This is a genomic window from Pannus brasiliensis CCIBt3594 (assembly GCF_036688125.1).
Taxonomy (GTDB): Bacteria; Cyanobacteriota; Cyanobacteriia; order Cyanobacteriales; family Microcystaceae; genus Pannus; species Pannus brasiliensis.
Map to the genome: position 1 here is coordinate 1 of NZ_JBAFSM010000038.1, position 50,312 is coordinate 50,312.

Below are 50,312 nucleotides of genomic sequence, written 5' to 3' on the forward strand. Positions count from 1 at the left end.
CTCCTGACTCCTGACTCCTGACTCCTGACTCCTGCCTCCTGACTCCTGCCTCCTGCCTCCCGCCTTCTAAATTCCTTTTTGTAAGGAGAATTGGACTTGCTTAAATTCTTGTAGTAAGCGATTTTTGAGCTTTTCGGGGACGGGACGGGAACCGTAGGCGGTGTAGTAGCCCGCGAGGGAGTTTAGGGCTGTTTGCATGGTGGTGAAGGATCGGAGACCGCCGGAGCTTTTATCCTTGCGATAACGGGCGATATAGTCGTTAATCTGGGATTTCGCTAAAGATTGCACCTCGGTTTTGTCCGGGGCATCTTTGGGGAGATCGAGAGCTTTGGTGAGGGTTTCGATCACCTGTAGGGTATCCTGGCCGTAGTTGCCGGAGAGACCGGAGGTGCTAGAACAGCCCATCAAGCCGATCGAGACCGCAAGAACCAGAGCCAACAGGCGGGAAATGTATTTTTTTAGAAACATAATTGCAATACGATAGTTGAGCGCGAGTTTCCCTATCGTATCAAGAAACCGTGACCGATTGAACGCGAGAGATCGGCTCTCACGGCTCGAATAGCTACCGTAGAAGGGCTTTTATTAACGTATCGCGCGCGAGAAGCCACGCTATCCAGAACGCGAGGTGGAGTCCGACAATCGCCCAAAATATTATCTGATAGGACGTTTTAATGCTTTTGTGATGCAACTTTCGCTGGGCGATAAATCCTCCCGGCCAACCACCGAATAGTTCACACAGATGCAAGGTTTTTTCCGGCGTTCTTCGATCGCCCCGTCTCGCGCGCGATTTATCATCCGCGTATAGATTAAAAGTAACTACGCTCATCAAGGGATAGAGAAAAAGCGGGATCGGGTTCCCCATTGTCAAAAAAAACTGAATCGAGCCGATTATCGGCAAAATTGATAATAAAGATAATCCTAGGAACGGGAAGGGATAATTCGGGAGGGAATCGGAGAGGGTTTTTCGCTTATCGGGTGGGGTCGATGGGTTCGATCGACGGTTCGCCCCCAAAATAAAGGCATTCGTGGCACGACTCTTGCCGTTGTTATCCGAAGAGGGAGTGTAATAAATCGTGTCGCCCACTCGCGGACGACGGGTAGCATCTTTGATATCGGAGATATGTAAAAAAATTTCCCTGCCGCCATCCACGGGGCGAATAAAACCGAACCCCCGATCATCCTTCCATGTGGTTAATTGCCCCTTGCTTAGACCTCGTTCCATCTCTATCTATAAACCGTGAATTTGATGCTGTCCACTATCGTAACGCGAGATCTCGCTACAGGAACTGGAAGATCGACAATATTAGTATCCTCAATCTTTTTTTGTCAATCTCTTGAAAACAAAAGACCGAAAGTAAACATTTTTTTTACTAATGATTATTTGAAAATTATATTCGATCGGGGAATGTCGATCGAGCGATTTTCCTCAAGAAATATAACCCCGCGATCGGGTTGCCGCGATCGTCGAGAGGGGGGCTATAACAGGCGATCGATCCCTCGTTCTCGATCGCCGATAACACTACCCCGCTAACCCCCGATTTTGTCGGGAAACCCACGGATTTCGAGAACTCGATCGAGTCCTCGTACAGTCCGCAGGTCGCCATAATTTCTAACACGATCGAGCGGATCGGATCGGGAGAATTCAGGAGGACGATTCCCAGTTTCGATAAATCGCCCACCGTCCCCGAAAGACAACAGATATAGTTATAGGTTTCTAAGGCTAATCCGGAGTTTTTCACATAGCCTCTCGCCTCCAATTCCTCGACTAAAGACCGATTGCGAGGGTTGGGCAGGGAAAAAACCGATTCGGCGATCGGCTCATCGAGGAATAACTGACAATTGCCGCTGGTATTGAGCCAGCGTTGCAAAATCTCACAACGTTCGCGGGCGGTTTCTCCGGGCAATAAATCGGCGAGGGCGATCGCCCCGCTATTGAGCATGGGATTTCGAGGGAAACCGTTATCCTTTCGTAATTGTTCTAGGGAATAAAAGGGATAATTCGAGGGAAATTTACCGACTCGCTCGAATACCGTTTTCCTACCTTTATGAATTAACAAATACAGCAGGAGAAACGGTTTAATAACACTCATTAACGGGAAAATCAAGCGCTCGTTCCCTACAGAAATCACCCGCCCGTCTAGACTTCTAATCTGTACGGCCAGCGCCTCCGGATTCGCTTGGTTCAACCAGGGGATATAATTAGGAAGCCGCCCCCCGATCGCCTTTTCCCGCGCCTCGATCGCCCAAGCCTGTAAATCCTCTACCCTTACCCCGGACAACCGATCCATCGTACCCCCATGCACTCGGTCAAAGAAGCGGAAACTATCATTCTAGATCGGATTCAACCGGTCGCCGAAAGGGAAACCGTACCGCGCGATCGCTCCCCCGGACGGATTTTAGCCGAACCGATCCGTGGCGAGTTCGATTTTCCCTACGAGGATAATTCGGCGATGGATGGCTACGCGGTTCGTTACGGGGATGTAGAAAGCGCGAGTACCGATAATCCCGTTAGTTTAACGATTATAGAGGAAATTCCCGCGGGAAAAGCCCCGTCGAAGTCAATTCATCCTGGAGAAACGGCGCGAATTTTTACCGGGGCGATCGTTCCCGATGGCGCGGACACGATCGTGATGCAGGAGAATACGAGGAGAGAAGGCGATCGAGTCCTGATTTTTTCCCCTCCCGATCGCGCGGGCACTTTCGTGCGGAAACGGGGCGCTTTCTATCGATCGGGCGATTTGTTATTATCCGCCAACACGCCGATAAACGCCCCGGAAATGGCGGTTTTAGCCACCGCGGGCTGTATCGAAGTCCCGGTGTTCCGTCGTCCGCGAGTGGCGATTTTTTCCACCGGAGACGAGTTAGTGAATCCCGGCGAACCCTTGCAAACGGGGCGGATCGTCGATTCCAACCGCCACGCGTTAACGGCTTTCGTCACGAGTATCGGCGCGATCCCGATTCCATTGGGGATCGTTCGAGATAATCCCGACGATCTACGGGAAACCATGCAAAAAGCGATCGATTCCGCCGATATCGTTCTTTCTACCGGCGGCGTTTCCGTGGGAGATTACGATTATATCGAGAAATTATTAGAGGAATTAGGCGGCGAAATTCACATCCGTAGCGTGGCGATTCAACCGGGAAAACCGTTAACCGTGGCTACTTTTCCGAATAATTGTCTGTATTTCGGAATCCCCGGAAATCCCGTTTCCGCGTTGGTGACTTGTTGGCGTTTCGTCCGGGGGGCGATCGGGAAATTATCCGGGCGATCGGATTATCAAATTCAATTTCGATCGGCGATCGCCCGCGACCCGTTGAAATCGAAAGGAGAACGCGAGGTTTATTTCTGGGGACGGGTAGAAATTGTCAACGGGATGTATGAATTCCATCTCGCGCCGGGACAATATAATTCCGCGAATTTAATCAATCTCGCGGGAACGAACGCCCTCGCGGTACTTCCCAAAGGGAGATCGATCGCCAAAGAGGGAGAAACGGTAGAAATTTTGTTGGTTTAATTCGCGGTGAGACGCGATAAGGGCGCGAGGCTCGCGCCCCTACAGAAAATCGATTATTTCACGTAATAAAACGCGATCTCTTTGTCCTTGAGAGGGGCGAAACCCGCATCGGTTAGCATTTGATTTAACTCATCTTGCGGGATGTGTTTCGCGCCGATCCGGACGATCCGCGAGCGCATGGTGTTAGAAACGCCACTGCGTTGACGGCCGGCCTCTAAACCCATAACTTTGTGATAGAGTTCTAATTTTTCGGGAGGGATGGGAGTCCCGTCGAAATCGATCCCACTCTCGATCGCCACGTCGATCGCGTCCGCACCCTTAGTCGATTGTGTTTCCGTAGACATAAAGAAATCCTAAAAGAATTTCCGTCATTGTATCAGTCGATCGATCTCCCCCGCTATGATTGTAAGAGTAATCTTCCAGCGCGGTTTCCTATGCCTCGATTGCCGACCTATCAACCGAAACAGCTATCCCTAGGCCCCCTAGAAGCGGAAATTCTCGAAATTATCTGGGAATTGGGAACGGTAAGCGTCAAGGATGTCCATGATCGCATTCTCGCCGATCCCGATCGGGAACTCGCTTACACCTCGGTGACAACGGTACTACGCCGCCTCACCAATAAAGGATGGTTGACCTGTTACAAGGAAGGTCGTGTATTCTATTGGAAACCGCTGGTTTCTCGCGAACAGGCCCACGCCATCCACGCTTACGATCGCTTACATCGTTTCCTGGCGATCGGTAATCCCGATGTGGTCGCTTCCTTCGCGGATAGTCTCGATACCGCCAGTGTCGAGCAAATTGAAGCTATCGCCCAGCGTCTAGCAAAACTTCGGGAAAAACGGGGTAAAAATGGCAATTCATAGCCTAATGTTGCTCTTGGCTCTGGCGATCGCCCTCGGATTGCGCTCCTTTTTGCCCACCTATCAACGCCGTTGGCAGATCTCGCTATTTTTCTTTCTCTTTCCGCCGTTACTGTTGGTAATGACGGCGATCGCGGTGATTTGCATGGGCTACGGCGGCCAGATGTTCGGCTACCACGAGAATCGCCTTAGTTATGTCCTAGCGCTCGCCTGGATAAGTTTCGCGCTGTTTTCCCTGATCCAACGCTACTATCAAGCGGATCGCGCCCGAAAATACCTCGAAAACTATCCCCGCGCGATCGTCGAGGGACAACCCGCGAGAATTATCGATCTGGACTTCCCCTACAGCGCGCGGGTGGGTCTGTGGGACTCGGAATTAGTGATCACGAGAGGATTGTTAGAACTGCTCGACGAAGAGCATTTAAGCTCCGTTTTAGCCCACGAGAGCGCGCATTCGGACTATCGCGATACCTTCTGGTTTTTCTGGTTGGGATGGGCCCGATCGTTTTCCGCGTGGCTTCCCAATACCGAGGAATTATGGTCGGAATTGGTCTTTTTACGCGAGTTACGCGCCGATAACCACGCCGCGCGTTCCGTCGATCCCCTACTGCTCGCGGAATCTTTACTACAAGTCGCGCGAAAAGTCAATCAGGTTTCGGCGATCGAATTTCCCGCGGAATGTTGCGCGACCCTGGCCGATGAATCTTTAAATAACCGTTTGTTAGAAAGAATCGATGCCCTAGTGGAAGAAGAAACCGAATCTCCCCGATTTTGTTGGCAAGTATGGGTTTTACTCTCTTTTTCCCTCGCTCCCTTTCTACTACTCCCCTGGCATTCCTAAGAAAGCGGGAGGTAGGAGGTCGAGAAAATCGGTTTATTATGGTTGATTTTGCCCGAGAATAAAAAATTTATCCCGCGTATTTCGTTATGAGTCAGAAGTTAGAAATCGGTCAGAAAGCGCCGTCTTTCTCGATTAACAATCAAGACGGAAAACTCACTAGCCTACAGGATTTCGCCGGAAAATGGCTGGTTCTGTACTTTTATCCCAAGGATAATACTCCGGGATGTACGGTAGAGGCGACGGATTTCAGCAAATTCTCGCCCGATTTCGCGGGATTGGGGGCGGTCGTCGTCGGGGTTAGCCCGGATTCGGAGAAGTCCCACTGTCGCTTTATCGAGAAACAATCGCTCTCGATCGAACTCCTCAGCGATCCCGACCATCAGGTGGCGGAAGCTTACGGCGCGTGGGGTTTAAAGAAATTCATGGGTAAGGAATATATGGGGATTTTGCGATCGACTTTCTCGATCGATCCGTCCGGAAATATCGCGTACATCTGGCCGAACGTGAAAACCAAGGGTCACGCGGAAGCCGTTTTACAGAAAATTCGGGAGTTACAGCGCTAAGCCGTCAGCTTTCCAATCGGGATTTTTAAAGAATACCTTTTCCTCCTGCCCCCTGCCTCCTGCCTCCTCCCGCCTCCTACAAAAACTATCGCCCGCGCTCGATCGACCGAAACCGGTAATCACGAACGCGGGCGATAGAAGCTCGATCGATCTAGTAATTTAGAACAGACCGAGGGTGAGAGATTTGTCGATGGGGAAGGTCGCGCCAGCGCCTAACCAGATCGTCACGATCGTACCGAAGAGGAAAATCGCGGTAGCGACAGGACGACGGAAGGGATTCTGGAACTTGTTGACGCTCTCGATGAAAGGAATGAGCATCAGTCCGAGGGGAACACCCGCCATGCCAGCGATCCCTAACAGTTTGTTAGGAAGGATGCGGAGGATTTGGAAAACCGGGTAAAGATACCACTCGGGGAGGATTTCAAGCGGGGTCGCGAAGGGATCGGCGGGTTCCCCGATCATCGTGGGATCGAGAATCGCCAGACCCGTGCAGAGTCCGATCGTTCCCAGGATCACCACGGGGAACACGTAGAGAAGGTCGTTAGGCCAGGCGGGTTCACCGTAGTAGTTGTGACCCATACCTTTAGCCAGTTTGGCACGAAGCGCGGGATCGGCGAGATCCGGCTTTTTCAAGGTGGACATGGATGCTCTCCTTAACTGATTCGGATCGACAGATGGACGTTAACTGAATTATAAAGGCCGGAAATTATAACGGCCCGGAAATGCCCTGCTTACGGATCATCAAGAAGTGCATTAACATGAAGACCGCGATCGACCAGGGAAGGACGAAAGTGTGCAGGCTATAGAAACGGGTTAAGGTGGCTTGACCGACGCTCTCGCTACCGCGCATCAGGGTAACGAGTTGATCGCCGACGACGGGAATCGCGGCGGGAACCCCGGACACGATTTTAACCGCCCAATAACCGACCTGATCCCAAGGTAAGGAATAGCCCGTTACCCCGAAGCTGACGGTGATGACGGCGAGAACGACACCCGTAACCCAGGTGAGTTCGCGGGGTTTTTTGAAACCACCGGTCAGGTACACGCGGAAGACGTGGAGGATCATCATCAACACCATCATGCTGGCGGACCAGCGGTGGATGGAGCGGATTAACCAACCGAAGTTGACCTCGTTCATGATGTATTGAACGGAAGAGAGGGCTTCGGCGACAGTGGGTTTGTAGTAAAAGGTCATCGCGAATCCAGTGGCGAACTGGATCAGGAAGCAGACGAGGGTAATACCGCCCAGACAGTAGAAAATATTGACGTGGGGGGGAACGTATTTGGTGCTGACATCATCGGCGATCGCCTGGATCTCTAACCGTTCCTGAAACCACTGATATGCTTTAGAATCCGTTACTTGTTTGGTAAACATGAAGCCAAGATCTAGAAAAGATGAAAGATTGTAGGTTTCTCCATTAAAAAATGTAACACGATTTCCGCCCGAATTCTCGCTCTCGCAAGGTTTCCGCCGGCCTGTCATCCCTCGATCGAGCGGGTTGATCCGATTCGATCGAGAATTTTGTCAGGAAATTATGATAAAAGGTGAGCGCGAGGTTGATTCTCCAGGACGAGATGGGTATATTGAAGGTGAGGCCGCTTTTTAACCGATGTCCGTTCAAATCCCCTAACCTTAGTTCAGTATTCTCTTACGAGTTGTATTGCTATTGCCCGCGGCAAAGCGATCGATATACAGTATTGTCGAGATTGTTTCCTGGTCCGTCTTTGTTCAAGTTATTGTGTTTTTCCCGTAAACACGGCGCGTAAAAAATAAAAATTTAAGTACGAGAAGGAAAGAAAATCATGAAATCATCGTTATCAATGATCGAACGTTATACTTTTGGCAACGCGGGCGTATATTACGGTAACGCGACCGGCGGAACCGACTCGGAGCGGTTAAAAAACGAGTTGCTTCAAGAATCCCCCGAACGTCAACGAGCGTTGATTACCTTAGCGACAAAGCAAATAGAAACGCAAGAAAGAGCGGCTCGATCGATCGTGGCGAGTAATATCGCCGGATCTAAAATGATCTCGGCACAGATCGGGCAACAGACGCTACAAATGCAAAGTACGGTAAGAGAAGTTGGAACGAGGATTTCCAACAATATTACCGAGATGGGAGCGACTATTTCGAGCAATATTAATTCTGCCGCCGATCGAATGTCTAGTTCCATCGATTCGCTAGGTCAAAAACTCTCTATTGAGTTAGGCGAAATCCGATGGCAGTTAATCCAACAAAATCAGACACTGGATAAAATTCTAGCGATCTTACAGGAGAGCCGGAACAACGAGGCTCGTCAATTAGTATTTCAAGGAGTGAGACTGTATGTAAATGGACAATACCAGCAGGCGGAAGAACGATTCCTGCGCGCTCTCGATTATGACAGGATCGATTATCAAGTATTAATGAATCTTGGATATATAGAATTACACAAAAACAATTCACAGCAGGCTCTCCAGTATTTTCAAGAAGCCCTTTCTTTACCCGCAAATTTAGATAACCTTTCAAAAGCTAGAACTTTATGGGTTATCGCTCGTACTCATTACGCCCGACAAGATTATCAAAATGCTTTAACTTGTGCGGAAAGATCTCTGGCATTTGATTCTCAATCTCCTAAACATCTCTTTACCGTAGGTGTTTATGCGTCTCTATCCAATCAACTAAATAAAGCGTTAAACACTATCAAGCGGTCTATTGAAATGGATGACTCTCTATTCACACTTGCCGCTATCGAACCCGACCTCGAACCCGTCCGGCAACCTGTTTTAAAATTATTGGGAGATATGTCGATAGAAATTCATCGTCAAGTCGAAGGATCGATTAAGGATATTCAAGATTTATTCGCTCAAATCGAGTCCTACAAGAGTATTAAAGAGTGTCCTGATTTTATGATAGAATTGCGACAGTTATTCGACGAAGTTCAAAAAAAATTTCAAAACCCTTCTTATTCTGACTGTGTTTACAGTAGTAAAATACTCAAGTTTTTAAAGCGGGCGTGCGAGTCGGCAAATACAAAAATGCCATTAATGGACGAATCTTTAACAGAATTAGAAAAATTAAATCAAGAAAAATTGATGATAGAGCAAAAATTAACCGTTCAAGAATTACAGGTTCAACGAACAGAGAATAAAAAAAGCGGGAATAATAATGATAATAACTTTGAGAGTGTAGAATCAATTTTTTCACTCATGGTAGCAGTAATAATAGGCTTGTTGAGTGCCATAGTATATCTTTACCTTATTCAGAATTGGTTTTTGGCTATAATACTAAGCTTTGGTTTCGTATGTTGTTTCTGTTTTGTGGTGTATTTAATAGTTTCAAGTATCGAGAATCGAATCCAAAAACAACGCGAGCAAGAAATTAATAGAAAAAATGTTTTAATAGAAGCGTTGAAAGAAATAAATAAAGAAATCGATCTTAGACAATCTTTTCTAGAGGATTCGTATGATTTCTTAAACGCTTTATTGGAGTCTAAAGATTACAAAAATTTATTGAAAATAAAGTATCGTGATTTCGTATAGTCGCTCGAAAGGGGAAAGTACACATAGATTCTTATTACTAAGTGACTACATCCCCATGAACGTACCTGAAGTTACCGAAAAACGCTATATCCAGTTTCTAGCTAAATTTGAGAATTCGAGTATATCGACTTCTCGTTCAACAATTCATCACGGGGAAACTTCTCGATCGCTCATCAATTATCGGTTCCATAACGAGGTTTCCATTAACTTACGGAACTCAATTTTCCTAATTCAACGCTCACCGTGTCGAAGCGATCGACTCCCACGGTAGGAGAGAATTTCCAAGCCGATCGGCTCCCCGGTGATCGAATCCTTAATCAGAATAATCCCGTCTCCTAACTCGGTGCCCACCTGTTCTTTTCTAGGCGCTTGCCAGAATACCGTGAGTAATTCTGTCTCCGGTTCGTAGAAAACTTTTACTTGAGCCATAGCGTTTCTCGAAATCTACCATTGATTTTCTCGATCGAACTCGTTTTCTAGACCTAACCAATCCTTCAAATCCGGTTCGAGAGGTTCATAATCTCCCGATCGATAATCGGACTCGGAAGCGGCAATACTCTCCCGTTCTTCTTCGGTAACTTCTTCCTCGCCGTATCGTTCCTTGAGAAAAATCGCGTAATCGAGTATTCGCGAGAGGAGAGAATCGGGTATCTGTTCTATTTCTCGAATAAGCCGATCTTTAAGGGTCATAATTTTGCTGTTATCGTTCATAGACCGGTTCATCGCGTTTCCCCTTTTCACGCCACCTCAAGTTCGTAATGCAAGACCAGAAATTCATCGGCCGACAGAACAGCCATCGCGTACTCCCGACCTTGACTATCCGAGAACTCGACTAAATATTGATGGCGGGAGTCTTTTTCGTACACCTCGACCACCGTTCCCACCTGTCCGCTAGGTAGACTCGAAACCATGTCGTAATCCGGCTCGACTAAAGTTAATCGCTTCCGAGGAACCGAGTGGATGAGCGCTACCGTATCGAAGAGTTTGATTTCTCTCATATTCCCTCACTTGATAAAGACAGAAATTAGGCGGGGATTAGGATTCGTCAAACCGATCTCCCAAATAGTCCGCAGTTGTATTCCTTCCCGATCGGGTATCGTCCAGTCTACTTTAAACTGTCGGCCGAATTCTGTAACGACTTGTTGGACAACTTCCCCCTCAAGGGCGGCCTGTTGGATAAGATCTCGTAATTCCTCGGCATTCTCGGCGGTGATTCCCAAACGAGCGCGAAAAACTCTGGCTTTATTGTTTCCTCTGGAATGTTCCGGATTCAAACGATAGCCGATTAGTTTTTCCATCGAGATCTCCGCCAGTTCGCCGTTGGGTAACTTCATCTCGGTTCACGCGACCTCTCTCGCTTTCCGCGTACCCCCAAAATTATTGTAGCCACGGAGAGCGACCTACCCCGATCGGCTCGATCGACCGGGAATTCCGAACCCCGGCGGGTCGATCGATAACTTATCCCTATCGGAAAACTTCCCCTAGGGCTTGACATTGGCGCGAATCTCCCGACAATGTTAAGTTAAATTAACCGTTAATCGGAAACCCTATAAGGAAAACGTCACATGGTAGCAACTCCCATCCAGCAGAAATACGAGATTAAAGATATTGGCCTAGCCCCGATCGGTAAACAGCGCATCGAGTGGGCGGGTCGCGAGATGCCCGTTTTGCGCCAGATCAAAGAACGCTACTCGATCGAGAAACCCTTCGCCGGCATCCGGATTTCCGCGTGCTGTCACGTCACCACCGAAACCGCCAACCTAGCGATCGCCCTCAAAGCGGGCGGAGCCGACGCGGTACTGATCGCCAGTAACCCCCTCTCCACCCAAGACGACGTGGCCGCCTGTCTCGTCGCCGATTACGGTATCCCCGTCTACGCTATCAAAGGCGAAGACAACGAAACCTATCACCGTCACGTTCAGATCGCTCTCGACCACAAACCCAACATCATCATCGATGACGGTTGCGACGTGGTGGCGACCCTCGTGAAAGAAAGACAGTACCAATTAAGCGACATCATCGGTACTACCGAAGAAACCACCACCGGGATCGTCCGTTTACAGGCGATGCTTCGCGATGGCGTGTTAACCTTCCCCGCGATGAACGTCAACGACGCGGAAACCAAACACTTCTTCGATAACCGCTACGGAACCGGTCAATCCACCCTCGACGGCGTGATCCGCGCGACCAATATCCTCCTCGCCGGCAAAACCCTCGTCGTCGCCGGTTACGGCTGGTGCGGTAAAGGCGTTGCCATGCGCGCCCGCGGTCTCGGCGCGAACGTGATCGTCACCGAGATCAACGCGGTTCGCGCGATCGAGGCCGCGATGGACGGTTTCCGCGTCATGCCGATGGGCGAGGCCGCCAAAGAGGGCGACATCTTCGTGACCGTCACCGGTAACAAACACGTCATCCGCGGCGAACACTTCGACGTGATGAAAGACGGGGCGATCGTCTGTAACTCCGGTCACTTCGACATCGAGATCGATCTCGAAGCCCTACGCGCGAAAGCCTCGGAAGTGAAAACCGTCCGCAACTTTACCGAACAGTACAACCTATCCACCGGCAAAGCGATCGTCGTTATCGGCGAAGGTCGTTTGGTCAACCTCGCCGCCGCGGAAGGACACCCCAGCGCGGTCATGGATATGAGCTTCGCCAACCAAGCCCTCGGCGCGGAATACCTCGTCAAAAACAAAGGACAACTCGCCCCCGGCATCTACTCCATCCCCTACGAGGTCGATCAGGAGATCGCCCGCATCAAATTAAAAGCGATGGGCATCTCGCTCGATTCCCTCACCGAAGACCAACTCACCTATATCAACTCCTGGACTTCCGGAACCTAATCGCGAGATAAACGACAGGGTGGGTAACTCCCACCCTGATTCGTTACAGAACGATTCGCTTTATGCCAGCTTCCCGTCAATAATGGCATTTCAACAATAAATCTCCCGCAACCAAGCTTTTTATCTTTTTAATACCGTTAGTTCTGTATTCCTTCTCCTGACTCCTGGCTCCTGACTCCTGTATTCTTGAAAAATTATGACTGAATGGATTACGAATACAATGACCACGATGGGCTATCTCGGGATAGCCCTCTTAATGTTTTTAGAGAACCTTTTTCCGCCGATTCCCTCGGAATTGATCATGCCGCTCGCGGGTTTTACCGTCCACGAGGGGAAAATGTCCTTTCTTCCCGCGGTAATCGCCGGGGTGGTGGGAACCGTGATTGGCGCTTTACCCTGGTACTATATCGGTCGGATCGTCGATGAGGCGAAAATCGAACGCCTCGCGGATAAATACGGCAAATGGATCACCGTCTCCGCGAAAGATATTCAAAAAGCGAATGAATGGTTCACCCGTCACGGGGGTAAAGCGGTTTTACTCTGTCGCTTGGTGCCGGGGGTACGGACATTAATTTCCCTCCCCGCGGGAATGAATCATATGCCGATGTTGCCGTTTTTACTGTACTCGACGATCGGGACGACCCTCTGGGTGGTTTTCCTGACGGCGGCGGGATATCTGCTCGGCAAGAACTATCCTCTCGTGGAAGAATATATCGGGCCGGTCTCCAAGATCGCGCTCCTCTCTCTCGTTATCTGGTTTATTATCTGGATCGTCCGCAAGCGGAACCGCCGTTACGAGGGATAATCGGAAAGTTTTTTCTCGATCGCCGGACGGGTTTCGGGCGATCGAGAAGCGAGGGAGGCAACCATCATTTTTGTTTTAGTCTAAATGCTCTTCTCTGGCTTCACTAGACGCTGAATGTTGACTTCTCCGTGCCGATCGAGACAATTTAATACGCATTCTGGCAGAGTATCTAGTAAACTGACAGTTGCTGTAGATTTGGAGATCGCGCCATGACATTTGAATTTGAATATCCCGATAACCTAAGATACACGGAAAGTCACGAATACGTCAGATTAGAAGGCGAGATCGCGACCATAGGGATCAGTTCCTTCGCGATCCGCGAGTTGGGCGATATTGTTTTTTTTGAACTGCCGAAGGTGGGAGACACGATCGTGGCGGGAGAACCGATCGGCACGGTCGAATCGGTCAAAGCGGTCGCGGAACTCTACGCCCCCGTCTCCGGAACCGTGACCGCGCAACATGGCGACGTGGTCGATGATCCCGCGTTAGTCATGGACGATCCCTACGACGATGGCTGGTTATTCCAAGTTCGCGTGGACAATCCCGATACCGCCCTCGCCGGCACCCTCGGTGCCGGTGAATACCGCGCCCGAGTGGAAGGCGAAGGTTAATTATTATTAATGCTATCCAGTCGGGCTTGACCCTATCATAGAGAAGTAAAGAACAGGAAGCGCGAACTCTTCCTGCTTTTTGTGTCCGTCGATCCGTTTCCCTTCTCGTCCCTCGCCCGATCGAGCGGGGTTTTCCACCAACCGCGCGAATTATGCTCAATCCCAACCTAGAAGCCATCGAACTCTCGAAAGACGAGGTTCAACGCTACTCCCGTCATATTATCCTGCCCGAAGTCGGCCTCGACGGTCAAAAACGTCTCAAGGCGGCCAGCGTTCTCTGCATCGGAACCGGCGGTCTCGGTTCCCCTCTCCTTCTCTATCTCGCGGCCGCGGGCATCGGGCGCATCGGTATCGTCGATTTCGATATCGTCGATAGTTCCAACCTCCAGCGCCAGATCATCCACGGAACTTCCTGGGTGGGCAAACCGAAAATCGTTTCCGCCAAAGACCGGATTCTAGAGATCAACCCTCACTGTCAGGTCGATCTTTACGAGACCCGGATCAGTTCCGAAAATGCCCTTGACATTTTAGCCCCTTATGATGTAGTGATCGACGGGACGGATAACTTCCCCACCCGTTACCTCACTAACGACGCTTGCGTTCTCCTCGACAAACCCAACGTCTACGGCTCGATCTTCCGGTTCGAGGGACAGGCGACCGTTTTTAACTATCAAGGCGGCCCTAACTACCGCGATCTGTATCCCGAACCCCCACCACCGGGAATGGTTCCCTCCTGCGCCGAGGGGGGCGTGTTAGGCGTATTACCCGGCGTGATCGGCACCATTCAAGCCACCGAAGCGATTAAAATCATCCTCGGCGCGCCGGATACCCTCAGCGGGCGATTACTGCTCTACAACGCCTGGGAAATGAAGTTCCGAGAACTGAAACTGCGTCCCAATCCCGTCCGCCCGGTGATCGAGAAATTAATCGATTACGAACAATTCTGCGGTATCCCGCAAGCGAGAGAACAGGAGGCCAAACAACAGATGGAAACCTCGGAAATGACCGTTACCGAGTTAAAAGCCCTGATCGATAGCGGCGCGACCGATTACGTTCTGCTCGACGTGCGGAACCCCAACGAGTACCAGATCGCCCGGATTCCCAATTCCGTGCTAATTCCCCTGCCGGAAATCGAGAACGGTTCCGCGATTCCCCAAGTCAAGGAACTGGTGAACGGTCATCGCCTGATCGCGCACTGTAAGATGGGCGGTCGATCGGCCAAGGCGCTCGCTATCCTCAAAGAAGCCGGGATCGTCGGCACGAACGTGAAAGGTGGGATCACCGCCTGGAGTCGCGAGGTCGATCCTAGCGTTCCGGAATATTAAAGCTACAGAGTGGGCGAGGCGACCTCGCCCCTACCATCCTCGATTTTGGGAACGGTCGTTCCGCTTTGAAGAATCGGTATACTTTCCGACTCCCGCCTCCCGCCTCCCGCCTTCTCTGACCCCTCCCCTACAGGAATCTGCTAAAATCGAGCCGAGGAATTATCCCGATCGGGTGTGAGAATGACGATGAAAAGCTGGATCAAAAAAATCACCGTTTACGTGGCGATCGCTACCGTCCCGGTGGGTTTACTGGAAATAACCCGACCGACCCCGGTACTCGCCAATCAATTCGATACTTGTATCCGTCAGATCGCCGGCGCGGGAGTTAGTCCGCGAGACGCGGCGCAAGCCTGTTCCGACGCGCTGATCCCGAAAGAACTGTCCCGGTGCGTGGCCATGATTAACAGCCGAACGCCGATCGACGGACAATCGGCCCTGCTCGCCTGCTATCAAGTCCGACGACCGATCGATCTGGCCAACTGCGTGGTCGATATCCATCGCGCCGTTCCGGCGATCGCCGCCGCTCCCGCGACCAAACAAGACAAGAAAGCCCCCTCCGAACTCTCCCTACAAACCCTGGATTCCTGCCGGAAAAGTTTACTACCCGGCCGTTTCTCCGAGTGCGTCATCGCGACGAGTCGGGACGTGGCGAAAGAAACCCCCGCGGAAGCGCTCGATACCTGTTTGAGCGCCGAGGATTTCCCCCGCGATCTCTTCCCCGCTTACCCGCAGAATCAGAACCTGAACGAACTCCGGCCCTAGAGAGCGATCGCCGGCGGTCACGGGAGTAGGGAACAGAACCCTACTTCCGGGTTATCTTGGAGATGTGAGTATTTACCTCCGCGGGAGAGATGATTATGACGTGGCGCGGTTCGACCGATGCGAAAGATCGGATTTTCGGGGCGTTAGCTTATTTATTGCCCCTATATTCGTCCTATGAGTTCGGTATTTTTTTATTCCGACAGATCCCCGGATTGGCGGAGATTCTGGCGATCGCCTTATTCCCGATCGCTTTCCTCTATAATTCCCTCAATTCCCTCGGTCCGTTCGGCAGTTTAATTGTCTTTTTCGTGCTCTTTCTCGCCGTCGTTCGCAACCCGAGAATCGCTCATTTTATCCGATTTAACACCATGCAAGCGATTTTAATCGATATTTTGGTGTATTTGGTGGGATTATTGTTAAGTTGGGTCGCCAGAGTAATGGGCGCGAATCTCATCGTGGAAACGTTATTTAACGTGATCTTTTTGGGCGCGTTAGCGGCCTGTGTTTACTCGATCGTGCAATCGGTTCTCGGGAAATACGCCGAGATCCCGACCGTTTCCGATGCCGCTTACAGTCAGGTCGGCGGTTAATTCGCTTCCCGCGCCGGCCGGGAGGGACTTGAGTTCGTAACTCTTTTCGGCTACAGTCTCTCCAGAATGACCGGGTTCGGTACGAGGCTACTATGTCCATCACTCCACTCAAACAGGCATTACGCAAACTCAGGGCCGAAAGGGGAAAAATCGCTGACTCGGTGAGCCGGAAAACGCCCGCCCGCGTCAATCGTTGGTTTAAATGGTTATCGCCCGGTCTATTCGTCAAACGTTGGTTACTAATTAGTTTAACGGGGGTATTCCTAACCTCGTTCGGGTTAGCCGTCTGGGTGAAATTAACCCCCGTCAATCGGATTTTAGAATTTATCTCCCAATCGCTGGAAACCCTGACCCGGTTGGTTCCGAGCTATGTATCGGGGCCGCTCGCGGTGTCGCTCGGGGTATTCTTGTTACTGTGGGGTCAGGGTCGCACCGTGGAAACGATCACCGAAGCCCTCCAGCCGGACGGTTCCGAGGAATTGGTCGATCGATTGCGCGCCCACCGTCGTCTGCACCGGGGGCCGAAAATCGTCGCTATCGGCGGGGGAACCGGGTTATCGACCCTCCTACGCGGTTTAAAGCAGTACAGCGCCAATATTACCGCGATCGTTACCGTGGCCGATGACGGGGGTTCGTCGGGACGACTGCGGCGCGAGATGGGCATCCTCCCGCCGGGGGATATTCGCAACTGTATCGCCGCGTTAGCCGATGAAGAGAGATTGTTAACGGAATTATTTCAATATCGCTTTCACGCCGGGGACGGGTTATCGGGGCATAGTTTCGGCAATCTGTTCCTGACGGCGATGACGGAAATCACCGGCGATCTGGAACGGGCGATCGACGCGAGTTCGCGGGTACTGGCCATTCGGGGCAAAGTTCTTCCCGCCACCCTCACCGATGTGCGTCTCTGGGCGGAAATGGACGACGGCCGGGTGATCGAGGGGGAATCGAAGATCACCGAAGCCAACGGTCGTATCCTTCGGATCGGTTGTCATCCCGCCGATCCGCCCGCGTTACCGGCCGCGCTCCGGGCGATCGAGGAGGCGGATTATATTATCATCGGGCCGGGCAGTCTTTACACGAGCGTGATTCCCAATCTCTTGGTTCCCCAGATCCGCGACGCGCTGGCGGTCGCGACCGTCCCCCGCATCTACGTGTGTAATATTATGACCCAGCCGGGAGAGACGGATCATTACACGGTCGCGAATCACCTTCAGGCGATCGATCGCGTCTGCGAACAGCCGGTCTTCGACGCGGTTTTAGCGCAGAGAAACCCCCCGTCTCCCGTAGCGTTGGAACGGTACGCGCGAGAACAGAGTCATCCGGTTTTTCTCGATCGAGAGGACGTGGCGCGATTGGGCTATCGGGTGGTTCTGGCGAACGTGATGGCGGAAAACGCGGAAACCGCCCAGGTTCGCCACGATCCGCAGAGGTTAGCGCGGGTTCTCTGGCGCTGGTACACGAAGAAATAGTCGGGGCGATCGCTTTTCCCGCGAGAGTTCCCGATCTCGCCGGAATTCCGCCCGAATATCGGGGAACCGGCTCGCGGCGATCGAGCGATCGAACTACCTCTTGAATAGCCGATTCACGAGTTAAATAACCGTCGTAACCACGAACTTCGATCGTGCAGGAAAACATTGGCGCAGTTGCGTCCCGGCATTCCCGAGATCGAGCCGCCGGGGTGGGTTCCCGCGCCGGTCAGATAGAGATTTTTAATCGGCGTTTTGTAATTCGCGATCTCCGGTAACGGACGTAGGAAGATCATCTGATCGAGGGTCATATCCAGATGATAGTAATTCCCCTTGTAAGAACCCAAGCGATTCGCCAATTCCGCCGGACTCTCCACCCGACGCGCGATGATCGAGGATTTAAGATTCGGCGCGTAACTCGCGAGTTTATCGATCACCCGATCGGCCACCCGATTTTTGATCTCGTCCGTCCATCCCGTCCCGTTGAGTCCCGTTCCCTCCGCGCCCGCGATCTGGTAGGGCGCGAAAAACTCGATCCAGAGGGTGTGTTTTCCCTCCGGGGCCATCGAGGGATCGAGCATCGTCGGCACATCGAAGTATAACGAGGGATCTTCGTCGGGAATCTCGCCCATAATCGTCAGCGCGTGGGCTTTCTCGACGTGGCGCACCGAATCGGCGATCAATAGCGTTCCCATTAAATACTCGTCTCGGTGATTGTACGCCTCGAATCGGGGAGGTTCCGAGAGCGCGCAATCGATTTTAAGAATTGTTTCGTTGTTATTGACAATTTTCCGTTCGATTCTCTCCCGCAGTTCGGGATCGGCACCGTCCACGTCGGCGGGATCGAGCAGTTGCAGGAACACCCGGCGCGCGTCGATATTGGAGATAACGCCCGCGGTCGCCCGGTATTCCTCGCCGGACTCGGTACGGACCCCGATCGCTCGACCGTCCTCGACGAGAATCTGTTTCACCGAGCGATCGACCCGAATCTCCCCGCCGAGACTTTTCACGCACTTCACCAGAGCCTCGGTAAGCGCGCCCGTCCCCCCGCGCGGTCGGGCGACTCCCGGCGAGTGACGCATGGCCATCATCATCATTCCCGAGGTAATACCTTTTTGAGACGGGGGAGCGCCGATTTCCGCCGCTAGACGGGCGAGGGGAGCTTTCACGAACTCGCTCTCGAACCACTCGTTTAACACGTCCTCGGGGGAGGTGATCATCGTGCGGATGAAATCGAGCAGTTTCTTTTTCGAGCCGATCGATCTCCAGACCTGCCGGAGCGCGTTACCGTCGTAGTTGCGGGCGATATTGAGGAAAGCCTGGGGCGGCGCGTTGAACCACGGGGCGATCGCCGTCATCAAGCCCTCCCAATAGGCGATAAATTCAACGTAGCGATCCCCGTCGCGGGGGCTAAAACGGGCGATCTCGGCGCGGGTACGCTCGATCGAGCGGTAGGAGAGAAAATATTTCCCGTCCGGGTGAGGACAGAAAACCGTCGGATCGAAAAAGAGATATTCCAACCCGTACCGTTTTAATTCCAACTCCTCGATCACGGGCCCGAGAAAAATAAACTCGTGATCGATGGCGCAGAGGTTGAACTTGAACCCCGGCGCCGCGTCGGGAATCACCTCCTCGGTAGTGGCCGCCCCGCCGGGAACGGATCTCCGCTCCAACAGGAGTACCCGATACCCGGCTTTGAGGAGATACGCGGCACAGACTAACCCGTTATGGCCCGCGCCGATGAGAATGATATCGTAGCTTTCCATGCGCTTTCTAAAATTCCTACTTTTATTTTGCGCGTTTCTTGACAGTAATATGTTAAATATAGTAAAGATTGCTTGAACGAGCGGGGGCGCGCGGGTCTTTATTCTATGAGTTATTTTTTGAACGTAATCCAGCCATCGGGAATTTTAGATGGTACGCGGGCGGGACAATTCCGGGAAGAAATCACCGATGCCGTCCGAGAGGGAGCGACGGTAATCCTCATCGATTTTCAAGAGGTCACGTTCATGGATAGTTCGGGGTTGGGCGCGTTGGTTCTCTCCCTAAAAACCGCTAGAACGGCGGGCGCGGAACTATTTTTATGTTCGATCAACGAACAGATTCAAATGCTATTCGAGTTAACCAATATGGATCGGGTATTCGAGATTTTTGACAATCGCGAGGAATTTGAACGGAAAAGAGCGATCGGATAATCGGGCGAGGAAATCTTGTAATACATCTATCTAGCGGGATATTTACGCGATTGTTTTCGCGGGAATCGAAACTCTCTCGGTCTTTTTCAGGCACCTTTAAAGTTCACTTGCATGATCGAGAGATCGTCGTTAAAATTACTGCCGATCTGTAAGGCTTGAATGGTTTGGATAAAGCGATCGAGATCGGCGAAACAATTCTCGTGATACTCGTGTAAGGCTCGAATAAAGTTCTCTAATCCCCAGATCTTTCCCCCCGGGCGATCGAGTTCGTAGATACCGTCGCTGAATAGATAGAGACTGGCGGGAGATTCGATCGGGTGGGATAAATTCACGTACTCCGCTTCTAAAAACATTCCGATCGGGAAACCGGGCGCTTTTAATCGGGTTTCCTCGATATGTCCGGAGAGGGTTTTAGAAAGTAAGATCGCCGGGGGATGTCCCGCGCTGGCGTAGGTTAATTCCCGGCGGGCGGTATCGTAAACACCGTACCAGATCGTGAAATATTTATCATTGCGCTGGGTGATCTGGAAAACCTGATTGAGTCCGTGTAAAACCTCGTTCGGTTGATAGTAATTCACCCGGTTCAAACTTTTCGATCGAATGAGATTGATCACCGATAGGGAGGGTAAAGCCGCCCGTAGACCGTGACCGGCCACATCGAGAAGGTAGAGAACTAAATGATCCCGATCGAGCCAGTAATAATCGAACCCATCGCCCCCCAATTGACGGGAGGGCAAAAAACGGAAATCGATCGAGATATCGTCCCCTTTCAAGGGTTCGGGTAGGATCGATCGCGCGTAATCCGCCGCCTCTAAAAGTTCCATTTCTAAAAGTCTTTTTTGCGCTTGGAGATCGTGGCTGAGTTGATGCAGTCTCATCCCGGCTCTCACCCGCGCCTGTAACTCGTTGATCTCGATCGGTTTACATAAAAAATCGTCCGCCCCCGCGTCCAGTCCCTTCACCCGATCTTCCACCGATCCCAACGAAGTTAAGAGGATAAAAAACGTCGTCGAGAGTTCCGGGGTCATCTTGATCTGACGGCATACCTCCAACCCGTCGATCCCCGGCATCATCCAATCGCAGATCACCATCGCCGGGTGTAGCTGTCGCGCGAGAGAAAGTCCCTCGTCCCCATCGCTCGCGACGACTACCTCGTAAACTCTCTTGAGCGCGCGTTCGAGCATGGTTCGGATCGCTACGTCGTCGTCAACCACTAGGATTTTCGCCATACTTTACCTAACTCGATTTCTTTATCTTACTTCTCGCCCGATCGACCGGGACGGGGCTTTTCCCCCGCGATTTCTCTCGATCGGAAAGAGACCGCGACCGTTACACTAGAGGTGAGCGATCGGGCTTTATTGCCGCGATAGCTTGATTTTTACCTTACTCGATTCGTGAGGCGACGCGGGGCGTGAAAATTTCTTTCAAGGTGGACGGCGAACTTCAATCGCTAGAGACCGTTTTGAAATATTTCGACCAACTCGATCGAGCGGGGATCGCTCGAAAGGATTGGCTACAATGTCAACTCGCCCTCGCGGAGGGATTCACCAACGCCGTCCGTCACGCTCACAAAAATCTCCCCCCCGAGATCCCGATCGAGATCGAGATCGAGCTTACCCCGGACGGTATGGATCTCCGCATTTTCGATCACGGCCCCTCCTTCGACCTCGAAAAATACCTGCGGGAAAACCTCGCTCCCGACGCGCTCCGCTCGGGCCGCGGCCAGGGAATTCCCATCCTCCGCAAGATCGCCACCCATCTCGCCTACCAACGCACCCCGGACGATCGGAACTGTTTATCGATCGTCAAATCCTTTACCCCTCCGGCCGGCCGGTAATCCCTTCACCCTTTCCCCCTTCCCCTTTCCCCTTTCACCCCCAGCCTACACCCGACACCCTACACTCTACCTGCCTAAATGCCGATGAACCCAGTTTCCCCGATCGTCTCCGCCCCTTGGTTAATGGAACACCTCGATCGCCCCGACACGATCGTCGTCGATTGTCGCTTTCAGTTGACCGCGCCGGATCTCGGCCGTCAGCAGTATCTCGAAAGTCATATTCCGGGCGCGTACTATCTCGACCTCGATCGAGATCTCTCGGCCCCGATCGATCGTCACAGCGGCCGGCATCCGTTACCGAATCCTGACATTCTCGCGGAAAAATTAGCCTCGATCGGGGTAATCTCGGGAGAGAGCCACGTTATCGCTTACGATGATTCCCGTTTCGCCTTCGCGTCCCGTCTCTGGTGGCTCCTGCGCTATCTGGGACACGATCGGGTCAGTTTGCTCGACGGCGGCTGGAAAGGGTGGTTAGCGGCGGGTTATCCCGTTTCCGCCGAGATCCCCGCGGCCGCGACCGGCCGGTTTATCCCCGCTCCCCGTCGGGAATGGACCGTCTCGATCGAGGAGGTGAAAAACCGTCCCGAACCGCCCGCGAGCGTTCTGATCGACTCGCGCGAGGCCGATCGCTACCGGGGGGAACGCGAACCGATCGACCCGATCGCCGGACATATCGAGGGCGCGGTCAACTATCCTTGGATAGAGATTACTGACGAGCGGGGCGCGATCTGGCCGGCGGACTTCCATCAACGGCGTTGGCGGGATATCGGGCGCGACGGCGAGGCGATCGTCTACTGTGGCTCCGGGGTGACGGCCTGCGTCAATCTTCTCTCCCTCGCTCTCGCGGGATACGACAATGTTAAGCTGTATGCTGGGGGATGGAGCGATTGGTGTTCCTACCTGACCTAACCCGTTTATCTGTTATAGTAGTAATACTTAATCGTTAATTTCTATCAAAATGCTCTACTTCCTGTATCATTCCTAAATCCTAACCCTATCCCGCTTTACCTATTCTCGATTTTGTCTCCCAGACAAAAAAGTTAATTTTATTTTTTCTTGCTACCTTCTTACTCGTTCAACTTCGGCTATTTCCTCGGAAATAGCTCGGATCGATCTGTGAAATTACTGTCTCGGTAATTTTATCGTTTATTTCTATAAAAATTTAGGTATGTATTTTGTATGACAGAAACGAATAATTGTCATTGTAATTACGGTCGGCCGAAGGATCGGTTATCGATTTTTGTCGATGGGAATAATATGTTTTACGCCCAACAGAAAAACGGCTGGTTTTTCGATCCCCGACGGGTTTTAAACTTTTTCACCGGCGATCCGAATATCACCTTAATTAACGCTTTCTGGTACACGGGACTAAAAGATTCTCAAGATCAGCGGGGTTTTCGCGATGCCCTGATCAGTTTGGGATACACCGTGAGAACGAAAATTCTCAAGGAATATTACGACGATAGTTCGGGACGTTACTCGCAAAAAGCCAACCTCGATATCGAGATCGTCGTCGATATGTTTAACACCGTCGATCAGTACGATCGGGTGATTCTCTTCAGCGGGGACGGCGATTTCGAGCGGGCGATCGAACTTCTCCGCTCTAAAAACACCCACATTACCGTCGTTTCTACCGAGGGGATGATCGCGCGGGAGTTACGCAACGCCACCGATCGCTATATCGATCTCAACGATATCCGTCGGGAAATCGAGAAACAGGATTATTAAACCGAGTCCGAATCGAATCGTTTCTCGATCGAAGAGAACTGTTTCGAGGAAAGCGTTTTCGCGGACGCTTTCCCCGAATTTCTCGATCGGGCTAGATATTTCCCGACGGTAAGTTTTGTAAATAACCTAGAAACCGGCGCGCCTCGATCGAACTCAGTTGATAGCGGGATTCTTTGTGAAATGTTTCCCGTAAATACTGTCTGCCTCTTTCTTTATCCCAACCCACCCGCTCCATCTCCTGTAAGATCATCTCTAATTCCGGGAGAAGTTCGATAATTCCCGCCACCAATCGATAGCACAGGAAATCATCGATCGAGGTAGCCTGCCACGGTTTACTCAAGCTAATACAGATCAAACAATGGGAACTTAAACTTTTCCCCTGATTCAATTTTTCTAAAGCGATCGGATCGGTAATACTTAACTCGAAATCCGAGAAATGATAGTCCTCGTCCAAAATCTTCGCTTTCCAGCGATTCCGCGCGTTTCGATAACAACTGAGGGACTTTACCTCGATCAGTTGTAAGGTTCTCGCGGGAGATCGATCGATTAAATCGTCAAAAGGGATCGCCCCTCCGTATTCCCGATATAAAAGTTCCCGTTCACAATAACCTAACAGATCGATAACTTTCGCCCGATCCACGACGCGCCACGGATGCTCTGTATATCGGTAATTTTCGATCTCGTAACTCGGCTTTCTCCGCGGGTCGATCGGGATATCCACCATATCCAAAATCGCTATCTTTTCCACATCGATCCGCTCGTCCTCTATCGGGATTTGCCCATCCTCCAGATCCGAAACCGGTCTAATCCATCGTCCCGAATCGATATCGATTCCCGCGATACACCTTCCCTGACGTTTATAGGAATTCGCCAAACAGATTATCTTCATAAGCTACCCCTCATAGATGAATAATTTCGAGATCGTTCCGTCGGGATTGTAGATATTCGGCCGCGAGACGACGATGACAATGATGGGGTTTATCCTCGCTACATAAAAAACAGGCATCCTGTAAACTTTCCCCGTCGAGTATCGATTCGATTTTTCGCTCACCGATCAGATGTAAGTATCGATCGGCGTATTCTTCCCAGGAAATTTCTTTCTTTTTGTACGCGGTTAACATCTCTCCCGTGGGAGCTAGAGCGGTTTCGTGCCTGTAGTCTATCTCGCCGATCTTTCCTAAAAAATATTGTAAATCCGCTTGTTTGGCGAACCCCGATAATTGAGAGGTATTATGGAGACGGGTATCGATAATCTTCCGAACCCCCGCTTTCTGGAGTCCTTCAAAAAACTCTTCCGCGGACTTCTTGGTAAAACCGATCGTGAATAATCTAATCATCTTTTTCCTCTTCTGGTTTCTGTTCGACAAAAGCGATTTTATCGCCTTGCTTTTGATAGGCTATCCGTAGACGTTCGGCTCGATCGAGCGGGGGATCGATCGAATCCGCGAACAACGAAAGCTGGAGCGCCGGTGCGGGATCTTCCAGATGATGTAACCGGAGCATCCTTTCCTCTAGATTCTCGTGAAATTCCACCTCCCCATCACTATGAATATGTCCGATCTCCAAATTAAACGGAACGAGATGTTGACACACGAGAATCGCCCGATGGCAGGTTAGGGGATCTTTTTCCGCGCACATCAAAGCGACGCGATAACTTTGAACCCCTTTCAGAACGCGTTGCAATCCTCGCTGGAAACTTTCCGTCCCCGCTATTTTTTCATAGAGCGCTTTCCCTTCCACGTAACAATCGGGATTATTCGGTCGCGCGCCTAATTCCGCCCCGAGAAACACGTAGCGGATGCCCGATCGAGCGAGATAGGATTGTAAGGGCACTCGATTAAAGTGGGGAAGGTAACGGCTATAGGGCGAGGAACGGACATCGGCCAGCGCGGTCACTCCGTGCTGTTGGAGTAATTCGAGAAACCTTTCGGGGCTATGGTTAGAATGTCCGATCGTGAATAGAGGTTTCATTCCTTTGATCGTAACGATACCCCCTTTATTTTACCCTTCCTTTTCGGCAATTCCAGCGCGCGGTCGCGGTCGATCGATCCCGAAAAAAACCGTTCCCCGTCTCCCCGATCGCTTCGACCCGATCGATGATTTTCCGAGTTCGTCCGACTCCATCCGGCGGGAACGTTTTACAATAGCGTTTTACAATAAATAATGATCCCCGTCGGAATTGTCCTCATGGTAAGCCATCTCGATCGACCCCTGAAAATAGCCGTCACCGGCGATATCCACGATCAGTGGTCGAGCGCCGATAACGAGGCACTAGAAGCCTTAAACATCGATCTCGCGTTATTTGTCGGGGATTTCGGCAACGAGGCCGTCGGAGTGGTTCGCCAGATCGCCCGATTGCCGATTCCCACGGCCGTTATCCTGGGAAATCATGACGCGTGGTATACCGCATCCTCCTGGGGTCGTAAACAATGCCCCTACGATCGCTCGATCGAAGATCGCGTTCGGGAACAGTTAGAATTACTCGGGGAATCTCATGTCGGTTACGGGAAACTGGATTTACCCGACCTGCAACTCTCGATCGTCGGCGGTCGTCCCTTTAGCTGGGGCGGTTCCGAGTGGAAAAATCGAGATTTTTATAAAGAACGCTACAACGTTAGTAACTTCGAGGAATCGATCGAGAAAATCCTCGAAAACGTCCGCGAAACCGCCCACGATACCCTAATTTTCCTCGGTCATAACGGCCCCCTCGGACTGGGAGACGAACCGGAATCCATCTGCGGCCGGGACTGGCAACCCCTCGGGGGCGATCACGGCGATCCCGATCTCGCGGTCGCCATCCAACGATCGCGCGCGCTGGGAAAACGAGTTTCCCTCGTCACCTTCGGCCATATGCACCACCGTCTCCGTCACACCTCCGCCCGTCTACGAACTCGACTGGTAACAGCCGACGGGGGAACCGTGTACCTCAACGCCGCCAGTGTTCCCCGCGTCGTCAGTTCACCGGCGGGAAACGCCCGCAATTTCTCCCTCGTCACCCTGTATCGGGGAAGCGTCACCAGTGCCGATCTCGTCTGGATCGACGATAACCGGGAAATTATCGAGCGCGAGACCCTATATCACCCCTCCGAGACCGTTTTAGAGGCGGTTTAACGCTTCAGTTCTTTTTCGGTTCTTTGATAAGATAAAGATCCGCTAACCTTGGAGGGGTGGCAGAGTGGTTGATCGCGCTCGACTTGAAATCGAGTAACTAGCAATAGTTCGTGGGTTCAAATCCCACCCTCTCCGTTGATAGATTTTTTTTCTCGAATATCGAACCAACGCCCGCGATTCTCGTACCGAGGTCGGGCGCGATCCCCCGGCGCGATTCGCTACCATGAGAGTAGACCTCGTGTCTGTTCTTTATGTCACCAGTTTTATGGCTGAAGATCGTGAATTGACGGGAACGGGAACCGAAGAGTCCGCGGCGACAGAACCCACCGTCCCGACTCCCGAAATTTTGACGGAAACCGCGGAAACCGCCCCGGCAAACGCCGCGACGACAGAACCCGTAACGGGGACGGAAACGGTGGAAACGATTCCCGTCGCGACTCCCGAAATTTTGACGGAAACCGAAGAAATCGCCCCGACCAACGCCACCGTAACGGGGACGGAAACGGTGAAAACCATTCCCGTCGCGACTCCCGAAACCGTAACGGCAACGAAAACCGTACCCGTCCCGACTCCGGGCGCGCGACGGGAACCGAACCCGGTAATGAAACGGATTCTCGCCACCCGCGAATCCTTTCATCGCGCGGTCGGTGAATTCACTCCCCGTTGGCGCGCCTACTGGAAACAGTGGCCGAGAACCTTTCTCGTCTGGTTTCTCCTTTTATTGTGCTTGAGTCTTTTGGTTTGGCGTTTTCTGCCGGGGGATGTGACGGTAGGAACCTATACCCCCGCGCAGGGTTTATTTATTCCCATTACCGTGTTCGGCGGCCCGTTGATCATCGCCCTTTTTATCGCCACTCACGGGGGATTGGAAACCTATTCCAACACCGTCGCCGTTAAGGGAATCGGTCTCCGTTTGATCGACTTTTTTTTCAAAGTCAGCGAGTGGGCGATCAATCTTTTACCCTCCAATCGCGCTCGACGGGAAAACATTTCTCCCCCGACCAACGGGATTGTCGATCTACCGTTTCCCGGTTTAGGATTTCAAGGATTTCTCGATCGCTACATCCTTAGCGATACCGTCAGTTCCGCGCGGGTCGTGGAAACGGTCTCGCGCTATCAATTACAGAATTTAGGCACGATCGCCGTCAATTTTCTCATCGTTTATATCTTAATTAAATTACCCGCGATCGTCCTTTGGGAAACGCTCTCGTTAAGCCTAGAATGGGGCGTTTACAAGTTAGGTTTCTGGATGGCGCGGGTTCCTTTCCCTCCCCTAACTATCTACCATTGGGAACTCTTTTTCGTGGAAAATATCGCGGTCGCTTTCGTGATTTTCTTCCAAGAAGTGAAACTCGACACGGCGAAAACCACTCATATCGATGAGGAATCAGCGGCCATCCAAGCCGGAGAAGCCGGGATTCACGAGAGTTAACCGGTTCTTCCCGTTAATTCCGTTATTCCTGTTATTCCCGTAGTGGATAGACACGGCTAAAATAGGGCGTTAGGAAAAACGAAAAAGCGTTGATCTATAACAACTTCGTCAAATATCTATTGCCTCATTTTAGCTGTGTCATTCCAGTAATCCACCGAGAAAACGGTAATAATCCACCGAGAAGCGAGAACCAGGAAAATAGAATAAAGGGCAAAGGGAAAGAAATTACTGGTCGTTTTTTTCCTTTTGCCGAAACACTCTCCCGTCTTCTTTCCCGACAAATTTACAAGCGATTTCCCGATTTCCAAAAGCGTTTTAGCGCTTTCAAAAGTCGATCGCCGTGATTTTCTTCAAAGATCAGATCGTCGATGAAAATCGCGAGAACGATACAGACAAGCGCGGTTAAGATTTGGGCGAAAAAATCGGGCAGGAAGCTCGTGAGGAGATGGCTGAAGGCCGGCACGAAGAGAACGCCGAAACCGACTAGACGTAGGGTAAACCAAAGGGGAGTTGACATTGTTGATGGCGACTTTCTTTTTTTGAAGGATCTCGCGTATCTCGATCGAAAATATCACGAACCGATCGTTCGCGCTACTCCTTTCGATTTTTTCCGATACGAACTCGTGAATTAATATTGTCGGGATCGCGTGATTTTCCGCTCCGCTCGATCGAATCCCGATCGCTCTTGTCCATCCTCTCGAAACTCGAAAAAGAGACCTCTCGCGAAATTCGTTTTTAAGGCTCTAAAAACTTTAAAAGTTTAGAAATTTACTAGACAAACTAGGTTTTTTGTCAAATTCTTAGCTAAAATATTCTGCATTCTTCCTCCTGACTCCTGACTCCTGACTCCTGACTCCCTAACCACACGACAATTTTTGAATTCCGCGTGGAGGTCTACGGTCGATCGACGCGGTATGATAGAACGTTGGCACATTACCCGATCGATCGACCATGACGAACCAGTATCGCGTTACCCTACTTCCCGGTGATGGCATCGGGCCGGAAATCCTCGGCGTGACGGTGGAGGTACTGAAAGTCATCGGTAAAAAATTCGACCTACAATTCGACTTCCAGACCGCGTTAATCGGCGGGTCCGCGATCGACGAGACCGGGAATCCCCTCCCCCACGAAACCCTGGATACCTGTAAAAACAGCGACGCGGTACTTCTGGCCGCCATCGGGGGCTATAAATGGGATACCCTCCCCCGTCACCAACGGCCGGAAACCGGTTTACTCGGCCTGCGCGCCGGTCTGAACCTTTTCGCGAACCTGCGTCCCGCGACCATCCTACCGCAACTGATTGACGCGTCCAGCCTGAAGCGGGAAGTGGTCGAGGGCGTGGATATTATGGTCGTGCGCGAATTAACCGGCGGGATTTACTTCGGACAGCCCAAAGGCATCTTCGAGACCGAAACCGGCGAGAAACGCGGCGTGAACACGATGGTTTACTCGGAATCGGAAGTCGATCGCATCGCCCGCGTCGCCTTCGAGATCGCCCGCAAACGTCGCGGGAAACTCTGTTCGGTCGATAAAGCCAACGTTCTCGACGTTTCCCAACTGTGGCGCGATCGGGTCATCAAAATGAGCGAGAATTACCCCGACGTGGAACTGTCGCACCTTTACGTCGATAACGCCGCCATGCAACTCGTCCGCGCCCCGAAACAATTCGACACGATCGTGACCGGGAATTTATTCGGCGATATTCTCTCCGACGCGGCCGCCATGTTAACCGGCAGTATCGGGATGTTACCCTCCGCCAGTCTCGGCGCGGACGGCGCGGGCGTTTTTGAACCCGTCCACGGTTCCGCGCCGGATATCGCGGGACAGGACAAGGCCAACCCGATCGCCCAGGTTCTCAGCGCGGCCATGATGTTAAAATACGGGCTAAACGAACCGACAGCGGCGGAAGCGATCGAGCGAGCGGTATTGACCGTCCTCGACCTCGGCTACCGTACCGGCGACATTCTCTCGGAAGGAATGACCCTAGTGGGCTGTCGGGGCATGGGCGACGCGCTCTTAAAAGTTTTAGATTCTTAACAAAAGCGTCCCGATTCCGAGATCCTCGTATACCATGAAGTAAGCAAGCTTAATAGTGGGGAGACAGAACGAGATGGTAGCCCTATCGCAGAAATCAGTACAACCGACCGAGGACATGGAAATCCCGATTTTACTCGATCCCACCCTCTTACGAGCCGCTAGGAGAATTTACCGCACCTATTGCGCTCTCAATAACAAAGTCGCGAAACGTCCTTCCGGTGTGGCTATCCATCGCGAGAACCACCGCGGTCAGTTGATTTTTAACAGTAAACCGATTCTCCTGCCGGGCGAGTGTTTCGTCCCCATCAAACAGATCGAGGCGGAAGCCTATTAATCGGTTCGGTTTGATTTGCCCGATCGTCAGTCGGATCGGACTGACGGATTTTTCCGCGCTCGTCTAGCGATCGATTGGCGGCCGGTTCCGGATTGTAACAGTCGAAAACGTTCTAGGATTTAATTTTCCACCCCCGTTCCCCGCTTGAAATTGCCGGGATCGATCGGGGTTCTCGCGCCAATCGTCGGGATCTAGACTTTCCTCGATCGTGGCGAATATTTTATCGCCGCGAAAATCGCCAGGCTCTCTCGCGTTCCGCGCGATCGGCCTCGCTTATAATTGTCAGAACTGTCTCCGGATAAGACTTTCAGGTTCTGCCAAACGAGAGAGCTATCAAGAATACCCACATTTTCACACGCGGTACAAGAGAGCCGATCGCCATCGAAGAGGAACCGGGTGATCGAGAGTCTCTAGAGCGATCGTTCACGATCGACCCGCTCTGATTTTTATTGACTTTAACAACTATAGCGCTAAGTTATCAGCGGTCGGCTATCCGCTAGAAATCCGCGCTCGGTGTAGTTCTAGAAGTGGTCGATGTCCGTTCCCGACGGATAGTGCTATATAACCATAATAAAGGTTTTATAGTCTTTTCCATCAAGGTAAATCACAGGAAAACTTTTACTACCAAAGGATTTCAGTCTCGAAAACGTATTTCGTATCCCCGAGAAGCCGCTGTATCTAAAGCGCAAAAAATAAGAAGCGTTTTATGTTTGTATGAAGGCATTTATGGGTCTTATAAAAAACTTAAAAACGCGACAATGCTGGATCGCTTACCGTATATTTAAAAAGCGAATACAACCTTTTATTTTCCCGATCGGAAAAGGAGAAAGCCTAAATGTGTACCGGTATCAGATTAATCGCGGCGGACGGCACGGTCGTTCACGCTCGGACAATGGAATTCGGGGTCGATCTTCGCTCGGAAGTGATCGTGGTTCCCGTCGGTTACGAGCGCTACGGAACCGTGCCCGCGACGAAAGAGAATAACCTAGACGGCGCCGGAAAAGGGGCTAAATGGACGGCGAAATACGCTTGCGTCGGGGCTAACGGTTTCGGCATGGATGTGATTGTCGATGGACTAAATTCCGCGGGATTAGCCGCCGGGATCTTCTATTTTCCCACGAGCGCCGGGTATATGTCCTATACCGAGGAAGACGCGAGCAGAACCATCGCGCCCTGGGAACTCGGCTCGTGGATCTTGGAGCAACACGCGACTGTCGATGAGGTCAGAACAAAGATCAAGAATCTCGTCGTCGCCGATGTCGTTTTCGAGGAAATGGGCTTCGCCCCGCCAGTCCATGTCGTGGTACACGACGCATCCGGTCAGAGCATCGTGATCGAGTACGTCAAGGGCAAGCTCAACGTTCACAACAATCCGCTCGGTGTGATGTCCAATTCACCTGCCTTCGATTGGCACATGACCAATCTGCGGAACTACCTCAATTTCTCGACCACGAACCTTCATCCTTTAGAACTAAAGGTACCGCCTTATATCACCGAAGAAGGGATCGAGAAGGACACCGTGAAAATCGAACCCTTCGGTCAGGGTACGGGAATGCTCGGTATGCCGGGAGATTTAACCCCTCCCTCTCGCTTCGTGCGCGCGGTCGCGTTCAGCCGATCGATCTTGCCGGAATTGCTGGAAACCGGACGCGACGCGGTTCTACAGGCGTTCCATATCCTGAACAATTTTGACATTCCTAAAGGGGTAGCCCGCGAGCCACACGGAGAAAAGGTCGAGGCCGACTATACGATCTGGACAAGCGTTAACGATCTCAAGGAGAAACGGTTCTTCTTCCGGACTTACAACAACAGCCAGATCCGGGTGGTGAATTTGATGGAAGCGGAAATCAACGCGTCGTATATCTCCAAATACCCGATGGGTGGAAAAGAGGATCGCGAGGAGTTCACAACGGTAACTCCCACGCCCGCGGCCTCGCCCCGATAACCGGATAGGGATCTCCGTAACGCTAGGGTCGGCGCGCGGGTAATTCCGTCTCCGACCCTATATCTCGCGGGTTTTGGATTTTTTCGGGCTTCTCGCCCGCGGAATCATCAGGGTTTCGGTATTTTTAGGACGCTGTATTAATCCCCGACCCGCGCGTGGTCTATCAAACGGTTTTCCTAAGGGCGACACGGCTCGTCGGGATCTAGGCCTCTGTAGAGTCGCGGCCAATATTCTATCGATCGGAGAAACGAATCCCGAAATGTGTGGGTATTCTAGAAAGGTAAACGGAACGATCCCGAGCCGTCAACCGCTATTCTATGGAATTCCTTCTCGATCTCTTTACCACCGGCTTTGTCTTCGCGTGGGGCGCGTGCGTGGGTAGTTTTCTCAACGTGGTCGTCTACCGTCTGCCCAACGGGATGTCGATCGTGCATCCCCCGTCCCACTGCCCGAAATGTTCCCACCGGCTGGGGAAAACCGAGAATGTCCCCGTGGTCGGCTGGCTCTGGTTACGGGGTCGGTGTCGCTGGTGTAAAACCGAGATCTCCTTTCGCTACCCGGCGATCGAGTTCGTCACCGGATTATTATTCTGCTACGTCTTTCAAGACTTCGCCTTTTCCCTCGACACGATCGGCTACTGGATTTTCCTGAGTTGGTTGCTGGCGTTAGCCCTGATCGATCTCGATACCATGACCCTACCCGAAGCTCTCACCCGATCGGGCTTACTCTTGGGTCTCGTTTTTCAATTCGCCCTCGGATGGCAAAATCAACAGGGAGCCTCCTATCTCTTCGGGGCGCTCCTCAGCGCGGCCGTGGGAATCTGGTGTTTCGATCTGGTGCGTTTCGGGGCGACCCTCATCCTGGGAAAAGAAGCGATGGGAGGGGGAGACCCGAAATTAGCCGCCATGATCGGCGCGTGGTTGGGGTGGCAATCGCTTCTCGTCACCACGTTCGTCGCCTGTCTCATCGGTTCGGCGATCGGTCTGCTCGGAATCGTACTCGGCAAAAGACGGTGGCTACAGGAGATGCCCTTCGGCCCCTATCTCTCCCTCGGGGCGCTCGTCAGTCTCTTCTGGGGTAAGGCGATCGTTTCCACTTACCTGACGCTATTTTTTCCCACCTTTTAAAACACGGTTTGTCCTTCACTACTTGATACAATACATTTTGTGTCCTGGATTACCATTAGAACCACTCCTAGCCGCTGGGAAGCCGATTTCCTACACGAAATGCTCGCCGCTCACGACATCCCCAGCCGGGTGATCGATATCGGTCTCGGCGTTTATTGCGGTCAGGGGAATCAAGCGGCACTCCAAGTCCGTCAACAGGATCGCTGGACGGCTCTCTTATTAATCAGTCCCCTAGAGGAAAGTCTATAAATTCTCGCGCGTTGTCAGTACGGGGACGGGATTCAAGCTCGGATAGCGGGAATCCGCCATCCCTTCCCGCTCCCATCATCTCACGTTAACTTTAGTAATCCCCACCCACCGATCTATGTCTCTATTTGACTGGTTCGCCAATCGACAGAAAACGGAACCGAACGTTCAACAGCAACAGGAACGGGAGATCGCCGATGGTCTCTGGACGAAATGCCCGAACTGCGGCGTTCTCGCCTACACGAAGGATTTACTGGCCAATCAATTGGTCTGTAACGATTGCGGGCATCATAACCGCGTCGAGAGCGAGGAGCGAATCCGTCAGTTAATCGACCCGAACACCTGGAAACCGATCGACGAACAGATCCGACCCACCGATCCCCTCAAATTCCGCGATCGCAAATCCTACAGCGATCGCCTGCGGGAAACCCAGGAGAAAACGGGACTGATCGACGCGGTACACACGGGAACCGGCACGATCGACGGATTACCGCTCGCGCTCGGGGTGATGGATTTCCGATTCATGGGCGGTAGCATGGGATCGGTGGTCGGCGAAAAACTCTGCCGGCTGATCGAGCGCGCCACCGAGGAGCGTTTCCCCGTGGTGATCGTCTGCGCTTCCGGGGGCGCGAGAATGCAGGAGGGAATGTTAAGCCTGATGCAGATGGCCAAGATTTCCGGCGCGCTGGAACGCCATCGCGAGGCGAAATTACTGTATATTCCCGTCTTAACCAACCCCACCACCGGGGGAGTCACCGCGAGTTTCGCCATGCTGGGCGATATTATACTCGCGGAACCGAAAGCGACGATCGGTTTCGCGGGCAAACGGGTGATCGAGCAGACCCTACGGGAAAAGTTACCCGACGGTTTCCAAACTTCCGAATACCTACTGAAACACGGTTTCGTGGACGCGATCGTACCGCGTACCCAACTGAAGAAAACCATCGCGGGATTGATCGGCCTGCATCAGCCCTTTTTCCCTCTACTCTCCCCGCTGAACGCCCATCACTACCAGACTCCCGAACTGGTTCCCCTCAACGTCCCGCTCCCGAGTTCTCCCGATTAGTTTTCGGGAAAAAGCGCGATTCCATACGGGTGAGAGCGTTTTACGGGGGGCGCGAAAATCGGGGCGATCGACTTCCCGGATGGATCTGGGTGAAATGTCTCGGGAAACCTCTCTAGGAGCGGGAAAATGGCCTCGCTAGTGGAAACGCGCGACGGCGTGTTTTACCCTAGCGCGGCCGTCGATCGAGAACACGATCCGGAACCGTCCCCCGAAATCCCCCGTCCGCTATCGTAGAATTTTCCCGTCAAGAGGAGTGAAAATTAATGACTTATCGATCGGTTTGGAAACTCTCGGCGATCGCTCTTTCTTTCGCGATCGCTATTCCTTTTTTTACCGGTTACGACACGAGCGCGATCGCTTTTAGTGTTTGTGGCACTAGGAAAGAGAGAGCGACTTTTAAAACCAAGAGCTATTTAATCACGATCTGTCCGGGGGAAGCGAGCTATCAGTTGATTTTAACTTTCCACGACGGGACGGGCTACCAACGGATTCCCGTCCAGCAGGAAGGCAGAAAGTTTCGGGGGTCTGACGGTAAGCGTAATTATATTATCGATCGACAACAGTTCATTATCGGTACGGATGGAGAGCAACCGATCCGCGAATCGGTCATTCAATCGAGCAATTAGAGCGATTAAAAATATTGCGCGATATCGACGATCGGCGAATTTGTATCCTGAATACTTTAATGCCGATCGCGGATACCTCGCTTACAAAAATACAAGGATCTAATGAAGTATCAACGTTTCATCACGATTGGGGTCGGGTTTTCTTTTCTATTCGGCGCTCTCTCTCTTCCCGTTCGATCGAATAACCAACCGCTCGATCCCGGACTGAAAAAAGCTTTATTAAAAGAGATAACCCCCGAACTGAAACCTCAAGGAATTAACCCCGAAGATCAAAAAGTTTTTGCCGAAACGATCGATCTTAACGGCGATGGAAGTCTCGACGCGATCGTGGTTCTGATCGGTAGTTATTGGTGCGGTTCCGGGGGCTGTACGATGAAGGTATTTCACGGACACGCTCGGCAATTTCATCCCGTATCCACTTCCACCTTAATTCAGACTCCTATCACCGTCAGCGATCGCAAAACGAACGGATGGCGGGATTTAATCGTCGAGGTGAGCGGGGGGGGAATCGAGCCGAAAAAAGTCGCGCTAAAATATGACGGGAAAAAATACCCGCTCAATCCTTCTACTCTACCGGAAATTCCTTCTAAGACAGTAATTAAAGGAAAAGTTCTCTTTCCCGAAGGTAGCGTACCCCGATCGATCCGCTAGGGAACATCGCGAACGGATTTTCGATCGTTAACTTTATCTCGCACGGGATTCCAAAAAAGATGAAAAAACTTCAACAATTACAAGAATTTTTACGTTGGTTTTGGTTAGTAGCCAACGATATTGGCTATCCGAGGAACGCTGGCGCGCTTGGGGTATCTTGGCGTTGGTGATTCTTTTCATCGTTATCTATAACGAGGCCAGCGCTTTACTGAATCGCTATCAGGGAGAGTTTACCACCGCGTTAACCGATAAAAAGGTAGAAGATTTTCAGCGTTCTTTATTCCAGTTCGGGGGAATGTTACTCGTTTTTATTTTGTTCTGGTTCTCGGCAAATTTTATTCAGAGGAAATTACAACTGTACTGGCGGGAATGGTTAACGAATGATTTCCTCGATCGATATTTTAGCGATCGGGCGTTCTATCATATCAACGCGAGCAAGGCGATCGACAACCCCGATCAGCGTATTTCCGAGGATATCGAGTCTTTTATCAACAATTCCCTAGAATACACTCTTTCCTTCGGTAGTACGATTTTGAGCGGGTTTCTGTTTATCAAGATTCTCTGGACGATTAATCACGAACTGGTTTTTCTGGCGATTGTAACCTCGATCGTGCAAACCTTCATCAGTTTTTTCATCGGTCGGGTTCTCACGCCGTTAAACTTTAAAAATTTGGAATATCAAGCGGATTTCCGGTATAGTTTGGTTCACGTTCGCAACCATAGCGAATCGATCGCCTTTTACGAGGGAGAAGCGGAAGAAGAAGCGATGGTTCGAGCGAGATTCTCCCGATTGTTGAAGGTTCTTCACGCGAAAATCCCCCCCAATAGTCTCTTGGGCGCGATCAATATTAGTTTAAGTTTTACCGTTCTGATTCTCGCCTATCTGATTCTCGCCCCCCAATATTTCGCCGGACAGATCACCATCGGCGATGTCACTCGTTCCGTTCCCGCTTTTTTAACGATCGTCGGGGCTTTTAGTTGGTTCGCCAGTTCTTTCGAGGGATTAACTCTTTTCGCCGCCGTGATCAAACGTTTGGGAACTTTCGCCGATTATCTCGATCGAAATCAAAAAAGCGATCCCCGCGAGTCGGTGGTTAATACCCTGGTCGAACCCCGTTTCGCGCTCAGTCATCTAACGTTACAAACCCCCGATCGAGGACGAACTCTCGTACAGGATATCTCGATCGAGATTCCCGATAGCGAGGGAATTTTAATCATGGGCGCTTCCGGTTCAGGAAAAAGCTCGATCCTGCGCGCGGTCGCGGGATTATGGAACGCCGGCGAGGGCTATATTTACCGCCCGAAAACCGAGGAAATTTTCTTTATTCCCCAACGTCCCTATATGGTCTTGGGTTCCCTGAGAAATCAGATTCTCTACCCGCGTACCGAACGGGAAGTGAAGGATATCGACCTACAGGAGATTTTAAACAAAGTGAATCTAGCCGATCTGGCCGAACGCGTGGGCGGTTTTGACGTGGAGTTGAATTGGGCGGATGTTCTCTCGTTAGGAGAACAACAGAGATTGAGTTTCGCCCGACTGTTTTTTAGTAAGGCTAAGTACGCGGTTCTCGATGAATCTACCAGCGCGTTAGATGTGCCGAACGAGAAACATCTCTATCAAATGTTGCGGGATTCGGATATTACTTATATCAGTGTCGGCCACCGTCCGACATTAATTCCCTACCATCAAGCGATCGTCGAAATTTTAGGCAAGGGAAAATGGCGGGTTCTCAACGACGAGGAAAGCGCTCGGGTGGCGCTCGGATAACGTTCGGTTCTCGGAATCTTGAGAATGGCGATCGAGATAGATACGCCTACCGTAAGGGGTTGTTCGTGTTAGCCCGAGCCGAAGAAGCGGTTTCTCTTGGGAACGGCGTGGATTTTCAACCCCGAAGCTGATAAGTTTCGGATACCTGAAAATAGTAGCGAATCGTCCGGTTACTCGAAAGAAGTTTCCCGCGCGGTTTCTAATAATAATCGTCGTTCCGATCGCACGATCGCCTCGCGGGTGGATAACACCGAATCGGGATCGACGGAAAGACTCGTCACCCCCCATTTCACCAGATCGTCGATCGAATCGGGATTTTCCACGATCGACACCCCGCACACGCTACAGGGAATATTCAGCCGTCGCGCCTGTTGGATCGTCTGTTTTAAAGCGGCCAGAAGCGCGGGATGGCGGGTGGTTAACTGTTCCGAACGGGGGGGACGATCCCGATCGATCCCCAGTAGCCAGCGCGCGAGATCGTTCGTCCCGATAGCGATTCCCTGAACCCCCGCGCGAACGTAGTCCGGGAGTTGGAAGATCACCGAGGGAACCTCGGACATGATCCACAGTTGAAACGACGGAACCCCGGTGAGTCCGGCCATCCGCACGCGTTCGCGACAGAAGATAAATTCCTCGATCGAGCGGACGAAGGGTAAAATCAGATTTACATTGGTCGCGTCCGTCTGTACCCGTCGCAAAGCTTGCAATTCTAACTCGAAGAAGGTGGGATCGAGGGTGTACGCGAGGGTTCCCCGTCGATCCTCCCCGTCGTTTTCCAGCGAATTATCGAAGGAGCGATAGAAAACCGGACGCGGCGCGAAACGGCTGGCGAAATGTCCGATCAGCAACGCGATTTCCCCGATAAATTCCTCTCTCCGCTCTAATTCCATCCATTCCGGCAGGGAACGACGGGAGAGCGGTTCGCCGAGCATCCACTCCGATCGCAGTAAACCGATCCCGTCCACCGGGAGCGTTAAAACCCGATCGATACTGTCGATCTGGCTGATATTGACCATCAAACGGGTTCCGATGGGGGTGGGATCGATCGGCGCGAGGGGAACGGAGTCAACGCGTTCGATCGCCCGATCGCCTTTAGAAATCAGTCCCATCGTGCCGTCGAGAAGGATCGTTTCCCCCGATCGAAGCGCGCTCGTCGCGTTGGGAACCCCCACCACCGCGGGAATTCCCAACTCCCGCGCCAGAATCGCCCCGTGGCTGGTAATCCCGCCGTATTCGGTAATAATCCCCTTGAGCGAGCGGAGATGGGTGAGTTGATGGGGGGGGAGACTCGGGGTGACGAGAATGCTGTTTTCCAGATTCTCCCGTATCTGGTCGAGATCGGTGACAACCCGCGCCACCCCGGAAACGATTCCGGGAGAGGCCGCGAGTCCTTTGAGCGGGAAACGGGGGGAGGAGAGGGGAGAGGAAACCGTCTCCTCGTGATGGCAATTGAGGAGATAGAGCCGCGAATCGGCATCGATCGACCAGTGCCAACCGGTTAGGCTGGGTTTTTCGGCGAGAAGGGAACCCGTGAGTTCGAGGATTCGATCGAGCGTCGCGTTATCCAGACAGTAGGTTTCCTGTTCTTCGAGGTCGGGGGAGCGCGCGGTCACGGGATCTCCCGAGAGAGCGAGAGAATAGGCGCGCGACTTCATCCCTAGCTGGCGATCGAGCAATTTATAGTTACCGCGGTGAACGGTATAGATATCGGGGGCCACCTCGCCATCGCGTAAACTCCGGTCTAAGCCCCAGGTCGCCTCGATCCGCAAGCGATCGGTCTCGACCGTCACCCTCCCCGAACAGACCGCGTTGACGAGCGGTTGTACCAGGATCGCCAATCGTACCGTGTCCAGCCCGATTCCCATCCTGCGCCAGTAAAATAGGCTTTTCGCGGTGAATAGCTCCGCCCAGGCGGTTTTTAGGGCGTTCTCGATCGATTCCGGGTCGGCGCGGCTCACCGGCGCGGTCAGTAACCCGGTCGATCGTCGCGCGATCGTCCCCGGTAACGAGAATCGCCAGATCAGCGCGTCCGATCGCAGTTTTCCCACGGCTTCCGTCAATTCGGCCAGCCATTCCCCCGGAAGGGACGATTCCCGGATCACCCGGCGACTCTCCCGCGCCACCACCTGAAGAGCCTTGGAATCGTCGATATCCAAGTAGAGAGAGGAGTGGGGGAAATCCGCCAGCATCGAGGCAGAATCGTTAATATTTTCAAAAAATTGTTGAAAAGCCGTATTGATAATCGTGAAACCATCGGCGATCGGGTATTCTCTCCGGCGTAACTCACTCAAGACGAACGCTTTCTCGCCCACCAGAGGGCGATCGAGAGACGAGACACCATCGAGCCAGGAGAGAATGGTCACGGGATTCTGTCGAGAATTCTGAGATGATTGTAAAGGAATTCTTAAAAAATGAAAACTTTCCGCTTTTATCTGCTAGGGCGATCGATAGATAGTATCTCTATTGTGACGCTCTATCCCGAGAGCGATCGTGAAGACTTTCCGGATTTCTGGAAGGCAGGAGTCAGGAGTCAGGAGGCAGGAGTCAGGAGTCAGGAGTCAGGAGGCAGGAGTCAGGAGTCAGGAGGAAACAATATCATTATCTCCCCCACCTCCCCCACCTCCCGATGGCGATCGGACGGGCGAAAACGGCTACTATTAGAGAGGTACGGAATTGTCAATCATCACGCGAGAGCTTCATGTCCACACCCGCGAAAGTTTTGTTAGTCGATGACGAACCGGGGGTTCGCGAATCGGTACAAGCGTATTTAGAGTACGGCGACGATCTAGAAGTCCGGGTTGCCAGTAACGCGAACGAAGCGTGGGACTTACTCCAAGAGGAGATCCCGGATCTGGTTATCTCCGATATCATGATGCCTCAAGTAGATGGTTATCAGTTTTTAAAGAAATTGCGGGAAGATCCCCGTTTTCAGACGATTCCCGTGGTTTTTCTGACCGCGAGAGGCATGACGAGCGATCGAATCCAGGGATATAACGCGGGGTGCGATGCCTATCTCTCCAAACCCTTCGATCCGGAAGAACTCGAAGCGCTGGTGAAATCGTTGATCGATCGTCGTCGTCAGTCCCTACAAGCGAATAGCGAGAACGCGAAACTAGAGGAAATCGCCCGCGAGATCCGCGAGCTAAAACAACGGTTCGGTCAACAGAACACCTTCACCACCACGCCATCCCCCGTTAAGGTCGATCTCACCCCCCGCGAGCAAAGCGTCCTCGATCTCGTGGCCGAGGGATTGATGAACAAAGAGATCGCCAGTCGTCTCGATACCAGCGTTCGCAACGTGGAAAAGTACGTCAGTCGCCTCTTTAGCAAGACGGGAACCAATAGCCGCACAGAACTCGTTCGTTTCGCCCTAAAACACGGCTTAACCACTTAACAGGAGTCAGGAGGCAGGAGACAGGAGGATAGATCTTCTTATATCACTTTCTCTTCCCCCTCTCCCTCATCTTCCCCCTCTCCCCCCTCTCCCTAGCACCTTTCTCACTCCCAAAGGAGATTTTTTATGCCTTTTCCCCGCTCTAGCGGTATTCTGCTCCATCCTACCAGTTTTCCCGGCCGTTACGGCATCGGCGACCTCGGAACGGAGGCTTATCGGTTCGTGGACTTTCTCGCGCGGGGCGCCCAGCGACTCTGGCAGATCCTGCCGTTGGGGCCGACCGGTTACGGGAATTCCCCCTATATGAGTTTCAGCGCCATCGCCGGAAATCACCTGTTGATTAGCCCGGATATCCTTCTCGAAAAAGGATTGCTAGAGCCGTCGGATCTGGAAGATATCCCGGAATTTCCCGTCGATCGAGTGGATTTCGACAAGGCGATCGCTTGGAAAGTCTCCCTACTCCGTAAGGCGGCGAGTAATTTTGTCAAGATCAATGATACAATTCTTTACCGACAGTTCGAGGGATTCTGTCGGGGGAATGCCGATTGGCTGGAGGATTACGCGCTGTTTATGGCGTTATCGAACGCTCACGAGGGAAAACCCTGGACGGACTGGCCGGAGAATATCCGCGAGCGGCATTGGGGCGCGTTGGATTATCCCCGAGAACAGTTACGGGACGAGATTTTCTTCCATAAATTCGTTCAATTCGAGTTTTTCGAGCAGTGGTTAGCGCTGAAACGGTACGCGAACGCGCTGAATATCCAGATCGTCGGCGATATCCCGATCTATGTCGCGGGCAATAGCGCCGATGTTTGGGCGAATCCCCGCGTTTTTCGCCTCGATCCTCATAGCGGGAACCCGATCGAGGTGGCCGGTGTTCCCCCCGATTATTTCTCGGAAACGGGGCAATTGTGGGGGAATCCGCTTTACGATTGGGATTATCTCAAGTCCACCGGCTTCGACTGGTGGGTGCGTCGGGTTAAGGGGGTTTTGTCTCTAGTAGACATCATCCGGATCGACCATTTCCGCGGGTTGGAAGCGTATTGGTCGGTTCCTTTTGGGGAGAGTACGGCGATGAACGGACGCTGGATTAAAGCGCCTGGATACGATCTTTTCAACGCGATCCGCGATCGTTTGGGGAAATTACCGATTATCGCCGAGGATCTGGGCGATATCGATGAGGCGGTGTTAAATCTGCGCGATCATTACGGTTTTCCGGGGATGAAGATTTTACATTTCGCCTTCGGGAGTGACGCGGGGAATCCCTATCTACCGTTTAACGTCGATCGCAATAGCGTCATCTACACGGGAACCCACGACAATAACACGACGGTGGGATGGTTCCACGATAACGCTAACGAACACGAGAGAGCGCGACTGTATCAGTATATCGGCTGTCGGAGCGATCGGGGGGTGGCTTGGGATCTCATCCAACTCGCGTACAGTTCGGTGGCGAATCAGGCGATCGTTCCCCTGCAAGACGTGTTCGGTCTCGGTTCCGAGGCGCGGATGAACACTCCCAGCGTTGCCGAGGGAAATTGGGCGTGGCGCTATCGCGGCGAGGCGTTACAGGACGAATACGGCGATCGATTGCGGGATCTCGTGTATTTCTTCGGTCGGAATCGCTAGATCGATCGACGGGGGAACGTTTCTCGCCTTCCCCCGCTCCCTATCTTTTCCTTTCTCGCTCCCTCACCCCGATCGAAAGCCGTGGAACTCAAACAAGTGATCATCGCCCATAAAGCGAACCACGCTCAGAGTAAGGCGTGGGCGGAAACGTGCGCCAAACAGTTAGAAGCCCGTCAGTGTAAGGTACTGATGGGGCCGAGCGGCTTTAAGGATAATCCCTATCCCGTTTTCCTCGCCTCGGCCAGCGAGAAGATCGATCTGGCGATCGTCTTGGGAGGGGACGGAACCGTGTTAGCGGCGGCGCGCCATCTGGCCGCGGAGGGAATTCCTATCCTCGCCGTGAACGTGGGGGGACATCTGGGCTTTTTAACCGAACCTTTCGAGGTATTTCAGGATACGGAAACGGTTTGGGATCGATTGCAGGGCGATCGCTACGCGGTGGAAAAACGGATGATGTTAACCGCGCGGTTGTACGAGGGCGATAAAAACTCGCCGCGAGTCGCCAGCGATCGATTTTACGCGCTCAACGAGATGTGCGTGAAACCGGCGAGTATCGATCGGATGCCCACCTCGATCCTCGAAGTGGAGGTAGACGGGGAGATGATCGATCAGTATCAGGGGGACGGCTTATTAGTGGCTACCCCTACCGGATCGACCTGTTATACCGCCTCCGCCAGCGGGCCGATTATTCATCCCGGCATGGAAGCGATCGCCGTGACCCCGATCTGTCCGTTGAGTCTGTCTAGTCGGCCGATCGTGATTCCCCCCGCGTCGATGGTGAATATCTGGCCGTTGGGAGATTACGAATTAAATACGAAACTCTGGATGGACGGCGCGTTAGCCACCTCGATCTGGCCGGGGCAATGGGTGGGAGTGACGAAATCGGAGCATTTCGCCAAATTTATTATCCTGCGCGAAACGTACTCGTTCTATCAGACGTTACGGGAAAAACTCCAGTGGGCCGGCGCGCGCTTTCCCTACGACGGGAATCGACATAATTAAAAATGGGGGAGTGTTTCGGGAAAAGGGGTTTTTCGGGGAAAGGGGAAGGGGAAAAGGGGAGAGATCGCTTGTAATCCATTTATCTTTACCCGAAGCTTCCCGGTGGGGTAGCGAAGCGTAACCCACCCTACAATTTACCGAATAATCCCGAATCCTAGCCTATTCCCACTGTCGCAATTGTTCGAGGACGTTTTGCCAGAGCGCGATCACCTGTTCCTTGAGACGCTCGAAAATCGCGGCGATCGAGATAATCAGAATCCCGACAATCAGCCCGATCAGCCATTTTAAAACTGAATACTCGAAACCGAGAACGATTAATTGATAGGCGACGGTGAGGAGAAAAGCGCTCGTTCCCACGAAGAGAAAGGCGCGAATTCGCGTTCCCAGACCGATTACAATCGTCGCGAGAGCGATCGCCGCCGGAATCCATCCCCCCGTCTCTTGATGGAACAGTACCGCCGTCACGCAGATCAGACCGCTCCCGGCAACGCGCCAATAGTGTTTGGCGACGCGTCTCGATCGCAAAAAAGGATCGACTTGGGCGATATAGAGAAGGGAAAGACCCGTTAATACAGCATAAAACAAAACATCTGTCAAGTCCTCTCGGATGAAAAATCGGAAGATCCCCCAGTTCGCGAACGCGACGCTTAGGTAACTCCAGCGGATTTTTCCCGGACGGAGGGCAATCCAAGCGTAAAAAACAGCGATTAACAGAATACTAAAATAAGATATCGGGATAAAAGTTAAGAAAGCTGTCAGGAGAGGGATACCGATCGCGATATTTCGCCAAATATCGCTTCTCCATCCCCATCGCTCCCAAGGCGCTTCGTAGAACGCAAACGCGAAAATACAGGAGATCGCGCCGAAAAACGGGTCGAATCCTTCTAATTCTGGCCCGAACAAACGGGCTACTATCGCGGTACTGTAGAGATCCGCGACTCCTAGATATACCCACCATCCTTGCGGTCGGTTTCTTCCCTGGAGGATGGGATATGCCGCGATCACGAGACTGAAGGCGAAAAAGAGAGGATTCGGGTGATATTCGGGGATACCAACGAATTTCCAGAGGACAGCTACGAACCAGTGACCGTGAGCGATCGCCGTCAGCCCCGGTAGACTCAGAGAGAAAAGCGATTCCCGTCCCTTTTGCCGACACCAACGGACGAGAAGACGATAACCGAAAGCGATCGCCACCGTCACCCGACTTAGGATTAAATAGAGATCGGATACATTTCCCCCCGTCTGTAAACTCGCCTGATAGAGTATACATTCGTAAATCGCGGCGGTAATCCCGATTAGAGAGAGATAACCTAGAATTTGCCCGTTTTGTAGGCTAAGGCTGACTCCGAATCCGATCGCCGACGCGCCGAGTATGATGAGTCCGGTGTAAGCGTTCCAATCTCCCCATCGCCAAAAAATCGCCATTCCCGCGAACAGTAACGGGGCGAATTTTACCGCGGGGACGGAGGGGAAACGGGGTAGTAACGGACGGGTTATCGCGAGGACGGCAAACCCTAGCAGAAGATTGATTCCCGATACGAGAAGAAAATCCCGACGCGTCCACAGGACACTTTCGGCCGCGATGATTTCTCCCAACCACATCACCACCCAAACCGCGAAATTATCCAAGCGATTTCGGGAATAAAATAGGAGTGAAGTGCCGAGTAGAAAACCGGAGGCGATTACCTGTCGGTTAGGAGTGAAGAGACCGATTACGACTAGGGTTAAATGTAGCGTTAAGATGCCGAGATTTCCCAAACAGAGGAAAATTCCCCACTCGTGAATCGAGTCCGCGTAGAGAGGGAATAGGGAATCCCGACGCGCTCGAACCGCTAAACCGGTTAACCACAGTCCGGAGAGAATCTCCGCGTTCGCGAGTATCCAATTCGGGGAAAGAAGTAAACCCGCGAAAGTTTCGGACTGAAAACCGTATTGCCAGAGGGTGACGAAAATTGTCGCCAGGATAAAACCGATATGCAGTCTCGTGGCGAAACGTTGATGGAGATAGAAACTGTTTCCCAACATTAAGACTACCGATATTCCCAAACCGATAATTCTGGTTTCCGGTTGCCATAGGGTTAGGGTTTGGGCGATGAGTAACGCGATACTACTAAATACAGCCGCTTCTCTCCTTCTATTTTCTGGACTTTTCACGGCGACGACGGTTAGCATTATCGGGGTGAGTAGCCACGCGATGGACCGCGGATTCGGCGTTATTGACGCGTTAGCGGGTAATAGGAATAGGTAGGCGATCGAGGCGAGAATAAAACCGAAATACCAGTTACTTTTCGCGAGCACCGCGGGGATTCGGGACATACTGGCTATCCACTCGATCGCCATGAGAGTTAAAAACACGATCGACCATCCCGACGCGTCTAAATTCGGGAAAACGGTATCGACGATCGAGGCTATCGTGAAGAGGGCGATCGAGTGGGTAAAATAGAGGAGACGGACGCGGATCGGTTGTGGAAATAGGGTATAGAGTAAGGTCGCGGTGGAAAGAGAGAGATTGATCGATCGAGCGACAGGATTCGAGATACTATTGAGCGTTAAGAAAATTCCCAAAACCAAAGCTAAATACTCGGCAATACGTGCTAGATTCAATCGCTCGCGGCGATATAACCACCGGCTAAACAAAACCCAGAGAACTAGGTAAGGAAAATAGGTAATTCCGTAGAAAGTGTTACTGTAGATAGAATCCCCGGTTATCCGTACCCAGTTATTAACAAAACTTTCTCGAATCGTTGCCGGGATTAAATTCTCTATCCGAAACCATAGTTGTAAACCGACGAGAAATAGAGAGATAACGTCTCCCGTCCACCAGGCTCGCGATAATCTTTTCCAGAAAAAATGTAGAGCGAAGAGACTGATAATTGTCGCGGATAGAGGAAAATCCGCAAGAACCGTGAATCCCCAGCCGAGCGAGAGGAAAAGTACGGCGATCGCCTCAAGAATTGAGCGGATAAAAGCGGAAGTTTCTCCCGAAGTGTAATAGGGAAAAATCCAGCCCCAAATACCGATCACCAGTCCGAGATCTTCCCTCGGCAATCCGTCGATAAATCCTCCCCGAATTAATAAAATAGTACCCCCGTAGAGAAGGAGAGATTTTCCCAATACGCTCCGAGAAATTTCCTGCCGTGGAACGATAAAAACGAGGAGTATACCCGTGAGGATAACCCCGCTATAAATCGCGACAATGGAAAATCGATCGATCCCCCATCCCCATTGCAGTAAACTTAAGCCGAGAAAGCCGAACGTGTAGAGAATCGGTAAGCTCGATCGACTCTGAAAATAGAGAATTCCCAACAGGCTAACCGTAGCGATCACCGTCACTACTAATCCCGTCCCCGACGACCATAACCCGAAAGTATCTATCGCCCAAAAATTGACGGGAATCAAGAACAATGATATGATCTGTAGCGTTTGACTGGTTAACTGTAAATTCGCCTGTCGTTTCAGGAAAAAACCGATCGACCAGAAAATTACCGTATAACTCCAGAGAATGATATACTGAGTCGAGCGAGAGATATTTTGCCATTGGGTTCCCGCTAAAACCGCGGAAGACAGGACGACTAGAAAGATTCCCAAAAACAATAACCAACGAACACTTAATTCCTCCCGAAAAGATTCCCAAGCGTTCGTTACTAATCTTCTAACTTTCTCCTGTCGGGAAACCGATCGCGGGATTAATGCTTCTTCTTCCCGCGGGAAAGTATTCTCGATAACCGGATAATCGATCGCGGGTTCGGGAGTCGGGATCTGACAGGATAAATACCATCTCGCGACATATTTAACCTGTTCATCGTCCAATAACCCTAACGCTAACCAGTGATCGAATCCCGCTAATAAATTGGGATGCGATAGATCGATTGACAGGGAAAAAAGTTCGGGAGAAGGAGGGCGATCGGGGTTCATAGGCGATACGATCGAGAATCTAACCTTTCTCGATAAAAGAGGTCGTTCGATAGCTCGATCGAAAAACCGTTTCCCCTCCATCAAACCGCGAGAACTCGCCCCTTGTCCCCACCTTCGTGCCAATTTCCGAGGCGGATCGCGTTAAGATATTTAAAGCGAGTTTATAGACAAATACGCGTTAAGATAGATGCGGAATTTTCCCTCTCTTTATCCAACCGAATGATGTTCGTACCAGTGACGCGCGATATCGACGCGACGACAGATCCAGACTCGATCGAACCCGAGAATATATTCCAAAAATCGCACTAAAGCCTTAATTCTGCCCGGTCTACCCACTAAACGACAGTGTAGCCCCACGCTCATCATTTTCGGCGCGGTTTCTCCCTCCTCGTACAGCGTATCGAACGCGTCGCGCAGATAGGTGAAAAACTGCTCGCCACAATTAAACCCCTGATTGGTGGCGAAACGCATATCGTTATTATCGAGCGTGTAGGGAATAATTAAATGATTCTCGTCGTTTTCCCGCACCCAATATGGTAAATCGTCCGCGTAACTATCGGCCGTGTAGAGAAAATTTCCCTCCTCGATCGCCAGTCGGAACGTGTTGGGACTGGTTCGCCCCTGATACCATCCTAACGGGGGAGATCCCGTCACTCGCGTGTGAATCTCGATCGCCCGGCGAATATGCTCCCGCTCGACTTCCTCCGGGACGTACTGGTAATCGATCCAGCGATAACCGTGACTGGCGATCTCCCAATCCGCCTCGATCATCGCCGCGACAGCCTCTGGATTGCGCTCTAACGCCATCGCCACCCCGTAAACGGTCACGGGTACGTTATTCCGGGTAAACAGTCGGTAAAGCCGCCAAAACCCCGCGCGACTGCCGTACTCGTAGATCGATTCCATATTCATGTGACGGACTCCGGGGAGCGCGGAAGCGCCGACAATCTCCGATAAAAACGCTTCCGAAGCTTTATCCCCGTGAAGGATGCAGTTCTCTCCGCCTTCCTCGTAATTAATCACGAATTGAACCGCGACCTTCGCGGAGTTCGGCCACTTCGGATCGGGAGGATTTCGCCCGTATCCGACCATATCGCGCGGGTAATTAGATTTTTCGGGGAAAATTGGATCTTGCATTTGGATAGGAGCCAGGAGTCAGGAGTCAGGAGTCAGGAGTCAGGAGGAGGAGGCAGGTCGTAGGGTGGGTTAGCACAGCGTAACCCACCGAAAAGCCTGAAATAATCGGCAGGAGCCAGAAATAGGAGGTATTCTTGAAAAATACCCAGATTGGAAAGCTGAACGCTATCTAACTCGCTCTCCAATCCTCAAGACGAACGCGCTCGTTAATCGGGAATTCCGTTTCTCGCGTCTGTTCCACCTCGCCATGCGCTTTCAATAACGCGACCAATTTTTTCCGCATGATCAAACCAGGCTTATCGGTGAACATATGCTGTTCGCGGTTGGGACTGAGGGGGACATCGTAATCGGTGGTTTCCAGAATCCGCTTATCTTCTAGGGTAACGGCCCGATCGAACGCCACCACATCCGCCGTAGCCGTGTCCGCTTCCGTATCGTTGCGAACGCAGAACTGCACCATCTGGGAGGTAGAATCATCGATCGGGGTCATCGTATTGACGATAATATGAGATAGACCGTTCGGGTAATTTATCCGTAATTTGACCGTAAACGGCATAAACCACGTCATATCGAGCGTTCTGACCGTCTCGCCCGCGTCCATCTTTAAATTCTGTTGTTGCAGTTCCGGATTCACCACCCCCAAAACCCCGCGAACGTGCAATTTCCATTCCTCTTCGGTAAACTCCAGACTATCGGGGGTCGTGTGTTCTTCCGTCCCGAAGGTTCCCTGATGCACGAAAGCCGGGTGCGCGAGGTCGAATTCATTCTCCATCACCCGCAGTCCCGCGCATTTCCAGGTCTCGTAAAATTCTTGAATACTGCGGAATTCGGGGTCGCGTGTCTCCTCGATATCGGGAATTCCCACCAACGGATCATCCGCTAAACAGACCCAAGCGTATCCGTACCGTTCCGCGCAAGAATAGGCGTTTACCTGATAATTCGGCGAAATCGCGCAATCTTTCTGCGGAACCACCACGCATCGCCCCTTACCGTCAAATTGCCAACCGTGATAGGGACAGGCGATATTTCCTCCCACCACTTTCCCTAACGATAGTTTCGCGGAACGGTGGCAACAACGATCCTCGGCCGCGCGCGGTTTCCTGTCCGCGTCCAGCCACAACACGAGGGGATGTTCGAGCAGGGTAAACGAGCGCGGCCCGTCTTGTAATTCACCGATGGGAATGACGGGATACCAAAAGCGACGCAATACGGGTTGTTTGGTGACTAACATAGATTTTTTCGGATAAATTTACGAAATGATTCAATTTTTCGCGGTTCGATCTTGAAATTGAATGGATTGATTTTGAGCTTTAAACCGATAAATTTGCCATTTAAAAAATAAATTGCCTCCTGCCTCCTGCCTCCTGCCTTCTGCCTCCTGCCTCCTGCCTCCTGCCTCCTGCCTCCTGCCTCCTGCCTCCTGCCT

Annotated in this window: 52 protein-coding genes, 1 tRNA gene and 1 pseudogene; 32 read left to right on the forward strand and 22 right to left on the reverse strand. The window is 51.9% G+C overall.

Translation table 11 applies throughout. The annotated features are described in order from the left end of the window. Window positions 1-66: 66 nt before the first annotated feature. The 3 genes from psb27 to V0288_RS17500 all read right to left on the reverse strand — a co-directional run bounded on the left by psb27 (window position 67) and on the right by V0288_RS17500 (window position 2,288). Window positions 67-468, reverse strand: a complete 402-nt coding sequence (gene psb27, locus V0288_RS17490; protein WP_332866432.1) for a photosystem II protein Psb27 — start codon at window positions 466-468, stop codon at window positions 67-69. A gap of 94 nt (window positions 469-562) precedes the next feature. Further along, window positions 563-1,222, reverse strand: coding sequence for a DUF1294 domain-containing protein (locus V0288_RS17495; protein ID WP_332866433.1), 660 nt, complete (start codon window positions 1,220-1,222; stop codon window positions 563-565). A 166-nt stretch (window positions 1,223-1,388) separates the two neighbouring features. Continuing rightward, window positions 1,389-2,288 (reverse strand): glutaminase, encoded by a 900-nt coding sequence (locus V0288_RS17500; RefSeq protein ID WP_332866434.1) that lies wholly within the window; start codon window positions 2,286-2,288, stop codon window positions 1,389-1,391. A gap of 9 nt (window positions 2,289-2,297) precedes the next feature. Here V0288_RS17500 and V0288_RS17505 point away from each other — a divergent pair, with 9 nt between their 5' ends. After that, window positions 2,298-3,515, forward strand: a complete 1,218-nt coding sequence (locus V0288_RS17505) for a molybdopterin molybdotransferase MoeA (protein WP_332866435.1) — start codon at window positions 2,298-2,300, stop codon at window positions 3,513-3,515. Window positions 3,516-3,568: 53 nt separating this feature from the next. On the opposite strand, the gene V0288_RS17510 is transcribed toward V0288_RS17505, so the two are convergent. After that, window positions 3,569-3,859, reverse strand: a complete 291-nt coding sequence (locus V0288_RS17510) for a small RNA NsiR4-regulated ssr1528 family protein (RefSeq protein ID WP_332866436.1) — start codon at window positions 3,857-3,859, stop codon at window positions 3,569-3,571. 90 nt (window positions 3,860-3,949) lie between these two features. On the opposite strand from V0288_RS17510, the gene V0288_RS17515 reads away from it, so the two are divergent. The 3 genes from V0288_RS17515 to bcp all read left to right on the forward strand — a co-directional run bounded on the left by V0288_RS17515 (window position 3,950) and on the right by bcp (window position 5,779). Then, entirely contained in the window at window positions 3,950-4,378 is a 429-nt protein-coding gene (locus tag V0288_RS17515) for a BlaI/MecI/CopY family transcriptional regulator (RefSeq protein WP_332866437.1), read from the forward strand. Then, entirely contained in the window at window positions 4,371-5,216 is an 846-nt protein-coding gene (locus tag V0288_RS17520; protein WP_422662008.1) for a M56 family metallopeptidase, read from the forward strand. Before V0288_RS17515 ends, V0288_RS17520 begins: the two co-directional genes overlap by 8 nt. An 86-nt stretch (window positions 5,217-5,302) precedes the next feature. Next, entirely contained in the window at window positions 5,303-5,779 is a 477-nt protein-coding gene (gene bcp / locus V0288_RS17525) for a thioredoxin-dependent thiol peroxidase (protein WP_332866439.1), read from the forward strand. Here bcp and V0288_RS17530 read toward each other — a convergent pair. The 3 genes from V0288_RS17530 to petB form a co-directional block, all read right to left on the reverse strand. Then, window positions 5,768-5,902, reverse strand: a complete 135-nt coding sequence (locus V0288_RS17530) for a hypothetical protein (RefSeq protein WP_332866440.1) — start codon at window positions 5,900-5,902, stop codon at window positions 5,768-5,770. The two genes, bcp and V0288_RS17530, sit on opposite strands and share 12 nt — an antisense overlap. 36 nt (window positions 5,903-5,938) lie before the next feature. Continuing rightward, window positions 5,939-6,421, reverse strand: a complete 483-nt coding sequence (gene petD / locus V0288_RS17535; protein ID WP_332866441.1) for a cytochrome b6-f complex subunit IV — start codon at window positions 6,419-6,421, stop codon at window positions 5,939-5,941. Between the two features lie 64 nt (window positions 6,422-6,485). After that, window positions 6,486-7,154: a cytochrome b6 gene (gene petB / locus V0288_RS17540; RefSeq protein WP_332866442.1), complete on the reverse strand. Its 669-nt coding sequence runs from the start codon at window positions 7,152-7,154 to the stop codon at window positions 6,486-6,488. Window positions 7,155-7,582: 428 nt separating this feature from the next. On the opposite strand from petB, the gene V0288_RS17545 reads away from it, so the two are divergent. Next, window positions 7,583-9,301, forward strand: coding sequence for a tetratricopeptide repeat protein (locus V0288_RS17545; RefSeq protein ID WP_332866443.1), 1,719 nt, complete (start codon window positions 7,583-7,585; stop codon window positions 9,299-9,301). A gap of 203 nt (window positions 9,302-9,504) precedes the next feature. Here V0288_RS17545 and V0288_RS17550 read toward each other — a convergent pair. The 4 genes and pseudogenes from V0288_RS17550 to V0288_RS17565 form a co-directional block, all read right to left on the reverse strand. Continuing rightward, a pseudogene (locus tag V0288_RS17550) lies at window positions 9,505-9,730 on the reverse strand (hypothetical protein). A gap of 15 nt (window positions 9,731-9,745) precedes the next feature. Then, window positions 9,746-10,012, reverse strand: a complete 267-nt coding sequence (locus V0288_RS17555; RefSeq protein WP_332866445.1) for a hypothetical protein — start codon at window positions 10,010-10,012, stop codon at window positions 9,746-9,748. A gap of 26 nt (window positions 10,013-10,038) precedes the next feature. Beyond that, entirely contained in the window at window positions 10,039-10,299 is a 261-nt protein-coding gene (locus tag V0288_RS17560; RefSeq protein WP_332866446.1) for a DUF4926 domain-containing protein, read from the reverse strand. Between the two features lie 6 nt (window positions 10,300-10,305). After that, on the reverse strand, window positions 10,306-10,635 hold the full coding sequence (locus tag V0288_RS17565; RefSeq protein ID WP_332866447.1) for a DUF6883 domain-containing protein: 330 nt from the start codon (window positions 10,633-10,635) through the stop codon (window positions 10,306-10,308). Window positions 10,636-10,866: 231 nt separating this feature from the next. Here V0288_RS17565 and ahcY point away from each other — a divergent pair, with 231 nt between their 5' ends. From ahcY to V0288_RS17600, 7 genes are all read left to right on the forward strand, one after another. After that, complete coding sequence (gene ahcY, locus V0288_RS17570; protein ID WP_332866448.1) at window positions 10,867-12,144, forward strand: adenosylhomocysteinase; 1,278 nt, start codon at window positions 10,867-10,869, stop codon at window positions 12,142-12,144. 196 nt (window positions 12,145-12,340) lie between these two features. Then, window positions 12,341-12,949 carry a DedA family protein gene (locus V0288_RS17575; RefSeq protein WP_332866449.1) on the forward strand — a complete coding sequence of 203 codons (609 nt, stop codon included), beginning with the start codon at window positions 12,341-12,343 and terminating at the stop codon, window positions 12,947-12,949. Window positions 12,950-13,158: 209 nt separating this feature from the next. After that, a complete protein-coding gene (gene gcvH, locus V0288_RS17580) occupies window positions 13,159-13,560 on the forward strand; it encodes a glycine cleavage system protein GcvH (protein ID WP_332866450.1) in 402 nt (133 codons plus the stop codon). Between the two features lie 152 nt (window positions 13,561-13,712). Then, window positions 13,713-14,885 carry a molybdopterin-synthase adenylyltransferase MoeB gene (gene moeB, locus V0288_RS17585; protein ID WP_332866451.1) on the forward strand — a complete coding sequence of 391 codons (1,173 nt, stop codon included), beginning with the start codon at window positions 13,713-13,715 and terminating at the stop codon, window positions 14,883-14,885. Window positions 14,886-15,071: 186 nt separating this feature from the next. After that, window positions 15,072-15,647: a hypothetical protein gene (locus tag V0288_RS17590; RefSeq protein ID WP_422662009.1), complete on the forward strand. Its 576-nt coding sequence runs from the start codon at window positions 15,072-15,074 to the stop codon at window positions 15,645-15,647. Between the two features lie 95 nt (window positions 15,648-15,742). Then, window positions 15,743-16,237, forward strand: a complete 495-nt coding sequence (locus V0288_RS17595) for a Tic20 family protein (protein ID WP_332866453.1) — start codon at window positions 15,743-15,745, stop codon at window positions 16,235-16,237. A gap of 98 nt (window positions 16,238-16,335) precedes the next feature. After that, entirely contained in the window at window positions 16,336-17,709 is a 1,374-nt protein-coding gene (locus V0288_RS17600) for a gluconeogenesis factor YvcK family protein (protein WP_422662010.1), read from the forward strand. Window positions 17,710-17,822: 113 nt separating this feature from the next. On the opposite strand, the gene crtO is transcribed toward V0288_RS17600, so the two are convergent. Next, window positions 17,823-19,472 (reverse strand): beta-carotene ketolase CrtO, encoded by a 1,650-nt coding sequence (gene crtO / locus V0288_RS17605; protein WP_332866455.1) that lies wholly within the window; start codon window positions 19,470-19,472, stop codon window positions 17,823-17,825. Between the two features lie 105 nt (window positions 19,473-19,577). On the opposite strand from crtO, the gene V0288_RS17610 reads away from it, so the two are divergent. Then, on the forward strand, window positions 19,578-19,901 hold the full coding sequence (locus tag V0288_RS17610) for an STAS domain-containing protein (RefSeq protein ID WP_332866456.1): 324 nt from the start codon (window positions 19,578-19,580) through the stop codon (window positions 19,899-19,901). 86 nt (window positions 19,902-19,987) lie between these two features. Here V0288_RS17610 and V0288_RS17615 read toward each other — a convergent pair whose 3' ends face one another. Next, entirely contained in the window at window positions 19,988-21,130 is a 1,143-nt protein-coding gene (locus V0288_RS17615; protein WP_332866457.1) for a PP2C family protein-serine/threonine phosphatase, read from the reverse strand. Between the two features lie 182 nt (window positions 21,131-21,312). Between V0288_RS17615 and V0288_RS17620 the strand changes: the two genes are divergently transcribed. The 3 genes from V0288_RS17620 to V0288_RS17630 all read left to right on the forward strand — a co-directional run bounded on the left by V0288_RS17620 (window position 21,313) and on the right by V0288_RS17630 (window position 23,466). After that, window positions 21,313-21,738: an ATP-binding protein gene (locus tag V0288_RS17620; RefSeq protein ID WP_332866458.1), complete on the forward strand. Its 426-nt coding sequence runs from the start codon at window positions 21,313-21,315 to the stop codon at window positions 21,736-21,738. A gap of 84 nt (window positions 21,739-21,822) precedes the next feature. After that, complete coding sequence (locus tag V0288_RS17625; RefSeq protein ID WP_332866459.1) at window positions 21,823-22,647, forward strand: sulfurtransferase; 825 nt, start codon at window positions 21,823-21,825, stop codon at window positions 22,645-22,647. 270 nt (window positions 22,648-22,917) lie between these two features. Beyond that, window positions 22,918-23,466 (forward strand): LabA-like NYN domain-containing protein, encoded by a 549-nt coding sequence (locus V0288_RS17630; RefSeq protein WP_332866460.1) that lies wholly within the window; start codon window positions 22,918-22,920, stop codon window positions 23,464-23,466. Between the two features lie 91 nt (window positions 23,467-23,557). Here the strand turns inward: V0288_RS17630 and V0288_RS17635 are convergent, their stop codons facing one another. From V0288_RS17635 to V0288_RS17645, 3 genes are read right to left on the reverse strand one after another with little or no spacing between them, the layout of a single operon-like run. Continuing rightward, window positions 23,558-24,355 carry a dual OB domain-containing protein gene (locus V0288_RS17635; protein ID WP_332866461.1) on the reverse strand — a complete coding sequence of 266 codons (798 nt, stop codon included), beginning with the start codon at window positions 24,353-24,355 and terminating at the stop codon, window positions 23,558-23,560. A gap of 10 nt (window positions 24,356-24,365) precedes the next feature. Next, window positions 24,366-24,803, reverse strand: a complete 438-nt coding sequence (locus tag V0288_RS17640) for a DUF488 domain-containing protein (RefSeq protein ID WP_332866462.1) — start codon at window positions 24,801-24,803, stop codon at window positions 24,366-24,368. Next, complete coding sequence (locus tag V0288_RS17645; RefSeq protein WP_332866463.1) at window positions 24,796-25,437, reverse strand: DUF488 domain-containing protein; 642 nt, start codon at window positions 25,435-25,437, stop codon at window positions 24,796-24,798. The genes V0288_RS17640 and V0288_RS17645 overlap by 8 nt, the downstream gene beginning before the upstream one ends. A 216-nt stretch (window positions 25,438-25,653) precedes the next feature. Here V0288_RS17645 and V0288_RS17650 point away from each other — a divergent pair, with 216 nt between their 5' ends. From V0288_RS17650 to V0288_RS17660, 3 genes are all read left to right on the forward strand, one after another. Next, window positions 25,654-26,577, forward strand: a complete 924-nt coding sequence (locus tag V0288_RS17650) for a TIGR04168 family protein (RefSeq protein ID WP_332866464.1) — start codon at window positions 25,654-25,656, stop codon at window positions 26,575-26,577. 50 nt (window positions 26,578-26,627) lie between these two features. Further along, window positions 26,628-26,712: transfer RNA gene (locus V0288_RS17655), tRNA-Ser, on the forward strand. 130 nt (window positions 26,713-26,842) lie between these two features. Next, window positions 26,843-28,009, forward strand: a complete 1,167-nt coding sequence (locus tag V0288_RS17660) for a hypothetical protein (RefSeq protein ID WP_332866465.1) — start codon at window positions 26,843-26,845, stop codon at window positions 28,007-28,009. Between the two features lie 283 nt (window positions 28,010-28,292). Here the strand turns inward: V0288_RS17660 and V0288_RS17665 are convergent, their stop codons facing one another. Together V0288_RS17665 and V0288_RS17670 are read right to left on the reverse strand one after the other, a co-directional pair. Then, window positions 28,293-28,526, reverse strand: coding sequence for a hypothetical protein (locus tag V0288_RS17665; RefSeq protein ID WP_332866466.1), 234 nt, complete (start codon window positions 28,524-28,526; stop codon window positions 28,293-28,295). A gap of 243 nt (window positions 28,527-28,769) precedes the next feature. Then, the gene (locus V0288_RS17670; protein WP_332866467.1) at window positions 28,770-28,943 is read right to left on the reverse strand and encodes a hypothetical protein; all 174 of its coding nucleotides are present in this window, start codon (window positions 28,941-28,943) and stop codon (window positions 28,770-28,772) included. A 17-nt stretch (window positions 28,944-28,960) separates the two neighbouring features. On the opposite strand from V0288_RS17670, the gene leuB reads away from it, so the two are divergent. The 9 genes from leuB to V0288_RS17715 all read left to right on the forward strand — a co-directional run bounded on the left by leuB (window position 28,961) and on the right by V0288_RS17715 (window position 37,809). Next, complete coding sequence (gene leuB / locus V0288_RS17675) at window positions 28,961-30,046, forward strand: 3-isopropylmalate dehydrogenase (protein WP_332866468.1); 1,086 nt, start codon at window positions 28,961-28,963, stop codon at window positions 30,044-30,046. 73 nt (window positions 30,047-30,119) lie between these two features. Next, window positions 30,120-30,380: a hypothetical protein gene (locus V0288_RS17680; protein ID WP_332866469.1), complete on the forward strand. Its 261-nt coding sequence runs from the start codon at window positions 30,120-30,122 to the stop codon at window positions 30,378-30,380. Between the two features lie 835 nt (window positions 30,381-31,215). Next, the gene (locus V0288_RS17685) at window positions 31,216-32,325 is read left to right on the forward strand and encodes a choloylglycine hydrolase family protein (RefSeq protein WP_332866470.1); all 1,110 of its coding nucleotides are present in this window, start codon (window positions 31,216-31,218) and stop codon (window positions 32,323-32,325) included. A 317-nt stretch (window positions 32,326-32,642) separates the two neighbouring features. Continuing rightward, window positions 32,643-33,452 (forward strand): prepilin peptidase, encoded by an 810-nt coding sequence (locus V0288_RS17690; protein ID WP_332866471.1) that lies wholly within the window; start codon window positions 32,643-32,645, stop codon window positions 33,450-33,452. A 39-nt stretch (window positions 33,453-33,491) separates the two neighbouring features. Then, window positions 33,492-33,701 (forward strand): hypothetical protein, encoded by a 210-nt coding sequence (locus tag V0288_RS17695; protein ID WP_332866472.1) that lies wholly within the window; start codon window positions 33,492-33,494, stop codon window positions 33,699-33,701. Window positions 33,702-33,816: 115 nt separating this feature from the next. After that, window positions 33,817-34,764: an acetyl-CoA carboxylase, carboxyltransferase subunit beta gene (gene accD / locus V0288_RS17700; protein WP_332866473.1), complete on the forward strand. Its 948-nt coding sequence runs from the start codon at window positions 33,817-33,819 to the stop codon at window positions 34,762-34,764. A 263-nt stretch (window positions 34,765-35,027) separates the two neighbouring features. Beyond that, a complete protein-coding gene (locus tag V0288_RS17705) occupies window positions 35,028-35,390 on the forward strand; it encodes a hypothetical protein (RefSeq protein ID WP_332866474.1) in 363 nt (120 codons plus the stop codon). 102 nt (window positions 35,391-35,492) lie between these two features. Next, window positions 35,493-36,041 carry a hypothetical protein gene (locus V0288_RS17710; protein WP_332866475.1) on the forward strand — a complete coding sequence of 183 codons (549 nt, stop codon included), beginning with the start codon at window positions 35,493-35,495 and terminating at the stop codon, window positions 36,039-36,041. 100 nt (window positions 36,042-36,141) lie between these two features. Continuing rightward, window positions 36,142-37,809, forward strand: coding sequence for an ABC transporter ATP-binding protein/permease (locus V0288_RS17715; protein ID WP_332866476.1), 1,668 nt, complete (start codon window positions 36,142-36,144; stop codon window positions 37,807-37,809). A gap of 170 nt (window positions 37,810-37,979) precedes the next feature. Here the strand turns inward: V0288_RS17715 and V0288_RS17720 are convergent, their stop codons facing one another. Next, on the reverse strand, window positions 37,980-40,172 hold the full coding sequence (locus tag V0288_RS17720) for a putative PEP-binding protein (RefSeq protein ID WP_332866477.1): 2,193 nt from the start codon (window positions 40,170-40,172) through the stop codon (window positions 37,980-37,982). A gap of 127 nt (window positions 40,173-40,299) precedes the next feature. On the opposite strand from V0288_RS17720, the gene V0288_RS17725 reads away from it, so the two are divergent. The 4 genes from V0288_RS17725 to V0288_RS17740 all read left to right on the forward strand — a co-directional run bounded on the left by V0288_RS17725 (window position 40,300) and on the right by V0288_RS17740 (window position 43,834). Continuing rightward, on the forward strand, window positions 40,300-40,470 hold the full coding sequence (locus V0288_RS17725) for a hypothetical protein (RefSeq protein ID WP_332866478.1): 171 nt from the start codon (window positions 40,300-40,302) through the stop codon (window positions 40,468-40,470). Window positions 40,471-40,507: 37 nt separating this feature from the next. Next, window positions 40,508-41,203 (forward strand): response regulator transcription factor, encoded by a 696-nt coding sequence (locus tag V0288_RS17730; RefSeq protein WP_332866479.1) that lies wholly within the window; start codon window positions 40,508-40,510, stop codon window positions 41,201-41,203. Window positions 41,204-41,329: 126 nt separating this feature from the next. Continuing rightward, on the forward strand, window positions 41,330-42,832 hold the full coding sequence (gene malQ / locus V0288_RS17735) for a 4-alpha-glucanotransferase (protein ID WP_332866480.1): 1,503 nt from the start codon (window positions 41,330-41,332) through the stop codon (window positions 42,830-42,832). Window positions 42,833-42,913: 81 nt separating this feature from the next. Further along, entirely contained in the window at window positions 42,914-43,834 is a 921-nt protein-coding gene (locus tag V0288_RS17740) for an NAD(+) kinase (RefSeq protein ID WP_332866481.1), read from the forward strand. A 159-nt stretch (window positions 43,835-43,993) separates the two neighbouring features. Here the strand turns inward: V0288_RS17740 and V0288_RS17745 are convergent, their stop codons facing one another. The 3 genes from V0288_RS17745 to V0288_RS17755 all read right to left on the reverse strand — a co-directional run bounded on the left by V0288_RS17745 (window position 43,994) and on the right by V0288_RS17755 (window position 50,117). Then, on the reverse strand, window positions 43,994-47,749 hold the full coding sequence (locus V0288_RS17745) for a hypothetical protein (RefSeq protein ID WP_332866482.1): 3,756 nt from the start codon (window positions 47,747-47,749) through the stop codon (window positions 43,994-43,996). 207 nt (window positions 47,750-47,956) lie between these two features. Then, entirely contained in the window at window positions 47,957-48,886 is a 930-nt protein-coding gene (gene puuE, locus V0288_RS17750) for an allantoinase PuuE (protein WP_332866483.1), read from the reverse strand. A 169-nt stretch (window positions 48,887-49,055) separates the two neighbouring features. Beyond that, window positions 49,056-50,117: an aromatic ring-hydroxylating dioxygenase subunit alpha gene (locus V0288_RS17755; protein ID WP_332866484.1), complete on the reverse strand. Its 1,062-nt coding sequence runs from the start codon at window positions 50,115-50,117 to the stop codon at window positions 49,056-49,058. Between the last annotated feature and the right edge of the window lie 195 nt (window positions 50,118-50,312).

What these genes read in the sequence shown, in the direction of transcription:
- V0288_RS17500 (WP_332866434.1), bottom strand. Translation starts at nt 2,288, where the DNA reads ATGGATCGGTTGTCCGGGGTAAGGGTAGAGGATTTACAGGCTTGGGCG.
- V0288_RS17615 (WP_332866457.1), bottom strand. Translation starts at nt 21,130, where the DNA reads ATGGCGAAAATCCTAGTGGTTGACGACGACGTAGCGATCCGAACCATG.
- V0288_RS17730 (WP_332866479.1), top strand. Translation starts at nt 40,508, where the DNA reads ATGTCCACACCCGCGAAAGTTTTGTTAGTCGATGACGAACCGGGGGTT.
- leuB (WP_332866468.1), top strand. Translation starts at nt 28,961, where the DNA reads ATGACGAACCAGTATCGCGTTACCCTACTTCCCGGTGATGGCATCGGG.
- V0288_RS17505 (WP_332866435.1), top strand. Translation starts at nt 2,298, where the DNA reads ATGCACTCGGTCAAAGAAGCGGAAACTATCATTCTAGATCGGATTCAA.
- bcp (WP_332866439.1), top strand. Translation starts at nt 5,303, where the DNA reads ATGAGTCAGAAGTTAGAAATCGGTCAGAAAGCGCCGTCTTTCTCGATT.
- V0288_RS17515 (WP_332866437.1), top strand. Translation starts at nt 3,950, where the DNA reads ATGCCTCGATTGCCGACCTATCAACCGAAACAGCTATCCCTAGGCCCC.
- V0288_RS17705 (WP_332866474.1), top strand. Translation starts at nt 35,028, where the DNA reads ATGACTTATCGATCGGTTTGGAAACTCTCGGCGATCGCTCTTTCTTTC.
- V0288_RS17745 (WP_332866482.1), bottom strand. Translation starts at nt 47,749, where the DNA reads ATGAACCCCGATCGCCCTCCTTCTCCCGAACTTTTTTCCCTGTCAATC.
- V0288_RS17690 (WP_332866471.1), top strand. Translation starts at nt 32,643, where the DNA reads ATGGAATTCCTTCTCGATCTCTTTACCACCGGCTTTGTCTTCGCGTGG.
- psb27 (WP_332866432.1), bottom strand. Translation starts at nt 468, where the DNA reads ATGTTTCTAAAAAAATACATTTCCCGCCTGTTGGCTCTGGTTCTTGCG.
- crtO (WP_332866455.1), bottom strand. Translation starts at nt 19,472, where the DNA reads ATGGAAAGCTACGATATCATTCTCATCGGCGCGGGCCATAACGGGTTA.
- moeB (WP_332866451.1), top strand. Translation starts at nt 13,713, where the DNA reads ATGCTCAATCCCAACCTAGAAGCCATCGAACTCTCGAAAGACGAGGTT.
- V0288_RS17495 (WP_332866433.1), bottom strand. Translation starts at nt 1,222, where the DNA reads ATGGAACGAGGTCTAAGCAAGGGGCAATTAACCACATGGAAGGATGAT.
- V0288_RS17625 (WP_332866459.1), top strand. Translation starts at nt 21,823, where the DNA reads ATGAACCCAGTTTCCCCGATCGTCTCCGCCCCTTGGTTAATGGAACAC.
- V0288_RS17630 (WP_332866460.1), top strand. Translation starts at nt 22,918, where the DNA reads ATGACAGAAACGAATAATTGTCATTGTAATTACGGTCGGCCGAAGGAT.
- V0288_RS17645 (WP_332866463.1), bottom strand. Translation starts at nt 25,437, where the DNA reads ATGAAACCTCTATTCACGATCGGACATTCTAACCATAGCCCCGAAAGG.
- V0288_RS17710 (WP_332866475.1), top strand. Translation starts at nt 35,493, where the DNA reads ATGAAGTATCAACGTTTCATCACGATTGGGGTCGGGTTTTCTTTTCTA.
- V0288_RS17610 (WP_332866456.1), top strand. Translation starts at nt 19,578, where the DNA reads ATGAGTTATTTTTTGAACGTAATCCAGCCATCGGGAATTTTAGATGGT.
- gcvH (WP_332866450.1), top strand. Translation starts at nt 13,159, where the DNA reads ATGACATTTGAATTTGAATATCCCGATAACCTAAGATACACGGAAAGT.
- V0288_RS17650 (WP_332866464.1), top strand. Translation starts at nt 25,654, where the DNA reads ATGGTAAGCCATCTCGATCGACCCCTGAAAATAGCCGTCACCGGCGAT.
- malQ (WP_332866480.1), top strand. Translation starts at nt 41,330, where the DNA reads ATGCCTTTTCCCCGCTCTAGCGGTATTCTGCTCCATCCTACCAGTTTT.
- V0288_RS17685 (WP_332866470.1), top strand. Translation starts at nt 31,216, where the DNA reads ATGTGTACCGGTATCAGATTAATCGCGGCGGACGGCACGGTCGTTCAC.
- petD (WP_332866441.1), bottom strand. Translation starts at nt 6,421, where the DNA reads ATGTCCACCTTGAAAAAGCCGGATCTCGCCGATCCCGCGCTTCGTGCC.
- V0288_RS17670 (WP_332866467.1), bottom strand. Translation starts at nt 28,943, where the DNA reads ATGTGCCAACGTTCTATCATACCGCGTCGATCGACCGTAGACCTCCAC.
- V0288_RS17635 (WP_332866461.1), bottom strand. Translation starts at nt 24,355, where the DNA reads ATGAAGATAATCTGTTTGGCGAATTCCTATAAACGTCAGGGAAGGTGT.
- V0288_RS17755 (WP_332866484.1), bottom strand. Translation starts at nt 50,117, where the DNA reads ATGTTAGTCACCAAACAACCCGTATTGCGTCGCTTTTGGTATCCCGTC.
- ahcY (WP_332866448.1), top strand. Translation starts at nt 10,867, where the DNA reads ATGGTAGCAACTCCCATCCAGCAGAAATACGAGATTAAAGATATTGGC.
- V0288_RS17565 (WP_332866447.1), bottom strand. Translation starts at nt 10,635, where the DNA reads ATGAAGTTACCCAACGGCGAACTGGCGGAGATCTCGATGGAAAAACTA.
- V0288_RS17575 (WP_332866449.1), top strand. Translation starts at nt 12,341, where the DNA reads ATGACTGAATGGATTACGAATACAATGACCACGATGGGCTATCTCGGG.
- V0288_RS17545 (WP_332866443.1), top strand. Translation starts at nt 7,583, where the DNA reads ATGAAATCATCGTTATCAATGATCGAACGTTATACTTTTGGCAACGCG.
- V0288_RS17560 (WP_332866446.1), bottom strand. Translation starts at nt 10,299, where the DNA reads ATGAGAGAAATCAAACTCTTCGATACGGTAGCGCTCATCCACTCGGTT.
- V0288_RS17680 (WP_332866469.1), top strand. Translation starts at nt 30,120, where the DNA reads ATGGTAGCCCTATCGCAGAAATCAGTACAACCGACCGAGGACATGGAA.
- V0288_RS17555 (WP_332866445.1), bottom strand. Translation starts at nt 10,012, where the DNA reads ATGAACGATAACAGCAAAATTATGACCCTTAAAGATCGGCTTATTCGA.
- accD (WP_332866473.1), top strand. Translation starts at nt 33,817, where the DNA reads ATGTCTCTATTTGACTGGTTCGCCAATCGACAGAAAACGGAACCGAAC.
- puuE (WP_332866483.1), bottom strand. Translation starts at nt 48,886, where the DNA reads ATGCAAGATCCAATTTTCCCCGAAAAATCTAATTACCCGCGCGATATG.
- V0288_RS17595 (WP_332866453.1), top strand. Translation starts at nt 15,743, where the DNA reads ATGACGTGGCGCGGTTCGACCGATGCGAAAGATCGGATTTTCGGGGCG.
- V0288_RS17510 (WP_332866436.1), bottom strand. Translation starts at nt 3,859, where the DNA reads ATGTCTACGGAAACACAATCGACTAAGGGTGCGGACGCGATCGACGTG.
- V0288_RS17640 (WP_332866462.1), bottom strand. Translation starts at nt 24,803, where the DNA reads ATGATTAGATTATTCACGATCGGTTTTACCAAGAAGTCCGCGGAAGAG.
- V0288_RS17590 (WP_422662009.1), top strand. Translation starts at nt 15,072, where the DNA reads ATGAAAAGCTGGATCAAAAAAATCACCGTTTACGTGGCGATCGCTACC.
- V0288_RS17660 (WP_332866465.1), top strand. Translation starts at nt 26,843, where the DNA reads ATGGCTGAAGATCGTGAATTGACGGGAACGGGAACCGAAGAGTCCGCG.
- petB (WP_332866442.1), bottom strand. Translation starts at nt 7,154, where the DNA reads ATGTTTACCAAACAAGTAACGGATTCTAAAGCATATCAGTGGTTTCAG.
- V0288_RS17665 (WP_332866466.1), bottom strand. Translation starts at nt 28,526, where the DNA reads ATGTCAACTCCCCTTTGGTTTACCCTACGTCTAGTCGGTTTCGGCGTT.